Below are 57,671 nucleotides of genomic sequence, written 5' to 3'. Positions count from 1 at the left end.
CGGCTGTCATCGTCGCGATGGTGACGGTCGGGATGCTCGACTTTGTGCTGCGCTTCCCGCGCGGATTCCGTGTTGTCTTCCTGATCGGGCTGGGGGTCTTCCTCGCGTGGGGGTTCGTTCGGTTCGTGCTCCCGGGCGTTCGGTTCCGGCCCCCGTTGCACGAGGTCGCGTTGCGCGTCGAGCGCAGCAGGGCGGGTCGCGAAGCGGGGCTTGAGGGTGTCCTGGCGTCGGGCCTTGAGTTCGCGGATTCAAAGGGACAGACGCCGATCGAGCGTGCGCTGGCCGAGCAGGTTGCGGATCGTTCGTCGCGGCTGTGGTCGCCCCGTCTGGTCGGGGCGATGCTCGCGCCGAGATCCGCTGCGGTCGCGGGCGGGATGCTGCTTGCTGCGGTGTTCATCGCGGTTGCTCCGGTGTTTGTCTGGCCTGAACTGGTGACGACGGCGGCGCGGCGGGTGCTGACGCCGTGGTCGAGCGTGAATTGGCCGACCCGGACGCTGGTCGCTGACGGAACGAACGTTCAGGTCCATCCGGCGAATCAGGCACTCGCGTTGCGGGCGGTGCTGACCCGGACGAATAGACGCGAAGGGCAGACGCGTGTGACGGCGCAGTTCCGCGTGATCGACGGTGCCAAACCGGGGCAGACGCAGACGGTCGTGCTCACGTCGCAGAATCGTGTGGTCGAAGTGCCTGAGGTGGAGCGTCGAGGAGACCCGACGAGCGGGGAGCTGTTCGAGCGTCTGATCGAGCCGGGCTCGCTCGCGATGGGGCACTCGGCCGACGTGGCGGCATCGCGTGATGAGTTCGAGGTTGAATACTGGTTTCAGTCTGAGGACAGCCGCACGGAGCCGGTGCGGGTGCTTGTGGTCCGGCCTCCGAGCGTGAGGCGTGCGTCGATCGTGGTGGACGCTCCGGCGTATGCTCGCGATGCGCTCGCGGCGTTGGAGCCGGAGCGCGTGACGGCGACGACCATCGTCGATCCTGAGAGAGACCGGAGCGGTGCGATCGCGCCCGCGCTCAAGGGCTCTCGGGTCGCGTTGACGATCGAGCACAGCAAGCCCGTGCCGGCGACGCTGCAGGGTGAGGCGGGGCATTCGGGGTTCCTCCGGCAGGCGCTCGGCCTCGAATCTTTACCGGATGATCTGCGTGCGAAACTGGAGCCGGACCGTTGGTCGTTCGAGTGGACGCTTCGCGACCCGATGACGCTTCGTGTCATGGTTGTCGATCGGCACGGGCTGAGGTCTGCGGACGAGGTGACGCTGGCGTTTGATGCGATCGATGATGCGGCGCCGACCGCTGCGGTCACGGAGCCGGCGCAGGATGAGGCGGTGCTCGCGACGGCCGTGATCCCCGCGACCGCGGAGGCGCGCGACGATATCGCGGTCGCGAGCGTCGCGCTTGATCTTCAGGTTGCGCGCCCGCCCGCTCCGAGTTCGGGCGTCGGGCCGGAAGGTGTCGGTGAGCCGCGAGTGGCGGCGGGACCACTTGCTCCGGAGTCTGCAACTCGGACGCAGAGCGCGCGGACGGTGCTCGAGTTGGCGTCGCTGGATCTTCGCGAGGGCGACGAGGTGTGGTTGCACGCGATCGCGACCGACGGGTATGCGCTCGACGGTGCATCGCACGGGGCGGTGCGATCGACGACGAGACGCCTCAGGGTGATCTCTGAGCCGCGCCTGATCGAGCAGGTTCGGGCGGAGCTTCAGTCCGTGCGTCAGGCGGCGATTCGCCTGGATGCGGAACAGTCGGAGATCACGCGCGCGGGTGAGCGGGTGCCGCCGCCTCGCGATCTGGCCGAGCGTCAGGCGGCCCTCGGCGAACGGATCGCGGCGCAGCGTGAGACGATCGAGCGGCTGGCGCAGCGCACGGAGCGGAACAATTTGCGGGATACCGCGCTCGAGAGCATTCTCGGCGATGCGAGGTCGTTCGTCGAGGGCGCTGCGGCTGCGTCGCAGCGCGCGACCGAGGGAATCCAGGAGCGGGCGGCCGGGCTCGAGCGTTCGCAGGAGCTGGAGGCGTCCGAAGAAGATCCCGCGATGCAGGAACGCATCGCGAGCGACCAGGAGCAGGTGCGGGACGAGCTTGGCCAACTGGTTCGGCTGCTGGACAACGGGCAGGACGCGTGGGTTGCGAGGCGTTCGGTCGAGCGGCTGCTCTCCGAGCAGCGGCGCCTGCTCCAGCAGACGCTGGACATCGCCTCACGGACCACGGGCCGGGATGTCTCGGCGCTGACCCCCGACGAGCGAACCGAGCTGGAGCGGATCGCAGATCGCCAGCAGGACGCGGCGGACGCGGCCACGGGCGCGCTCGACGAGCTCTCCGAGCGGAGCAGAGATCTGCGCGAAGCGGACGCGGCCCAGTCGCAGGCGATGGCGATCGCGACACAGCGCGGCCGATCGAGCAACATTGCGCCGAAGCTTGAGGAGGCGGCGCAGCAGATCGCGCAGAATCAGGCGAATGCCGCGGCCCGGCGCCAGCAGGAGGCGATCGAGACGCTGGAGGAGATGCTGCGCGATCTTGACAGCGCGGAGCAGCGTCGTGACCAGGCGCTTCGCCGGCAACTGGCGAGCATCATCGAGTCGCTGGAATCGCTGATCGCGCAGCAGGATGTTCAGATCGCGTTGCTGGCCCGCGCGAGGGGCGGCGGACCGACGGCAGGGCTCGACACGGGGATGATCCGGCTGAGCCAGAACACGCTGGGTGTGATCGATCAGATCTCCGCAGCGGGGCGGGGGATGGAGGGTGTGGGGAATCTGGTTCTTGCGGCGTCGACTGCGCAGGGGATCGCGATCGCCTCGCTGCGTGAGCCGCTTGACCTTGAGAGCGCGGACAGCGCGGAGCGTTTGAGCGCGACGCGGCTACGGGATGCGAAGGCCGAGGCGGAGCGTCTGGATAAGGAGGCGGCCGAACGCGATGCGGGCCGGAAGCGCAAGGAGCTTCGGGCGGCATACCGGGAGGCCCTTGAGCAGCAGATCGACCTGCTCCGCCGGAGTGAGCCGCTGGCCGGACGGGAGCTGGATCGACGCGAGAGGGCGGGCGTCCGGCAGGCGGGAGAGCAGCAGGACGGGCTTCGCCAGATGCTGGATGAGCTTCGCCAGAAGACAGAGGAACTCGCCGAGGTGCAGGTGTTCGCGTTTGCGCACGAGCGCATGGACCAGGACATGCGCAGCGCGGCAGAGTCGCTCCGCGAGGCACGCGTCGATCGGGGTGTGGTCCGGCGTCAGGAGACCGCGGCGCGATTGCTGCAGTCGCTGCTGAACGCGCTCGCCGATCCGAAGGATGAGCGTGATTTCAGGGATCAGGCGGGGGGTGAGCAGGGCGGCGGAGGGGGAGGCCAAGGGCAGGGGAACGAGCGGATGATCCCGGATCTTGCGAAACTCCGCCTCTTGCGCGAGATGCAGCAGTATGTGCTCGAAGCGACACGCGCCGCGGACGACGATCCTTCGAGCGCGACGGCGGATGAGATCGAGTCGATGGGCCGGCTCCAGCGAGAGATCGCCGAGCAGGGTCGCGCGCTGCTCGAATCGATGGCACAACCGACACAGTCTCTGCCGACCGGTCCGGAGGCACCCGAGACACGGCCCATCGAGCGCGGACCCGGGATCTCGGGGAGAGCGACAGGAATGGAGGGGCGGTCGTGACCGATCGGAAGCGAATCCGTCTTGCTCTCGTGCTGGCTGCGGGCACTGCGTTCGGCGCGAACGCCGGTGTCGTTGTCGATCCGCCGAAGCGCCTGCCGTCGCTCGACGAGTTGCTGGGGCTGCGACAAGCCGGTGCTGAAGATGCGGAAGTCCGCCTTCCTGAGGAGCCCGGGCGCACCGCGCTTGATGAGAAGTTGTCGGCGGAAGAGGCGGCCGAGGCGTTCCAGCAGGCCGTGCGTCTGATGGAGCAGACAGCGGCGCGGCTCGATCCGGGGCAGGACATCGGGCTTGTCACGCAGCGTCTGCAAGAGGACGCGGTGCGGAAGCTCGACGCGGTGATCGCCGCGGCGATGCAGAACCAGCAGAGTTCTTCGTCGTCGTCTTCCTCGTCGTCCTCGCAGCAGGAGCAACAGCAACAACCGAACCAGCAGCAGCGCGAGCAGCAGGAGGCGCAGAGCCAGGAGAACTCGCAGGGCGATCCGAGCGAGGGAACCCCGCCCGGGCGGCGCGACGGGCATATGAACAGCGTCGAGTTGAACGCCGCGGCGTGGGGCGCGTTGCCGGCACGCCTGCGCGACGCGCTGGTGCAGGGCTCGAGCGACCGTTTCAGTTCGATCTACCAGACGATGACGGAGCAGTACTACAGGCGGCTCGCCGAGGAGCCCAAGCGATGATCCGCGTGCGGCCGAGGTTGTTCAGGTGTGGTGTTCCGCGTGTGTGCCTGCTCATCGCGTGCGCTCTGGCGCATCGACACTCGGCAGCACAGGACATCCCACCGGCCGCCCCACCAGTCTCCGCACCAACTGCGGAGCGTCCGGCAGCGCGGCCTGATCCCTTGAGCGACATTGCGATCGAGGGGCGTATCAGCGCGCAGAACTTCGTGCTCGAGAACGAGATCACGCCTGAGTTGGATGCGTCGGTGACCCGGGGGCTCGCGTATCTCGCGCAGCAGCAGAATTCTGACGGTTCGTTCGGGGATCTGCGATACGAGAGGAACATCGCGATCACCGCGCTCGCGTGTCTTGCGTTCATGGCCGACGGGAGTGTGCCGGGACGGGGCCCGTACGCCGAGCACGTCTCCAAAGGTCTCGACTTCGTGCTGGCGAACGTTGCGGAGAATGGCTTGCTGGCGTCGGACGCCGCGAACGGGCCGATGTACGGGCACGGGTTCGCGACGCTGTTCCTTGGCGAGGTCTATGGAATGACGGCGGGCGGTGGAGACACTCGCCTGGCGCAGCGGACGCACGAGGCGTTGGTGAAGGCCGTGCGCCTGATCGAGGCGACGCAGAACGACCAGGGCGGGTGGCGGTACAACCCGGTGCCGTACGACGCGGATGTGTCGGTCACGATCTGTCTTGTGATGGGTCTTCGTTCGGCGCGGAACGCGGGGATCGAGGTCTCTCGCGACACGATCGATCGCGCCGTGACCTATGTGCGCCAGTGCCAGAATCCTGACGGGGGGTTCAAGTATCAGCTCGACGTGGGAGCGTCGGCGTGGCCTCGTTCTGCGGCGGGCGTGGCCGCGCTGTACTACGCGGGGATCTATGAGGACGAGTCGCTGAATCGCGGGCTGGCGTATCTCACCATGGCGGCGATGCCGGGCACGGGCCGCGCGCCGCGCACGCACTACTTCTATGGGCATTACTACGCGGTGCAGGCGATGTACCTCGCGGGCGGGGAGTGGTGGTCCAGGTGGTGGCCCGCGACCCGCGAGGAGCTGCTCGCGCAGCAGCAGGACAACGGCTCGTGGGACGATCGATCCGTGGGGCCGACGTATTCGACGGCGATGGCGCTGCTTGTGCTTCAGATGCCGAAGCGGTATCTGCCGATCTTTCAGAAATGAACCTTTCGCTGATCATCGCGGCGTTGTCGCTCTTCTCCGGACCCGATCCGGCGAGCCGCACGCTTGTCGGCGCGGATCTCTCGCGCCAGACCGTCACGCCCGAGCGGCTCGAACTCTCGGGTATGTCGTACGTCGATGGGGCGGGGGTGAGGCGGAGCGCGCCCGCCTCGCAGATTCTGGCCGTGTACGCCGCTTCGGGAACGCGGGTCGCGCCGGTCGATGGGCTGCGTGCGGTGGTGACTTCGGACGGGCAGCGGCTCGTGGGCATGGTCGAGCATGTGGAGGGGGACGAGGAGACGATCGCGGTCGTGCATCCCACGCTGGGTCGGCTGCATGTTGCGCTGGATCGCGTCCGTTCGATCTCCGAGGCGAGCGAACCGTCGCCGATGCTCACGCCGGGCGATGACACCGTGATCCTGAGCAACGGCGACCTGCTGCGCGGGTTTGTTGCCGGTCTTGCGCCGAGCGCGGAGGGGGATGCGTTCGCCGGCGGTTCCGTGCTGCTGATCGATCTGGACACGGGGTCGCGGAGGCGGCTCGGGCTCGAGACTGTCTCGGTTGTGCTGATCTCGAACCCGCAGACCGCAGCGAGCGGGCCACGTGTGTGGCTCTCGGACGGATCTGCCATCGGCGTGCGTGAGGCCGTCGCGGCGGGGCCGGGGCTGGTCCGGCTGACGCCGATCGACGGGATTCGGCGCGAGACGGAATCAGAGCAGGGTGTCACGCCGGGCGATGGAACGGGATCTGGCACGACGATCGTGCTGGACAACGTGATCGGGTGGATGCCGGATGCGAAGCGGTTGAGCCCGCTCGCGTCGGCGAAGCTCATCGGCGTGACACCGGTTGAACCGAGGCCATGGACAGATCAGCCGACGATCGCGGATGCGGCGACTGCGACGCTGGGTGCTCCGGATATTCTGCTGCCGGGTCCGTCGTCGATCGAGTGGGAGTTGCCTGAGGGAACGGACGGGCTCTCGTGCGAGGTCGTGCTTCCCGAGGCGTATCGAGACTGGGGCGACTGCGAGGTCGTGATCCTTGCCGGCGATGCCGGACGCTCGACCGAGCGATGGAGAGGGCGACTCAACGCGGGCACACCGACGCTCGCGGTTCGTCTTGAGATGGCTGATCGCCCTCGTTGCATGGTGGTTCGCGTGGATCCCGGTGAGTTCGGGGCTGTTCAGGACAGGCCGACCCTGATCGCGCCGCTGCTGAGGATCACGCCGCGTTGAGGGCGTGCGGGTTCAGCGGACCTTGAGTGTCCAGAGCGCGACGGCGACGAGAAGCACGGCGACGATCCATGCGCGGGCGACGATCTGCTGCTCTTTCCATCCCGACAGGTGGAGGGCGTGGTGGTACGGCGCGATCTTGAAGACGCGCCTGCCTGTGCCGGTGGCCATGCGGGTGGCCTTGAAGACACCGACCTGGATCGTGACGGATGCGATCTCAAGGAGGAAGATGCCGGACATGAGCAGGACCACGGCCTCTTGGCGGGTCACGATCGCGATGTAACCGATGAGCGCGCCGAGCGCGAGCGAGCCGGTGTCGCCCATGAAGACATGAGCCGGTGAGCAGTTCCACCACAGGAAGCCGAGGCACGCGCCGATCATCGCGCCGGCGACCACGCCGAGCTCGTCGGCGAAGGGGATGTGCGGCACAAGCAGGTATCGAGAGGCCTGCTCGCTGCCGGCGATCAGGGCGAGGACCAGAAGACCGACGGAGACCGCCGCGCTGATGCCCCCCGCGAGGCCGTCCATGCCGTCGGTGATGTTGACGGCGTTGCTCATGCCGGTCAGCATGAGCACGGCGAGCATGATGAACGCGCCGCGCCCGAGGTAGATGAGCTGATCCGAGACATCGCCCTGGGCAGACTCATAGGTTTTCTGCAACGGGAGGTTGAGCACGTGGCCGAGGTCGTGGGCTGCGGCGGTGTCGGCGTGATTGAAGACGAAGAACCCGACGAGCAGGCCGAGCCCGAGCTGGAAGACGAGTTTTTCCCACGCGTAGAGGCCCTGGCGGCTGCCGCCGCGCCGTGCGGCCGTGAGCTTGAGCCAATCGTCGAACCCTCCGAGGATCGCGGTCCAGAGCATGACGATCAGTGCGAGTTGCACGTAGAACTTCGTGACATCGGCGAGAAGGATCGTGGCGATGGCGATCGCGCCGACGATCAGCGCGCCGCCCATGGTGGGCGTGTTCGCCTTGCCCTGGGAGTGGGCACGGAGTGCCTCGGCGTCGGTCGCGCCGGTGTCGCCGATCTTGAGACGGACGAGGAGACGGATCACGCGCCGGCCGAAGACGAGGACGATGAAGAACGCGAGCAGGAGCGCGGCGAGGGCGCGGAACTGGATCTGGTCGAGGATGCCCATGGTCCAGTAGAGGTTGTTCGCCTCGAGCCAGTCGCGGATGTTGGAGAGCAGGACGTAGAGCATCAGGCGTTTACGCTCCGTGTCTGGGCCGGCTCGGCCGAGTGGGAGCGGAGCGTGTGCTGGTCGGGCGAGGCGTGGCGAGCGGCGATCGCGTCGGCGATGCGTTCGAGGCGCATCCCGCGTGAGCCCTTCAGAAGCACGACATCGCCGGGGCGAACCATGGAGGCGGCGCGGGCGGCCTGCTCGGGCGTGGAATCTGCGAGAGCCAGCACGCGGGCGAGATCGCCTCGTGACGCGAGCAGATCGGCGCGGGCCGACATCATGGGGCCCACGAGCACGACGCGATCGATGCCCGCCTCGCCCGCGACGGCACGGAGGACGTCGTCGTGAAGCGAGGGACCATCCGGCCCGAGTTCGAGCATGTCGCCGAGAACCAGAACCCGTCCCGCGCCGGGCTTCGGTTTCAGAGCCCCGAGGGCCTCCAGCGCGGCGAGAACGGAGTCAGGATTCGCGTTGTAGGCGTCGTTGATCAGATCGATGTCGCCGATGCGCGTTCTCTCGAGCCGCATCGACTCGCCCCGAGCCGAGGCGAGCCCGCGATGGATGTCATCGTCCGAGAGGCGAAGTCGGCGGGCGACGGCGACTGCGGCGGCGGCGTTGCACGCGTTGTGGGCACCGATCAGCGGGACACGGAATCGTGCACGGTCGTTGAGCGTGAAGTCCAGGCCGGAGTCGTCCTGCTCGACGCTCACGACGCGGATGTCCGCGGTCGAGGACGTGCCGAACCTGATCATGGTGGGGCCAGATCCTGCGTCGCTTCGGAGCGATCTTGCCTTGAGCACATCATCGAGTTCGGCGGATTCGGCGGTGAAGACGCCCAGCCCACCGGGCCGGAGGTGATCGAGCACGCTGGACTCCTCGGTCGCGACGCCCTTGACGGAGCCGAAGAACTCAAGGTGCTCGCGGCCGATGCTCGTGATGACCGCGACATCGGGCTGGACCACCTGAGAGAGCGTTGCGATCTCGCCGGGCGCGCTGGTGCCGACCTCGCAGACGAGGTACTGGTCGCCACGCTTGGCGCGCAGGATCGTCAGGGGAACACCGATCTCGTTGTTGAAACTCTTGATCGAGGCGGAGCCGCGCATCGCCGAGCCGAGCGCGGCGTCGATCAGACGGACGGTCGTCGTCTTTCCGTTGGAGCCGACAACCGCGATCACGCGGGTCCCTTCCAGCAGTCGGCGCCAGGCGGCTCCGAGCCGGAGGAGCGCGGCCCGCGTGTCGCTGACGCGGAGCACGCTCACGCTTCCGAGCGACGGGAGATCCACATCGGCGGAGACGATGATGAGCGATGCACCGGCTTGCGCGGCCTCTGCAACGTAGAGGTGCCCGTCGGTGTTCTCACCCTTGATCGCGATGAAGATGTTTCCGGGCTGAACAGCGCGCGAGTCGATCGCCACGCCGGTCAGCGTCTGGTCTGAGCCCGGATCGGGACGGGCGAGCCATGTGCCGCCCGCGGCCGCACGGATTCCATCCGGTGTCCAGAACCTTGCATGCTCGGTCAACCCGTCCTCCGATCGATACGCACACGCCGGATCATCCGGCGCGGTTCTTCGCTGTTATGCACGCCGCGCCGCCAGGACCGCTGCGGCGATGGCCGCGTCATCAAACGGGACCCTGTAGGTGCCGCCTCGCCCATCGGGGAGTTCCTGATCGGCCTCGTGGCCCTTTCCCGCGATGAGCACGATATCGAGCGGCGCGGCGTTGCGTATGGCGTGCTCGATCGCCTCGCCCCGGTCGGCGTGAACGACGACGCGCGACCTTGCCTCAGGACTTTCGATGCCCGCGATGATTTCGTTGATGATGTCCGATGGACGCTCGCTCCGCGGGTTGTCGCTCGTCAGGACAACGACGTCGGCAAGCTCGGCGGCGATCCGCCCCATGCGCGGGCGTTTGGCGCGGTCCTTGTTTCCGCCCGCACCGAAGACGACCCAGAGACGTGGTGCCGGCTCGCCATCGACAGGCGCGGGGAGCACGCTCCGCACAGCGCGGAGGGCATTCCTGAGCCCGTCGTCGGTGTGCGCGAAATCGACAAGTACAGTCGGGAGTGCGGCGCGCTGCGCGCGTGTGAGCCCCGGAAGGACGACGGGATCGAGCCGGCCGCGGGGTGTTGTGCAGCCGGAAAGACCGGACGCGATGGCATCTTTCGAGAGCCCGAGGACGTGGCAGACCGCAACGGCCTGGAGGGCGTTCATGGCGTTGTGATCGCCGATCAGCGGGCAGGTCGCGTGGATGCCGCCCCACGGCCCCTCGATCGTGAGTTCCATCCCCTTGGTCGAGCGGGCGGTGATGGTGACGCCGCACGAGGAACCGGATGATCTTTCGCTCTCTGTCAGCCCCCTTGCGACGCAGCATAGAACGTGTGCGCTGCAGTTGCGCAGCATGCGCTGGTGGGCGGGGTCTTCGGCGTTCACGATGGCGAAGCCGTCGGTCGGGATGGACTCGAAGAGAGCGGCCTTCGCGTCTGCGTACCGCTCCATGGTCTTGTGGTAGTCGAGGTGGTCGCCTGTCAGGTTGGTGAAGACGCCGACCCTGAAGCGGATGGCGGCGACGCGCCCCTGGTCGAGTGCGTGGCTCGATGTCTCCATCGCGCAGGCGCCGCAGCCGAACTCGACCATGGTCGCGAGGGTGCGGCTGACCTCGACGGCGGGGGGCGTGGTCATGGTCGCCGGGGCGATCTCGCGCCCGTCATCGATCAAGACCGTGCCGATCATCCCGCAGCGAAGGGATGATGCGTTAGTGATCTGGTGGATGAGATGAACGACTGTTGTCTTGCCGTTGGTGCCGGTGACGCCGACCATGGCGAGTTTGGAGGAGGGGTTGCCGTAGAAGCGCTCGGCCATGAGGGCGGAGACGCGAGGGATGTTGGGTGTCACAACGACGGCGACGTCTTTGCCGAGGTCGCGGTGGTGTGCGCCGGGCTCGCAGATACCCCCCTCGCAGACTCGCGGATCATCGGAGACAATGGCGACCGCGCCCTGCTCGCAGGCCTGGCCGACGAAGGCGCGTCCGTCGGATTTCCAGCCGCATCGAGCGACGAAGAGGGATCCTGGCATGACGGTGCGGCTGTCCTCGGTGACATCGCAGATACGGACGGCATCGGGATCGCCCCGGGCGATCCTGACGTCTAGCCCAGCGATGAGATCGGACAGTTTCACGTCGCTCTCCACGTCGAACAGACCACGCTCAATCATCGGATCGAGCGTGGTGCCTGCGCTCAATCCCCGAGCACTCGGATACCCACATTGTCTGCACACCGGGTGCGCGAGTCGCGGCAGATCAGAAGAGCGGCAGCACCCTGACCTGCAACCGTTCGCATGGGGCCAAAGGGGATCTTCAGGGCAGGATGAGCATCGCATCGCCGTAGGAGTAGAAGCGATACCCGCACCGGATCGCCTCGGCGTACAGGGTGCGGACCCGTGCGATCCCTGAGCCGGGGTGGCCTTCACGCTCGAAGAGGGCGGCGACGAGCGCGAGAAGCGTCGAGCGAGGAAGGTGGAAGTTGGTCATGAGCCCATCGACCAAGCGGAGCCGATAGCCGGGTGAGATCAGCAGGCGCGTGTCGATGTGGTCCGGCCAGGGATCGGGGAGCCGGGCATCGGGCATCAGGGCTCCGTAGGACTCGAGCGTTCGGATGCTGGTTGTGCCGACGGCGACGATGCGTCCGGCATGTGTGGCTCTCTTCTGCATGATCTGCGCCGCCAGATCAACGCCCATGGAGCACCATTCCGAGTGCATGGGATGGTCGAGCAGGGATTCGGTCTCGACCGGCTTGAAGGTGCCCGTGCCGACATGGAGAAGGACGCGGCCCTGCAGCACGCCCTTGGCCTCGAGGCGCGCCAGCAACTCGGAAGTGAAGTGGAGCCCGGCGGTCGGTGCGGCGACAGATCCGGGAGCGTCTGCGTCTGCGTACACGGTCTGGTAACGGGCCCGGTCGCTGGGATCGGGGACGTTCTCGGCGCTCTCGCGTCGCGCCGCAAGGATGTACGGGGGCAGCGGCGTGCGCCCGATCGCGGCCAGGATTCTGAGGTGCTCGCCGGCAGCGACCGGACGCCCCCCCACTGCGACATCTGAAATCCAGCCGCCTTCATCGCCCGAGGCACGCTCGACCAGCGTCAGCACGATGTCCGAGGGCTGATCGTTCGGATCGAGGAGGGTGAGGGTGGAGCCGGGTCGGGCGCGCCGTGCCTTGATGAGCACTTGCCAGCGTGCGGCGCCGGGTGGGTTGCCGGCGAGTTCGTGGAGAAAGAGCCCCTCGACCTTGCCGCCGGTCGAGAGGTTCGCTCCGATGAGCCGCGCGGGCAGGACCGAAGTGCGATTGAAGACCATCATGTCGCCGGCGCGAAGGTACTCAGGCAGATCACGAACGTGGCGGTGTTCCAAGAGCGAAGCGTCGGAGCGGCTGACGACCATCAGCCGAGCGGCATCGCGCGGCTCGGCGGCTCGCGTGGCGATCACGCCCTCGGGCAACTCATACTCCAGCTCGCTTGTCCGCACGTGAGACTCTGCTCCTGAAAGACCGACCCCCGTTCAGGGATCGGCGGGTGTTGCATCGACGCCACACGCCCCGAAGCGTGCGAACCACGCCCGGCATCACGCGCCCCACGCCGCGCGTCCCAGAACAAGAGTCCTGCGCGATCGTGCGGTGGAGGGCCGGAGATTATGGGCCTCGAGTGAACGGTCCGACGGGCGGCACGACACTCGCACCCCAGTCTGGCGATGAGCCCCGCGATCGGGACATCCTCGGACTTTGTTGACTTCGCCCCGCATGCAGGCCGGATCGAGCATCGCCACGCGGCTTGCGAGCGTGCGTCGGCCTGTCACGATCCGTGCGTTACCGAGCGCGACGCAGACTGCTTCGAGCGAGGTCCTGTCCCGTTTGCGGACTTTCTCTACCACGAGAACCGCCGCTTGGCGTTCGAGCACCCCCGTCTGGCTGTGGGGAGCGATGCAGTGTCGGGCGGGGATGGCAGAATCGCTCCAGAGTCGGGGATCGCGCCCGCATTGACATCGCCCGAGAGCGCGCGGCCAGTGGATGCGGCTCGCAGTGAATCGAACGCCGGTGAACAGAGGACGACGCGTCAGGGCGCGATCGTGCTGAACCTGTCGCGTCCGACGCTGGTGGCGAAGTTCATCGACCTGTACGCCTGAGGCGTCTGGATGTCGGCTCGGAGAGCCGACCCACCCAAGATCAGAACTGACGCTGGACGGTCGCGCCGGGATAGAACCGCGCGAGCATCTCGCGATAGGAGAGGCCCTGATCGGCCCACCCCTTGGCGCAGTACTGGCACATGCCGACGCCGTGGCCGAAGCCGCCACCCTCGAAGACGGCGCGGTTTCCGGAGAACAGCACCTGGAAGTTGCCGCTGTGCATGCGGACTTCACGCGTGATATCGGGGAGGCCCGGCACGTTCTGGTTTGCGGCGAATCGGAGCTGCTCTGCGCTCAGTGTGTAGGTCTTTCCCTTGTCGTCGGTGAGGCGGAACTTTGTTGGACGTCCGACGATGTTCTGCTCGAGGGACTCGATAGAACGGATGGTGCCGATCTGGCCGACGCCGCCGCCGTTTGTCTGTCCCCAGGCGCGGACGCGCTGGCTGAGTTGGCCGAGGTCACGCTCGACACGCCAGCGAAAGAGGGGCGAGCCCTGGCATCCGAAGGCCCGCGAGCGGGCCTGCAGTGAGGGCGAGCGGTTGTACTCATAGCCGGGACCGAAGGGCCATACATCGGTGGCCCCGTTGGGCTTCCCGCCGCACGTGCTGGAGTAGTAGGCCCGGAGCGTGCGTCCACCCTCGACAAGGACAAGGCCACGGGTGTTGCGAGTGCCGGCCTTGGCGACTTCGAGCGTGGTGCTGCCTCCGAAGACCTGGTCGGCAGTGGTGGACTCCACGTCGAACGACTTCCCTTGGGCGCGGGCGCGTGTGCGCTCGTGCATGGCGTATGAGCGAGCGGCGATCGCCTGGGCCTCGTACGCGCCGAGGGGCCACGAGGCGATGAGTTCCTTGGAGACGACGCCCTCGATGTACTGTTCCATGGGGAGCGTGGCGATGATGTCGAAGCGGCCCCGGCCTCCCGCGCCCCCTCCGAGGTCAGACCGCTGCTTGATGACAACGCTCGACGCATAGGGCGTCCCGTCGACACGAACCAGACCCGCGCCGGCGTTGGCGTCGGGCATGGTGATCTGCACGTCTGCGCCATCACCGAACACGATGCGCCGGCCGTAGAGGTCGGTGAGTTCGATGCCGCCGACCCCGGCCCGGGCCTTGACGGGGGCGTTCATGGTCTCGGTCCGTCCGGCGAGCCCGCGTGCGACAAGGCGCGACGAGGCGTTGGCGGCTCCGATGTCGGCCAGTTCGACACCGTCACGGATCCGCACGCGGATGTCCGGCTCTACGCCGAAGGGCCTGATGTCGGTCAGGGGCTCGGGCTTCGAGGCAGACTCGCAGCCGACGCCGAGGGCGACAAGGGCCGCAAGGATCGCCGTGCTGGAGCGAAAGAGAAGTGATCGGCTGGTGGAACGTGCTTGCATGGTCTTCTCGGTCGTGAACGTTCTTTGGATACGGCGCGTGGGACTCCACCGGCGGCTCCGCGTGCGCGACAGTATCATCGTCTCGACCACCGGAGTACGCCCAATGATCGCACACATGATCGGAACGATTCGGAGTATCGCGAGGCCCCGGCTTGTGATGGGTGCTTTGCTCGCAGCTGCGGTGCTGGCTGCTTCGGGGTGTCGCTCGAACAAGCCGAGTCTGAGCGATGCGCGGTATGACGGCCCGCCGATCCAGATCGATCGGACCGGCCGGGTCTATCGGCTGATCATGCAGGCGCCGACGCCCGGGTGGACGTTCACGCTCGATCACGTCACGCCCTCTCTGGACAAGGCGACGGTCACCGTCACGGCGAGGAAGCCGGACCCCTCGTACATGTACCCGCAAGTCATTGTCACGCAAGAACTTCTCACAACGGTCGAGACTACGGTGCCGATCGATGTGTACGCCCGGACCAGCGAGTTTGTGACGTCGGCGAAGGTGCAGACCTACCAGTTCCTGGGTTCCAGCACCCCCTGATCGCCCGGAGCGTGATACGCTGTTCATATGCCCGACCTTTCTCCGAACGCGATCGACCTGCTGCGATTGACGCTCGTGCCGGGGCTCGGCCCCGTGTTGATCTCGCGGCTCTTGAAGAAGTTCGGCTCGGCGAACGCGGTGCTCCGCGCGTCTGCCGCGGAGATTCGAACGGTCAAAGGGATAGGGGAGGCAAAGGCGGAGACGATCGATCGGTCCCGCGCGGATCTCGAACGATTGGTCGATGCCGAGTTGAGCGCGATCGCGGATGCGGGCGTGCATCTGGTGGTGTTGGGCGAGCCGGGGTACCCGATGCTGCTCGCGCACATCGACGATCCGCCGCCGGTGCTCTATGTCAAAGGTGAGATGCGGACCGGCGATCTCGATCGGGCGACGCTGGCGGTCGTGGGGTCGCGGAAGTGCTCGCACTATGGTCTGGAGCAGTCTCGCAGATTCGCCGGCATGCTTGCCCAGACAGGGGTGACGATCGTCTCCGGGGGTGCGCGGGGCATCGACACGGCGGCGCACAAGGGCGCGATCGACGCGGGGGGAAGGACGATCGCCGTGATGGGGTGCGGGCTCGCGCGGGCGTACCCACCCGAGAACGAGGACCTGTTCGCGCGGATCGCCGAACGGGGCTGCCTGCTCAGCGAACTCCCGTTTCACACGCCCCCCACCGCCGAGAACTTCCCCGCGCGAAACCGCATCATCTCCGGCATGTCGCACGGCACGCTGGTGATCGAGGCGGGGCATCGCTCGGGGTCGTTGATCACGGCGCGTCTGGCGGCGGAGGACCACGGGCGCGAGGTCTTCGCGATTCCGGGTCGAGTCGATTCGGCACACTCCGCCGGCTCGCTGGATCTGATCAAGACGGGTGGCGCGGCGATGGTCACGGAGCCGGCCGACATCCTCGCTTCCCTGCGCGACGCGACAACGTTCTCGCTTGTGGACGAGCGAGCAGCGGAGCACGGAGTTTCCACGGACAGCGGGAGAGACGGGGGGCTCTTCGGAACGACTGAGCTGGAGCGGAAGCGATCGCCGGCGCTGCGCGAGCTCGGGCCGATCGGGCCGAAGGAAGCTGGCGCGCCCGAGGTCTCTGCGATCCCTGTCGATCCCTTGGATGCGAAGATCCTCGGCGCGCTCGATGAGCCGCTGACGCCCGATCAGCTTGCGGTCCGCACGGAGACGCCGACCCATGAGTTACGATCTCGTCTGACGATGCTCGAGATCCAGCGTCGGATTCGACGCGTCGGCACGCACTTTGAGAGGATCGGGCGGTAGCTCTCAGCGCGAGGGCTTGGCTCGGAACGCGTGGATCGCGTATCCGGGCTCGCGGATCTCGATGTCCTGACCCTGCTCATCGATGACGGCGATGCACTCCAAGCCGGCGCGGGAGGTGATCTCTCGCCACTGAGGGAGGTCGTAGCTCCGCAGGGCGTAGGCATCGTCGAAGTGGGCGTCACCTTTGGGGCCGCGCGCGAGCATGTGGCTGTACACCATCTCCTTGCGCTTGCCGGGTCCATCTTCGGCGGGCTCGTAGTTGACGATCTGCGTGACTTCGATGCGTCCGCGCTTGCCGCGCCAGATGTCTTCCTGGGCTTCTTCCTTGCCGTACGCGGAGAGGGAGATGCCGACGATAACCACCCCCCTCGGCTTCATGACGGCGCGGATGCCCGCGAGGTGGGCCAGCATGGCGCGATCACTGGGAAGATGGCGGATGGTGTTGATGAGGTTGAATGCCAGGTCGATTGAGGCGGGCTTGACGTGCTCTTCGAAGCCAACCATGTCGCCGACAAATAGGTTGGCACGACGCGAGACGCCGAGATCTTTCATGCGTGCCTCGGCGTAGGCGATCATCTCCGGCGACCGATCGAAGCCGACGACGCGCACGCCGCGCTTCGCGGCAATCCGCAGATAGCGTCCCGTGCCGCAGGCGGGCTCGAGCCAGCGCATGGTGGCCGGATCGCGCGGGCCGAGGAATCGGCGGGCGATCTTGAAGAGGCCGCGGACCTCCCATTCGGTATCAGGCCCGTGCAGGATGTCGTAGAGATCCGGCTGGCCGTAGAGGCCGTCGGTGCGATCCCCCTCATGTCCTGTGGGTGTTGGGGATGGGTCCGTCTTGGTCATGCGCCAGACACTAGGGGTTCGGAAGGTGTGCGATCGGACTGATGCAAAGAAATGTTGGATGCCGGCACATGAACGCTCATCGGCGGTGTCAGATCAGAGACAATGACGCCCATCGCGGCGGGGTGCGCGTCGTACCGATTGGAGGCAGTGTGATGGTCATGCGGCATATGAAGCTCGCGTCTGCAAGGTTCGCTCGGTCGATCTCGCTCGTGACGGTCATCGCCGGTACGACGGGTCTCTCGCCATGCGCCGGCAGCGCACATGCCCAGGAGATCCGCACTCCAGAAGTCGTTCCCGCTCTGCCCGAGGGCATGCGCGAGCCGACGAACGCCGCGCTGCTCTATGCACGGGCGATGCGCCTCATCGGGGCCGATGCGATCCAACAGGTTCGCGACGCACGCTCGAAGGGCATGGCCATACGAGAGATGCCCGAGATCGCCGCCCTCTTGGAGAACAACTCTGGAAACCTCGCGCTCGCCATCGAGGCGACCCGGCTCGAACGCTGCGACTGGGGTGTGCAGTATTCCAAGGGGCCGCTCGCGCTCGTTGATCACGCGGGGCCGATGCGGGGCATCGTGATCATGCTCGACGCTCGGGCCGCCCAGCTTCTGGATCGCAGCGACGTTTCCGGCGCGGTGGAGAGCATCGCAGCAATCTTCGCGATTGCCGAGCACATCTCGCAGGATCGGATCATGATTTCTTCGCTCGTGTCGATCGCGATGACACAGACCGCGATCGAGCGTATCGGCACGATGCTCGACCTGGGCAAGATCGATCGAGCTAACGCAGAGTCGTTGCTCGGAGCGATCGAACGGATCGAGCGGGCGGGCGACTTCCGGCTTCCGGAAGCGTTCGTGACAGAGAAGTGGATGACCGTCGAGTGGATGCGGGCAGCATACTCGGGCCCACGTGCCGGCGCACAGCTTGTTCAGGTCCTGCAGGCGATGGTGGAGGACCGGGGCGATGCCATGAAGGGCCTCGGGTTGCTCGACGAGGCGGCCCTGGCGGCACAGTTTGACGGCATTGGCCGCGCGTATGACGACATGATCGCGGCGTGGTCCGCACCCGACGCACCTGAGGAACTCGACCGCATCCACGAGGCGGTGCTCGCGGGTGAGTACGGCCTGATCGCGCAGGTGTTCGTGCCCAACTTCGCGAAGAGCCGCGCATCAGTCGATCGATCGAACGAGTCGTTCAAGGCCATCGTGGAGCGCCTTGGACAGGTCAAGTAAACCTTGAGCGAGGCACCCTTGACGAACGCCGGCAGCGATCTTGAGCTTGTTCGCCTGATACGAAAGGGCGACGAGCGGGCCGCACGCGAGCTCTGGGCTCGTGTGGGCCCGTCGCTGCTTGCGGTGGCCAGAGCGGTGACGCGGGACGCGCAGCGCGCGGAGGATGTGGTTCAGCAGGCGATGTGCCGCGTGCTGGAACTGCGGGAGAGGCAAGTACGCGAGATCCGCGATGTGAGCGTGTTCCTCGCGTGCATGGTCAGGCGGCTTGCGATCAACGATGTGCGAAGCAATGGCCGCCACACCCGCCATGGACACGACGCCGGCATCGCGGGCGTGCATCGCGCTGATGTGGGCCGTGCAACGATCAGCGAGCGCAGTGACGAACGCTTGAGTGAGGCGATCGCATCACTGCCCGACGAACTGGCAGAGGTCGTGCTGCTGCGCCATGTCGGCGGACTGACCTTCGACCAGCTCGCGTTCTCGCTCGATCAGAACCGGAGCACCATCGCGGGGAGATACCGGCGTGCGATCGAGGAACTCGAACGTCTTTTGGGCGGCACCCGCGTGATCGAGTGTGCTCGCGATACAGTGAGGGTGACGCCATGAGCCACGATCTTGAGACCATGCTGGACGGGCTCGCAAGAGCGAACGGGAGCGCGCGAACGGAGCCGCCCGAGATGTTCATGCGTCGGGTCCATCGTCGTCGGACCGTGCGGCGCGTGACGCGGGCGGGTGTCGGTGTGTGCGCGATCGCGCTCTGTGCGGGTGCCTTCTTTCTCAACCGGTCCGCCGTTTCGCCGATCGAGCATTCGGAGCCGGAGGTGGTGTACTCCGCGATCGATTGGCCGCCCCTCGCCGCGGGGGGTACTGGTGGCCCTGCAGAGCCGATCATGGCGGGTATCCGGCCGACGGACCCGATGGCCGTCGCGCTGCTCAAGTGATGTACCAGAGGAGCCGGGCGGACTGTTGAGGCCGAGACGACCCGTCGGCCGGCGTGCGGATGGCGGCGCTCGCCCCCTATCGTGAGGCATGAGCATTCGCGTTGCCGTGATCATTCCAGCAGCAGGATTCAGCGGGCGGTATGTCGAGGGGATGGAGGTTCCCCGCTCCAAGCTTGATGAGGATCTCGGCGGGAGGCCTGTGCTCCAGCGCACGGTCGAAGCATTCGTGAACTACGAGCACGAAGAGGTCGTGATCGGCTCGATCATTGTCGCCGGCCCGCACGACCCCGCGCAGATGGATCGGTTCCGTACCCGGCACGGCGACAAACTCGGGTTGCTCGGAGCGCGCATCGTCAGCGGCGGCGTGACCCACCGATGGGAGACGGTTCGGGCCGCGCTCGATCATGTTCCGGATGATGCGACGCACGTTGCGATCCACGATGGGGCCCGTCCGTGCGTGTCGCGCGAGTTGCTTGATCGCGTGTTCGACGGCGCAACCAAGTTTGCGGCGGTGATCCCGGTGATGGAAGTCGGCGACACGATCAAGCGAGTGAGCGAAGATCGCGTGCCGGATCCGAAGCCGGATCCCTTCGCCGTGATTCTTTCGGAGGGGGCCTCGGCGGCGCAGGGCACGGCGTATCTGCGTGTCGAGCAGACGATCGATCGCACGCGTCTGGTGATGGTGCAGACGCCGCAGGTCTTTGAGCGGGGCCTGATCGTTCGCGCGTACGCGCAGGATGATCTTTCGAGCACGGACGATGCGGGGCTGGTTGAGCGACTCGGTGAGCGGGTGATCACTGTGCCGGGAGAGGCACGCAATATCAAGATCACGCGACCGAGCGACCTAGCCCTGTGTAGGAACATCCTGGGCGTTCGCGAGCCGGAGAGCCGGGCGACGCATAAGAGGTTCTGAGACGGAGTGACGGAGTGACGGAGTGACGGAGTGACGGAGTGACGGAGTGACGGAGTGACGGAGATCTAGATGATATCGTCAGACTGTGTCACTGTGTCACTGTGTCACTGTGTCACTGTGTCACTGTCCAGTCAGCGGCCGTAGCGGCGGACGACGCCCTTGACGATGCCCTGGATCTGGCAGAAGCGGACACGGATGGGCTCGAAGTCGGGGTTTGCGGGCTGGAGTCGGATGTGGTCGTCTTCCTTGTAGAAGGTCTTGAGAGTGGTGGAGCCATCGGGGAGGAGAGCGACAACGCGATCGCCGTTCTGGGCGACTTGGGTGCGCTCGACGAGCACGATGTCGCCGCTGAAGATGCCCTCGTCACGCATGGAGTCTCCATCGACTTTGAGCGCGAAGGTTGATTCGCCGCGGGCGGTCGGGAAGAGGAACTCGGTCAGGTCGATCTCGTCGGCATCGGGGACCTTCTCGATGGGGTAGCCGGCGGCGATTTTGCCGACAAGGGGGAAGCGGAGGGGGCGCGACTCGTCGGGGACGGGGATGCCGTCAGCGATCGACAAAGAGCGTGCCTTGTTCGGTTCGCGGACCAGGGCGCCCTTGCGGATAAGCGCCTCGACGTGCTCGAAGACCGTGACCTTGCTGACGCCGATCTCGTCCGCGAGTTCCTGCATGGTCGGGGAATAGCCCCGGCGAACCCGCCAGTCGCGGATGAGCTGAAGAATGCGGAGCTGCTTCGGTGTGAGATTCATGGCGCGAACCCTCCAAGTCGGTTGCGGGAACGATCGGTGTGCGAGACTCTCCGAGCGAAGCCCTGAGGCCGCGCACGGTCATGAGCAGACGACGGCCGGCCTGGATCTGAGAGGCCAGCATTACATGGGCGAGCGAGAGACGCCCGAGCAACAGGACACGATCTGGCTCCGCCGGTGTTTGCCGGGATTGAGTTCCGCGTGTGCGGCACGCGGAGCACCCATCGGGCAGCAGATCCGCATCGACCCGCGAGAGCCGGGCGAAGCGGCCCAGCGACGGAGCGCAGCGGTACTCCGAAACGAACATGCCGCCCGGGCCGAGACGAACAAGCGGCTCGTTGGCGGGAGAGTGACCACCTGATGCCTCCGAGCGACCCTGAACGATGGAAGCAGGACCGCTGGAAGCTCGTCCACTGAAAGGTCGTGTAGGAACCATGACGCCATCCCTGTGCGTGCTCGCCGGATGGCAGGCCACGAAGGGCATGCCCCGGCTTCGTGCCTGCGCGTCTTCCTCGCCGGGACGCTGAGGCATCCGGGCATGCGCCGACACGAACGATGCGAACGGAGCAGCGGTTCCACCGCAAACGTTCCGACAAGTGACGGTCGGTGACGAGAGGATCGGGCCTGCTTCCGAGCCGCGTCGTGCGATCGATACGCGATGCGTTCACATCACGCTCGCTCGAACGACCCGGTGTGTGCGTGGCCAAGATCATGCTCGCACCCCGACAATCGACACCCTTTCCATCGACCGAACTCTGGATCAGGCACGATACTTTCATGCCCTATGGTTTGGACGATGGTATCCAAGTATTATCCATACGATTCGGGTGCTGTCAAGTGTCAATGCGAAGATTCTCTCCGGTGGCCTGTCGGCGATACTCGGAGTGCGTCAGGGTGATGTGAACCCATGATTTATGGGACTGTCGGCACTGCGACGCCGGCGTTGAGGCGTCCGCCGCTCGCGGTGTCGACGATGCTGACCACGATCCGTTCGCGTTGGAGGCGTGAAACGCCGCGCGGGAACGTGAAGCGACGAACCGCCGATGCGCCGGGCTGGATCGAGCTGACCGCCGAGCGTTGCCGGGGATATCCGGGGGCGAATGCCGCGATTTCGAGTGTGATCGGTTCGGTCCCGGTGTTGACGATGAGGACATCGGCCGTGACATCAGGACCCGACGGAGCCGGCGAGAGTGTCGCGTTCACGTCGGCGCGGATGCCGGGCAGCCCGAGCTCGGCGATGGTGACCATACGGATCCAGCCGTAGGCACGATCGGATGTGACCTGCGCATCGAGCACGAACTCTTTTGGTCCTGCTTCTTCAACTGCGGAGGGGACGACGGTGATGGGGATCCGTCCCTCGCCCTTGGGTTCGATCTGGATGCTGCCCGATCGCGGGGTCACGGACCACGAGCGGTCGCGTCGGCCCTGCTCGTCTGAGCCGGGGCGCGTGATGAAGTAGCGGATATCGATCGGAGAACTGAACGGGTTTGCGATGACCAGCTCGCGTTCGTGCGATTCGTTGATCGCCGGGATGAAGGGCGGCTCGATCCGAAAGCCCGCGCCCAGCACGACGATCCTTTCGTCCACGCCCTCAACGATCACCGGTGCCTCGGTCAGCGGCACATCGTGGGTGCGGATTCTGTCACCCTCGGACGGGCTGAACGGTGCGAGTGCCGAACGGTTCCCGTAGACATCGCTCAGCGTGATCTGATCCGGGCCGAGGTACAGAGAGAGGGTCGCCTGCGGATCTCTTCCGTCGGACCAGACGACGATTGCACCGGTCTTCGACTGCTTGGATGAGCCCGCGGGTCCGAGCAGATACGCGTGGATGCCGGGATTTGTCGGGAGGCGCATGATCACCCGTCGATCAACGAGGTGTGATGCGAGCCCGCTCATGGCCACGATCGCGGGGGCCGGAGCCATGTCAGGGTCATTCGAATCAGACGCGAGCCAGGGATCAACCAGACCGAAACGGAGTCTGATGCCTGCCTCGTCGAGGTCGTCGATCCGGCTCCACGCTTCGACAACCATCTTGCAGAACTGGTCGATCGAGATCTCTCGGCCGAATCGCTCGTGGTCGAGCAGGCGTGGAAGGATCGTGAGTTCGATCGGGTCGTTCGAGCGTCGATCCGTGTTGATCAGCGAGGTTGCGAGGGCGTCGATCCATGGCCCGATGCCGCCCGCACCGATCCCCTCGGGGATCGTGACAAAGAGCCCGTCCGGCGCGAAGCCGGCGATGGCGGGCGAGACGCTTGTCGCACCATCCCACGGGATCGAGAGAATCGGGCCGGGCACAAGGTCGCCGATGAGGCGGTCCGCTCGCGTGAGCTGCGTCACCAGCTCGTCGCCGATCGTCATCGGTCCGACCGATGGGCTTCCGAAGAACCATCGCTGCACGGACTGCCCGTATCGATCGATGAGAGGATCGATGTACGGCCTGGCGATCTCGCCCTGATCAGCGATCAATCGGAGGGTGTCGCGCGGGTCCAGGCGAGCGCGAGAGGCCAGTTCCGTGGGTATCGAGGCGAGCGCGAGGCCGACCTCGAGCCCGGCCCCGAGCGACTCTGTGATGGCCCCCTCGATCGGAGTCAGATCGGACTCGATCGAATCGGCCCGCATCTCCGGGCGCCAGGCGGGAAGCACGAGTGAGCCCGCCCCCGTGGTGCGAGCGAACGGGGCGAGCTTGTCGAACATTGCTGGGGGAAGTGCATCGGCCAGAATCAGGAATCGCGCGCCATCCCGATCGGGGCGATCGTGAGGATCGAGCCAACCGAAGGGGAGAACCGCCGAGCCGACGAACTCGCCGTCTGCGAAGAGTTCCATCTGGGCCTCGAACCACCCCTTGGCAGGGAGGGTGGGAGACCAGCGCGTGCCCCCAGGCCCGCGATCTGCGGCGAATGTGATGGAATCAATCAGATGGCCGTCGAGCCCGCGGATTGAGAGTCTGGCGACGAGCGACTGTCCGGTCAGGTCTCGCAGGTGTGCTCGGATCGACGGCGCGATCTCGGATCGGACGATCCCGACCTGACCCGGCGAGTGTGCGCGGCCGGGATGCTCAATGCGCAGCTCCACACGGGGGAGCTGGGTGACACGCACATCATCGAACCACGCCTCGGCGTTGAAGTCTTCAGGCCACACGACGAAGTCGGGAAGTGACGGGGACTGCCATTCCCTGGGCTGGAGCATCTCCATATCGATCTGCAGGAACGCGGCATCCGGCGATGTGCCCCGGATCTGAAGCGACCTCGATACCCACTCGCCGCGTGTGCTGACGGGATCGGTCGTTCGCTCACTCCCAGGGATCACCGCGCCAGAGGCATCGAGCAAGCGTGCGGCGAGCCGGGCTCGGGCGTGTGTGCCTCCGGCGGTTCGCATGTACGCGCTGACGCTGTAGTCCGCGTCGGGGAGCACCGGTATGACACCCGGTTCGAGGCGCAGGCAGGCGGAGCCGCCCGAGACGGGCAGTCGCACACTTCCCTCGCCGGAGCGAGCAGTCTGGTAGTCGAGCTCGCCGGCGTTCCAGGGGGGAAAGCCGGGGCGAGTCGTGCCGCTGGGGTCGTTCTGTGACCTGTACCAGTGCCTCGGTACTTCGAGCGGATTCGTGAGCCGTTCCTCGAAGTCAAAGTGCTTGACGACGCGTCCGGCCAACTTCGGACGAGCGGGGTGGCTCTCGGGCTCGGCACCGTCCGCCAACGCGCGCGGCTGCAAGGGGGCTCCAAGTGCGACCAGGCACAGGAAGAGTCGCACCACGGAACTCGGCGAGCGGGCGTGCATCAGACCATCTATCGGCCGGTTGCGGCCCGGTCGTGCATCGCACGCACCGTAGGACGGTGTTCGGTACGCTCATTCTGATCTGCACCCCCGAAGCCGGAGATGATGCCCGTGGCGCTTCCCCCGAACCATCTACCTCACACCCCGTTCAAGCCCGATCAGACGCCGGAGCGGGCGGCGCGTTCGTTCTACGAGGTGATAAGCCGCCGACGCTCAGTCCGGATGTTCAGCGATCGGAGCGTCTCGGCCGAGACGATCGAGTGGGTTGTCCGTGCCGCGGGGAGCGCACCGTCGGGCGCGAACAAGCAGCCGTGGCGATTCGTGGCGGTGTCGGACCCGGCCCTCAAACGGAAGATCCGCGAAGGGGCGGAGCAGGAAGAGCGGGAGTTCTACGGGCGGATCGCGCCGCCCGAATGGCTGGCCGATCTTGCACCCTTCGGCACGGATGAGAACAAGGACTTTCTGGAGATCGCGCCCTGGCTGATCGTGGTCTTCAAGATGATGAAGACGGATGAGGGAGGGCAGGTGTATTACGTGAACGAGAGTGTCGGGATCGCTGTCGGGATGCTCCTCGCGGCGGCGCACCATGCGGGGCTGGCGACGCTGACGCATACGCCGAGCCCGATGAAGTTTCTCGGAGAGATTCTGGGCAGGCCCGAGCATGAGCGGCCGTACCTGCTCATCCCGATCGGCTATGCATCGGAGGATTGTGTGGTGCCGGACATCACGCGGAAGCCACTTGACGAGATCCTGGTCATGCGGGCCTGAGTTCGTGATTTCGAGGTTGGCCTAGTAGTAAACCTTGCGGTTGTAGACGTACCACTCGAACATCAGCACGGCCAAGGCGGCAAGAAGCAGCCACGGCCAGAGGCGACGGTCGAGTACCTTGCCCTGCTGGTCCGAGGCGATGGTGCGGGATGCGAGCACGAGGCGTTTGTGCGCCCTGACATCAGACTCGAAGGCGTCGGTCATGTTTGCTGCGTAGGTGCGGAGCGGGCGTGCCGCGCCGGGATCGGTCGCGCTGCCCGACCATCTGACCTGGTAGAGGCCGGCGCGTCGGATCGGGCCGAAGGTGATCCGGTTGTCGGGGGCGAGGACGAGGGGCGTCTCGCGCTGGTCCGGCTCGATCAGGACCGGGTCGCTGGCTCCGAGCGGAATCGCGTCGGCGAGCACGCCTCCGGGCCTGAGCATGCGGAGGGTGGAGGGATCGGAGCCGTCAGCACCGAGATACGTGACGGCGGACGCGCTGAAGACAACGAATGAGACGTCGAAGGGCCAGGTTGTCTGCGCGATATCGAAGGGGACGACGATCGCGCGTGCCTCGGGCGTGATGATCTCCGTGATCGAGGGGCCGGTGGACATGGTGGCGAGGACCGCGACGGGATTGCCCTCGGGAATGCGCACGCGACGTGACTCAGCGATCACGGCGTTGTCGAGGACGAGGCCGCGCATCACGGGGTGCTCGCGTGCCCAATCGACGAAGAGGGCCGAATCGCCGGGACCATCGTCGATCAATCCCAGCGTGCCGCCGGGAACCGCGTTGAAGACCAGCCACCTGCCCGGGGGGAGCGTCTCGCCCTGCGGCAGACGGGGAAGCCATGAGTCCAGAATGACGACATCAAACTCGCGCGAGCGGCGCGCGTCGATCTCCTGCTGAAACTGTTCGGGGGTGAACGTCACGAGCCGCGCCAGAGGAAGCCCGCCGAGCGCGGCCTGAATGAACAGATTGCCTCGCGTCACGATCGCTACAGAGAGACGCTTGGCGGGGGGCACGATGATGGAGGCGCGGTCGTCCACGCGGAGGACGTCTGCGCGAGGGTCGTCATCGCCGCCGGTGCGCAGCCGGGCTGTGATGACCGCGCCCTGGGGGAGATCGAGCGCGAAGACAACGCCTCCCGTCGCGGCGGCAGGGCGATCCGGTGCCTTCCCGGCTTCGGCGGCCTCCGGCGTGATCTCGGGCGTGCGCTCGGTCGCGGGGAGTGTGACAGTCTTCACGCCGGCGACAACGCCGTCGATCGTGAGCTCGACATCGAGTGTCCGCTCGCGGTCGTCGCACGACTGGAGCGAGATGTAGACGGCAAGGCGGGTCGGGTTCTCAAAGTCCCGCTCGGCCCTGATGCTGGTGATGCCGATGTTGGCGGTGACCTCCTGCCCGACCGCGTGGTACACGACCTCGTTCTCAACACCGGGAAGGATGCGCGAGGCGTCGGCGATCGCGCCATCGGACCAGAGGTGCATCGTGACGGGCTCGCCGGCGATCAAGCCCTCGATGGCCTGACCCTCAACGACGCGGCGCGGGGCGTGGGCCTGGGCGAGGCGCATCGCCTCTTCAAGGAGCGAACCGCCATCGGTGGCGGCGATGGATTCGACGGCGCGTTTGAGCGCGCCCTTGTCGGAGGTGAAGTTGGCGACGACCTCGGCGGTCGTGTCGAAGGCGATCACCATCGCCTCGTCCGCGATGTTGGGCTGGAAGGCGTTGGCCTCGCGCAGCGACTCAATCAGATCGATCGCCTCTTTCTTCGCGGCTTCCAGACGCTGCACCGGGCGGGGCGCGCCCGAGGGCGATGGCGCGTCGAGCGATTGCATGGATGCGGAGCGATCGATCAGGATGATGTGGCGTTGGCCCTTGGTGGTCGCACCCTTGAACTGCGGCTGCGCGAGGGCGAAGAGCGCGGCGGCGAGGACGATGAGCTGGAGGAGAAGGAGCAGGTTCCTGCGGAGGCGTTGGAAGGGCGCGTTGGCCTGGAGATCCTGGATCGCTTTCTTCCAGAGGAGCGTGGTGGAGACTTCGACGTCGCGTCTCCGGAGCTTCAGGAAGTAGAGGATGAGGAGGGCGGGGATCGCGACAGCCGCGGCGATCGCGCCGACCCATGGGGTGAGCCAGGTCATCGCAAGAGCCCCCTCGTCTGGAGATAGTCGAGGATCAGGGCCTCGACGGAGAGGTCGCTCTGCACGGTGATGGCGGTGATCTCGCGCCTTGCACAGAAGAGGCGGAACTGGTCGCAGTAGGCGGCGAGATTCTGCTTGTACTTCTTGATGAGCGGGGCGGAGATCGTGACCTCGGCCATGTCGCCATCCTCGACATCCTTCAGGCGCAGGTCGCCGGCGATCTCGGGCGCGACCTCCTGCGGGCTGAGGACCTGGATCGCGAAGACGTCGTAGCCGCGGCCCACCAACAGGCGCAGGCCGGTCTCGTAGCCCTCTTTCATGAAGAAATCGGAGAGGACGACCATGACGCCCCTGCCTCGCCGGGTAAGGGAGATGCGCTTGGCGGCCTCGCCGAAGTTGGTCGGGCCTTCGGGCGTCAGCCCACAGAGGAATGAGCCCATCTCCAGGGCGCGGCGCTTGCCTCGCAGGTCGCGGATGCTCCCCGAGATGCTGCCCTCGGCGCGCGGCCCGCCGCCGATCGCCGTCGCGGCGACGCGGTTGTAGTTGGCGAGGCCGAGGTACGAGAGGGCCATGGCGGCCTTCTGCATGAAGAGGAACTTGTTGGGCTCGCCGCAGTCGCTGGAGGCCGACGCATCGATCACGACGTGCAGCGAGAGGTCTTCCTCTTCGAGGAAGAGCTTGAGGAAGAGTCGGTCGAGGCGACCGAAGATGTTCCAGTCGATGTGGCGGAGGTCGTCGCCGGTGACATAGGGGCGGTGATCGGCGAACTCGACGGACTCGCCTCGTTTCTTGGAGCGGCGCTCGCCTTTCATCTTGCCGGCGAAGATCTTCTTGGAGGCGAGGTCGAGCTGCGAGATTCGCGCGGCGAGGCGGCCGTCGAGCAGGTCGTCGATCGAGGTGGGGCGGGAGATGGTGGTTGTACGCAGCATCAATCCATTCCTGAACGCGAAGAACGCGAAGATCGCGAAGGGACAACAAGAGGAGAGAAAGTCTCTATGGCACGCTCATTGAGAACTCGCCTCATACCGTCACGAAGGACCATCACATTGAAGTTGAACAACAAGCCGAGTGGCAAACGAGCCGCTCGCAGGTATGACAGCAACTGGGCTCCGTGCAAGTCCGCCAGCTTTGCAATGGCCTTCAGTTCCACAACAATCAGTCCTTCCACGACTAGGTCGAGCCGCTGCCCCTTGATCACCGCGCCCTTGTATACAACGTCCAGCGCAACTTGCCTCTGTGCTCGCAGGCCCCGTGTGCAAAGTTCATGCACGAGAGCCTCCTCATAAACGGATTCAAGCAACCCGGGGCCAAGCTCGCGATGAACCTCAATCGCGGCACCAATCAGTGTGTGCGCGATCCGCTCAAGATCGGCGGGCAACTCCTTCCGGAAAGCCCCTGAGTTGTCGAGCGGCTCATTCACATCGCCTTCCTTCGAGACCTTCGCGATCTTCGCGTTCAAGAACCCCTGCGTCCTCTGCGTTCTCTTTGCCTCACTCACACACCATGCTGGACTATGGCCTGCGTGTCAGGATTTCCTTCGCTCCCCAGGCGTTCGGATCCGCGACGGCTTTCTTGAGCAGCCCGCGCATCGTCTCAGGGTCCGTCGCCGTCACGGTTCCCGTGCCGCTCGCGAGGGGCGCGGCAACGATCGCGCTGCTCTGCTGCTGCTGGCTCGCCAGCCACGCCGGGCTCAGGCCCTGGTGCTCCATCGTGTCGCCGCTGACCTTTACAAGTCCGTAGTGGTAGACGGGCGAGGCGTCGACGGACATACGCGAGGGATCGCTCATGGGGATCTCAAGTATGGATGAGCCGCCGATGTTGACGAGCACGCCGGTGTGCGACTCGCTCCCCTCGCCGATCACCAGCCCGCCTCCGGGCGTCTCGCGGATCGTGAACGTGCGTCCGTCGGTCGATGTCCACGTGCCGGCGAGGGATGATGCTCGGACGTACTCGGACTTCGCGAAGATCGGGCTTTGGTGAGACTTGCAGCCGCCCGCGAGGATCCCCAGTCCAACGATGCCCATTGCGATGACTGCTCGGTCCATGGAGCTTTCCTTTCTCTGCGTCACTCCGCGCTTCTCTGCGGCCCCCGCCCAAGCGGGTCCTCGATCTGCGTTCTCTGCATCTTGAGCCGCACGACCTCGTTGTACTCCCCGAGCTTGCGCTCGGGGCTCCCTCACACCCCCACCGCCGCCATGGGCTGGGTTGTTGTCTTCTCCAAGATCTCTTTCACGATCGCATCCGGATCGACGCGGTCTGCCTCGGCCTCGAAGTTGAGGAGGAGACGATGGCGGAGCGCGAGTGTCGCGATCTCCTGGATGTCCTTGTAGGAGACGTTGTACCGCCCGTCGGCGAGGGCCCTGACCTTTCCACCCAGGAGCAGCGCCTGAGCCGCACGGGGCGATGCGCCGCAGCGGACATAGCGGTTGGTGATGCCCCCCTCGCCTCCTGCGGCGTGCTTGCCGCCTGGATGCGTGGCGAGCACGAGTCTCGCGGCGTACTCCTTGACGTGGGGCGCGACGACGACGCCACGAACGAGTTTCTGAGCCGCGAGGATCGCGGGCCCGTCGATGACGCGCGAGGGCTTGGGGTTCTCCGTGCTGGTCGTGCGGTCGAGGATCGTCATGAGTTCGTCGAGCTGCGAGTAGCCAACCACGATCTTGAAGATGAAGCGGTCGAGCTGGGCCTCTGGGAGCGGGTATGTGCCCTCCTGCTCGATCGGATTCTGCGTCGCCATGACGAAGAAGGGGAGTTCGAGCTTGTAGGTCTGGCCGGCGACCGTCACCGATCGCTCCTGCATCGCTTCAAGGAGCGCGGATTGGGTCTTGGGCGTGGCGCGGTTGATCTCGTCGGCGAGGACGATCTGTGCGAAGATCGGGCCGCGCTGGAACTGGAATCCCCTGCGCCCGGTGTCTGCATCTTCGGTGACGATGTTGGTGCCGATGACGTCCGCCGGCATGAGGTCTGGGGTAAACTGCACGCGATTGAAGGAGAGGTGGAGCGTCTCGGAGAGTGTGCGGATGAGCAGGGTCTTGCCGAGTCCGGGCACGCCTTCGAGCAGCACGTTGCCGCCGGCGAAGAGCGCGATCAGCACGCCGTCCACGACCTCCTTGTGGCCGACAACCACCTTGCCGATCTCGGTGCGGAGTTGCTGGAAGGTCGCCTTGAACTTGTCGCACTCGGCGCGGAGTTCCGCGGGAGTTTCTGGAGAGGGGACGCTGCTGTTCGCCATGATTCACGCTCCGTCCTGTGTGCCGAACGGTGTCCGGCCGGTGGGTCGTCTTTGGTCAGTCCTGCTTCTTGTCGTCGCGCGGGCGCGACTGGTCGTCGATCTGTTCCTGGGCTCGCTTCTTGGCCTTCATCAAGGCGGACATTCCCTCTTCCGCGCTCTTGATCTCGCTCGCACCCGCGCGGGGCTTCGGTCTCTCGCCCGGTGCGTCGGATGAGCGGATGCTCGACAGAGGGCTGGAGGCGTCGGGCTTTGTGCCCGGGCCGCTCTCGAACTTGCGTGCCGCGACGTCTGCGATCGGCGTCGGTGCCGGATCGGCGGCGCGATCTGTCCTGCTTCCTCGGTCCGCTTCGCTCATGCGCTCGCGTGCCTTGTCGCGAGCGGCCTGCAACGACCCGATCTGCGCACCTTGTTTCACTTTGGAAGCACCGAAGAGCCCTGCGATGCGCCTTGCGATCGCGTGGGGATCGATGCGGACACGGCGCACACCGACATCGGCCAGAAAGAGCGCGATCGAGCAGATGGCGAGCGTCAGCCAGATCGGGGTTGTCGCGACCGGCATGCTGATGTCGTCCCGCCTCCAAAGCTCCGCCTGACGCGGGTCGGATGACAGGACTTTGCCGCCGGTCATCTCAGCGATCTGCCTCAGGAGCGGCGCGTTGTCGCGGATCGCGCGGAACTCATCGGCGAAGGGTCTGGTGATCGCCGCCTGCACGGTTCCCTCGATCATCGGGCCGCTTTCTTCGGGACGAGCGGCGTACCTCAGCCCGAGCAAGTAGGTCCCCGCCTGCTCGGTCGGCACACGGGCCTCGTATCGCCCGGGCCCGATCTGCTGCACCTGGACGTCCTGTCCTCCGCCATCGGGGAGGGCAAGGCGCCCTCGGAACTGGGCAAAGTTCAGTCGCTCGCCGTTCTGGTCGAGCGCGTCGATCGAGATGAGCGTCTGGTCGCCCCTGTTCTCCGTCGTCACGCGGACGTTCGCGGATCCCGAGGGGCGCATCGCCCAGCGGATGTGCTGCTGCCAGAACTGGTTGAAGCCCGGCCACGAGACCCACGCCGGGCTCCAGCGCGTGGCGGCATCCGATGTGAAGGCCACGGAACGCCCGAGCCCGAACTGCCACTGGGCAGCGATCGGGTCGTTCTCTTGTCCTCGCATCGTCACGACGCTCAGACCCTCGCGATCCGCCGTCACGACGTAGCCCGAGATCGGCGGCACGCCCGAGATACCCCGCATCGTTTCGGCGGCGGCATCGACGATCCGCGGCGCGAATGCCTGCCCCTCCCAGATCAGCGAGCGACGGATCGTCTGCGCCTCCTTGATGAAGATCTGCGGGAGTGTCGCGAGCGCCGCCTGGGTTGTGATCTCGTAGTGCTGGCCGCCGGTGTCGCGCGCGATCGTGCTCATTCGCGCCGTGTCCGCCGGTGAGTGCGGGAAGACGCCGACTGTGCTCACAGAGATCTTCGCGTCAACGAACTTCTGGAGCAGCGAGCGTGGCGGCAGCGTCGGATCGCCGTCCGAGATCATGATCACGTGCTTCTGGCCTGCCTGAACCCGCAGCAGCCCCTGCAATGCCAGATTGAATGACGGCGAGAAGTCCTGCATATCGCCGAACTGCAAGCCGTTGATCGCCTGCTTGATCTGGCTCTTGTCCCCCAGCTCGACCAGCGGATGCACCCAGTCGGTCGCGTTGCCCCATGAGTACTCGATGATCCCCGCGAGATCGAGGCGAGAGAGGGCGTCGACCGCCGCGTTCGCGACCTGCTTGCCGTAGAAAACGCCCTGCGGCATCTCGACAGAGTGGATGATCAGGACCAGCGCACCGCGCGGCATCTGACGCTTCTGCGGAGGATCGAGGCGAACCGGGAGGACCTCTTCGATCGGCGAGCCGATCCACCCGCCCGCGCCGAAGGAATCCGGTCCGCCGATCATGACGAGCCCGCCGCCCGAGTCGTGGACATACTGACGCATCGCGACCTGCTGCGCGAGCGTGTACTCGTACGCGTTCTGGTTGATCAGGACCACGGCGTCGAAGCCGTTGAGTTCCGTGAGCGAGCCCGGGAACTGCTCGGACGGGATGACGCTGGCGTCGATCCGGCCCGCGGCCATCGCCTCTGCAAACGGCCTCGACTCCTGCTCGCTTCGGGAGACAAGGAGGACCCGGCCGCGCCCCGCGACAAAGGAGACCGCGAGTGCCCGGTTGTTCTCCATGATCGCATCGCCCGACTCGCCCCCCTCGCCGACGAGCGGCTCGAAGATCGCCTCGAACTCCTGCGGCCCTGCGGCGAAGAGCGTCAGCGGGATGACCTTGACGTTCACGCCCGCTGTGAGAGAGACCGGCATCGAGAGATCGGGCGTGTCCGGATCGAGATCGATCTTCGTGCCGTTCTGCATGATCGACAGAAGCCCCTCGACGGGGGCTGTCGCCGTCAACACCACCTTGACCGCGACCGTCTCACCCATCCGGGCCGTGGCGGGAACCACGAGACGCTCGACGATGACCTCGCTCTTGTGCTCGTACACGATCGGCACGACATCGATTGGAACGCCCGCGGCCCGCGCTGCCTGGGCCGCCTGCAGAAGCGAACCAGCCGTCTCGTTTCCGTCGGAGATCAGCAAGAGCCGGTTCGCGGCATCCTTCGGCATCACTGCCATCGCCAGACGTATCGCCGAGGCGAGATCGGTCCCGTCCAGCGGCCCCGTGTCCTTGCGATCCACACCCTGCACCTGCGGGCGGGGCAGATCCTGCACGCGGGCATCGCGGGCAACCGTGATGACGCCCAGACGGTCGCCGGATTGTTTGTGAAGCTGTGCGGCTTCCGCGATGAAACGGTCCATCTGCGCCACCAGCGGCGCGGGGATCGAGCGGCTTGCATCCAACACGGCCGTCACGCTGACGTCCTTGCTGGTCCTACGAGTCTGGGGCTCCGAGAGCACGAGCACGAGCAGCGTGATGAGGAGCAGGCGAATCCCGATGGCGACCTTGCGAGAGGCGGAACTCAGCCCCGAGAGATTCCGACGCGCGATCCAGATCGCGAGCGCAATCAGCACCGGTAGCAGTATCAAGAACACCGGAGAATCGAACTGGACCGGGCCGAGCGTGATCGAGGCGAGCGGGCTCGCACCTGCACGCCCGATCGCGTGTAGCCCCATCGCGTGATGGATCCACGAGCTCTCCATCATCGCCCCCCCTTCTGATCGGTCGCTTGCAGCGAGCCGAGAGAGGCGACCTCGGTCGCGCGCGACTGCCCGGGGCGGGGAGCCCGGAACGCCTGCACGCGGTTGTTCCCGGCATCGAGCACAAACGCAGTGCGCCCGACCATCGCGATCGACCAGGGCGTGACGAGTTCGCCCGTGCCGCGCCCCGGCTTGCCGTAGGTCTTGATCCCGCGCCCGGTGCGCATGTCGATCCGCTGGATGCGGGCGTTTTCATACTCAACCACGAGGGCGGTGCCGTCGTCCAGGAGCGCGATGCTGTACGGGTACTTGAACTGCCCGAGCTTGCGCCCGGCGGTTGAGGGAGAACCGATCCACGCGATCAGCTCGCCTTCGAGCGTGAACCTGCCGATCCTGTGGTTGCAGGCATCGACCACGATGAGCTCTCTGGCCTGCTCGTCGATCGCGAGCGCCTGCGGACGGTTGAACTCGATGCGCGATGGGTCCTCCCCGGTGCCGAACTCGCCGATGGAGAACAGAAACTCAAAGCGCTCGTCGAAGACACTCACCCGATCTGATCCGCCGTACTCCGAGACATAGATCCGAACGCCCAGAGCCGGGTCGGCAACAACCGCCACGTCGGTCAGATAAATAAACTGCCCCTGGCCGGTGCCGTACGAGCCGAACTCCGCAACGATGCGCGCCTCGGCGGTCGGATCGCTCCCCGGCTCATACACGAGCACGCGGTGCTCGTGCGTGTCTGCGACGAACGTCAGAGGACGGCCGTCGATCACCGCGCAGGTCACGCCGACGGGCATTCCGTTCGCATGTCGCGGCGTCTTCCACTCTGAGAGCGGCGCACCCGTCTGGGCGTCGAGGCGCTGGATCCGTGCCGCCTTGTCGATCACCCAGAGCGTCGATCCGTCGGTGTCCAGCGCGCGAGGTGTCGCAAACTGACCGGGCCAGATCCCGACAGAGCCGATGGTCGCGACGACTTCGAGGGGCCGCGCGTCTGTTTCAGGATCCGATCCGCATCCTGAGAGAGCCAGAGCCGCCAGCACAACAGCAACGAACCCGACCGGCGAAGACGGCGCACGCGTCAGACACGTGGGCGGTTCCCGGGATGGATCCTCGCGGCCTCCCATCTGCATGGCCGTCATCTTACGATACCTCGCGGCTCGTTCGCTTGGCCCTCTCCACGAGCATGAGCAACCATCCGATGAAAGCGGTGAGAAGGATCCCTGAACCCACGATCCACGCCGCCGCTGCGGACATCTCTTCCATACGGGCATAGTGGAGGTAGTTCAGGATCTGGCGCGCGAGATCGCCCGTGCCCGGGGGCTGAACCACGACCGTCGCCTCGATCTCTGTGAACGAGAGCATGCCCGTAGCAAGCCCCGACGCGGCGAGAATCGGCAAGTTCAGCAGCAGGCCCGTGCGAGCGAAGCCCGCGAGCGTCTCCGCGCCGTCCGCCTGTCGGAGGTCCCGGAGGTGCGGGTGCTCCATGCGGACCATAGCGCACCCGGCGATCGCGCCGATCCACCCATAGCGGCACACTTGGGCGAGTCCCTCAATCATCACCCCCGAGGTGACGAACCCGCTGGAATCGAGCCGGTTCCAGCCGCTGACAAGCCCAGTGCCGATGAGAACACCGGGGGCAAAGCCGAGCATGAGCATGACGCGAACGAAACCCTTGCCGACCGATGCCGCCCAGGCCCGTGAACCGACCGCCACACCCGTCGCGATGGCGATCAGGGCGACGATCACGCCGGTTGCTGTCGCGAGACCAAGCCCGTGGAGCACGCCATCGCCACTGATTCGCCAGAATCGCATCAGCGATGCCGAATCTCTGGTCGCGTTCACAAGAAGGGCGGCCGGGATGACCACCGAGAGCGATGTCGCGCCGTAGAGCAGGATGCTCTGCCGGTGCGAGACGCTGAAGCTCGACGATGTCGCGCGGTTGCCTGTCGCCCAGTCGGACGCGCGCCCCCCGAGCCACCACCCAGCGACAATCGCGAGCGTCCATAGGGGCCACGCCGCGAGAAGTGCCCGCCACGCCTCGCCGGGGGGTGAACGGTCGAGTGCAAGCCAGACCGAGATGGCGAGCGTCGGCACATTCGCGACGTGGAGCGGTATCGCCGTGCCCATCACCAGGATGCCGATCGTGACGACAGAAAGGAGGATGCTCGGGCGAAGCAGGCGGACCACGAGCCACCAGCGGGCCGGGCCGCGTGCCGATTCGAGCCGCAGCATGTGGAAGAGATCGGCGTCGAGTCTGCGAATGTTCGCCGTCACCAGAACCGCGGCCAATGGCCAGAGCCAGAGCGTCATGCCCAGGATGGCAAACCCGATGTTCGCAGCGCGCCCGACATCCCCGGCACGTGTCCCGGGAAGCGAACCGATCCAGTCGCCGAGCCATGACCCGGGCGCGCGCAGCACGCTCCACCCCGAGTACGACAGATACGCGGGGAGCATGAGAGGCAGGAGCACCGCCATGTGCGAGAGAAGGCCAGCTCCCCGAAGACCGCGCGTCGTCCACGCCACAGCCAAGCCCAGCCCGGTCGCGCACACACCGACACCAGCCGATGCCAGCAGAGAGTTGAGCACCAGCGGACCCGTCTTGGGAAGCATCGTCTCCAACGCGCCGGGTGCCGTTCCGACTGGCGCACCCCGAGGGAAGAACGCGACGATCAGAGGCGTGAGCAGAAGCAGGACAGATCCCGCCAGCGCGATCGCGCACCAGCTCGCAAAGCGAGGCGGAGCGCGGCCAGCTCGCTCCTGCGAGGCACCATCGGGTTGGTCCTGATCTGCCGACATTGGCGCAGTCTACCCACCGCCGCCGACGATTGGGGCGTTGTCAGGTGTTCGCCGCTGCTGGCGTCTTCGCGTATCATGCCCGGCTTCCGACCGGCCCGAGCGTGGCGTACCCGTTCGGTGTCCGTGCGAATCTCGCGGACCCTTACACATGATCGACATGAAGAAGTTAGCCGAGTTGGTCCAATTGATGACCGACAACGGTCTCACAGAACTGGAACTTCGCGATGAGAACGAGGCCGTCGTTCTGAAGCGCGGCCAGTCTGGCGTCCAACTCCCCCCCCACATGATGACGCCTCAGATGATGACGCCTCAGATGATGATGCCGATGGCGATCCCGGCATCGGCACCCGGACAGGCGGCACCGGGTGGCTCCTCGGCCCCCTCCTCCGACGCCGGCCTGGTGGCGATCGAGTCCCCGATGGTCGGGACGTTCTACTCCGCCTCGAACCCGGACTCCCCCCCCTTCGCGAAGGTCGGCTCGCAGGTCGGCCCCGGCTCGGTCGTCTGCCTCGTCGAGGCGATGAAGGTGTTCAACGAGATCAAGTCCGAGGTCTCGGGAACGATCGAGCGCGTGCTGGTCAAGAACGGCGACGCGGTCGAGTTCGGGCAGAAGCTGTTTTTGGTCAAGCCGTAGTGACACAGTGACACAGTGACACAGTGACGGAGTGACGGAGTGAAAGAGTGGGAAGCATCCGGAGCTATCGAGACATCATCGGCTGGCAGCGAGGAATGGAACTCGCCGAGATGATGTACGGCTTCGTTGATTCCCTGCCGGAGAGTGAACGATTTGGTCTGCGGAGCCAGCTTCGTCGCGCGGCGGTATCAATCCCATCCAACATCGCAGAGGGCTACGGACGCGGGACGCCCGCTGAGTTTCTTCGCTCTCTGCGTGTCGCACGCGGATCTGTTGCCGAAGTCAGCACCCAGCTCGAACTCGTATCTCGCCTTCGCTTGGCCCAGCCGCACCAGAGCATCATTGACCTCGTTGCAGAAACCGATCGAGTCATCCAAGGACTGATCCGCAGTCTCGAAGACAAGGAGCGAGAGTAAGGACGTGGACCCCGGGACGGCGTGCCTTTCGCTCCGTCACTGTGTCACTCCGTCACTCCGTCACTGAATGTTTAGACGCATCCTCATTGCCAACCGCGGCGAGATCGCCCTTCGCATCATCCGTGCCTGCCGCGAGCTCGGCGTCGAAGCCGTCTGCGTGTACTCCACTGCCGACAAGGACGCGCCGTACCTCAAGCTCGCCGATCGCGCGATCTGCATCGGCCCGCCTCCGGCGCGCGAGTCGTACATCAACATCCCCAAGATCATCGCTGCGGCGGAGATCGCCGACGTCGACGCCATCCATCCCGGCTACGGCTTCCTCTCTGAGCGGGCCGACTTTGCGCAGATCTGCCGCGACTGCAAGATCGAGTTCATCGGCCCCTCTCCCGAGGCGATGGCGAAGCTCGGTGACAAGGTCGAGTGCAAGCGGACGGCCAAGGCCGCGAAGGTTCCGATCTTCCCCGGCTCGGAGGGCGCGATCGAGGACGAGGAAGAGGCCGTCAATGTCGCCGCCGAGATCGGGTATCCGGTGATCATCAAGGCCTCTGCCGGCGGTGGCGGGCGCGGCATGAAGGTCTGCCACAACGAGGCGACCCTCCGCACCAACCTCCGCATCGCCAGCCAGGAAGCCCTTGCCGCCTTCGGGAACGGCGCGGTCTTCATCGAGAAGTTCCTTGAGCATGCCCGCCACGTCGAGGTCCAGTGCCTCGGCGACAAGCATGGGCACGCCATCCACCTGTTTGAGCGCGACTGCTCCACGCAGCGCCGCCACCAGAAACTCATCGAAGAGGCCCCCGGCCCGCTGATCGACCGCAAGAAGCGTGATGCCGCGTGCGAGGCCGCGGCGCGGCTCATCAAGGCCGCGGAGTACTCGGGGGCTGCGACCGTCGAGTTCCTGATGGACGAGAAGCAGAACTTCTACATGCTCGAGGTGAACACGCGCGTGCAGGTCGAGCACCCGGTCACCGAGATGATCACGGGCGTCGACATCGTCAAGATGTCGATCCTCGTCGCGTCGGGCGAGCCGCTGCCTTACAAGCAGAAGGACATCGAGATCCGCGGGCACGCGATGGAGTGTCGCATCAACGCCGAGGATCCCGACAAGAACTTCATGCCGTGCGCCGGACGGATCACGACGTTCGAGCCGCCGGGCGGCCCGGGAGTCCGCCTGGACACGCATGTCGTCACCGGGTACACGGTGCCGCCGAACTACGACTCGATGATCGGCAAGCTGATCGTCCACGCCGACGATCGCGAGCAGTGCATGAACCGCATGGCCCGCGCGCTCCGCGAGTTCAATGTCGGCCCGATCAAGACGACGATCCCGCTGCACCAGCGCCTGATGGAGAACGCTGACTTCCGCAAGGGCGGCGTGGATATCCACTATCTGGAGCGGCTTCTGAAGTAAGACGCACGGATATCGCCTTCGTCTCTTCCACTTCATAGAGACGTGAGAAGTCCCCGTGTCGCCGGTCACGCGAGTGCGCGCAGCACAACGATCGTGATATCGTCGGGGCGCGGCATCAGCCCCGCGAACTGCCTGACGGTCCACATGAGGTGCTCAAGGATCCGTGCCGCCGTCACCGATCCCTCCGGCTCTTTCGCGACAAGATCCCGCACGGTGCTTTCAAGGCGCGTGCGGCCCAGTTTCTCGCCCGCGAAGTTCCGCACGTCCATCAGTCCGTCGGTGTAGGCAACAACGATGTCGCCCCTTTGGAGCTGGAAGGGGATCCGCTCATACGACTCCGACGCATCGATGCCGAGCACCAGCCCGCCGCCGCGCAGTTCCGTGACCTCCGGAGGCGCACCCGGCGCAGAACGCCTGATGAGGAACGGCGGCTCATGTCCGGCCGAGACATACGTAAGGCGCAGCGACTGCGGATCCACCACGCCGTACCACGCGCTTGCGAACTCGCTCTCGAGCGTGTCGCGGCAGAGAGCCCGGTTGACTCGGCGCATCACCTCGTCGATGTGATACACGTCCTGCACGTGCGCACGCAGGGTGGCCCGCACGTGCGACATCAGCAATGCTGCGGCGATCCCCTTGCCGACCACATCGCCCACAACCATGCCGATCTGGCTGCCCAGTTCGAAGACGTCATAGAAATCGCCTCCGAGTTCGAGAGACGGCTCGTAGCGAGCCGCGATATCAAGACCCGGCGCGGTGGGGAGCGACCTCGGCAGCATGCGGCGCTGCACATCGCTGGCGATGGCGAGCTGGCGCTGCACGATCTTTTCGTGGTCCTCGATGCGGAAGAGCCGCGCCTGATCGACCGCGGCCGCCGCCTGATTGCCGATCGAGCGGATCAGGCGCTTGTCCCACTCGCTGAAGGGGCGCGGGCTCCTTCCGTACAAGCGGATGACGCCGATTGGTCGCCCTCGCACAACCAGCCCGGCACAGATGAACGATCGCACGCCCTCCGAGCGGACCTGCTCTGGGATCAGGACGCGCTCATCCTTCAGGAGATCCTCGGATGTCACGGCCTCGCCCCGCAGGGCGAGCCGATCGAACTCTCTGGCCTTGGACAGAGGAAGCGGGCTGTGAATCCATGCCGCGCTCAGTCCGCTCGCCGCGGCGTGGCGCAAGTCCTCCTCGCTCTCTTTCGCGACGCCGTCCGCGTTGTCGGGGAGAAGGACGACGTTGCCGGAGTCGAGCTCGAGCGCGTCGAGCGCGGACTCGAGCGCGATCTGAAGGATCTGCTCGATGCCGCCCCTCGCTTGAACAAGCAGGCCGCTCAGCCGGTAGAGCGCGCCGATCTCTTTGATCCTGTGGCGCAGCTCCTCGTCATCGTTGCAGAGCTCGGACACGGCCGCGGCGACGAACTCGAGCGCGTGGGTTGCCTGTGTGCGGGCATCGGTGCTGAGATGCGGCAGCCCCGCGCCCATGACGATCGAGCCGATCGACTGCTCGCCGAGGCGCAGCGGTATCGATACCTGACCTTCCTCCTGGACGGGGGGCTGCTCCAGCACGCGCCAGGGGCGATGCAGGTCGCCGGGAACAATCGATCTGCCGGCCTCGTCCCGAAGGTCGATGCGCAGGCCGATCAGATGAGAGAGCTCGGCGCAGAGTCTGGCGAGCGAGCCGTCGCTCAGAAACTCGCGAATAGAACGCGCTCCGGGAGCACGCCCCGCGGCCCGTCCGATTGTGACCTGATGTGTCGATGAAGGATCAACCGCCAACCGGGTCTCCCCCCGCCTCTTCGGCGGGTGCGGCTGGGCCTGTCGGGGCAACGGAAGAGCGATCCAGGATCGGTCTCCAGACACGACGCACGAGCTCGACGAATCGCGAGTCGATCGGCCTTGATGTGGTCGAGGCAAGTCGCTCGATCGCCGCGAAGCCCTCTTCCATGGCATCGCGTCGAGATGTCTGGTAGCCGATGTAGGCGAGGAGCACCGCAGACTCGTAGCCGAGCCGGTCCTCGCTGCGCGCGTTCGTGCGCAGTTCTTCGATGATCTCGTCGCAACGCGCCGCAGACGGAAGCAGCGCGGGTCCGTACCGCTCACCGACGGCGGCGGGGTTTGCGCCGAGTGTCATCCGAAGATTCAAAGCAGCGGACAGGTACATGCCCGCACCCAGCTGGGCGTGAACCCGCCCGATCGAAGCAGCAACATCCCCCGGTCGCAGCGTCAGCGACGTGGAGAAGGACTCCTCCGCATCGAAGTACCGCCCCTCGGCAAGTGCCCGCTCGCCCCGACGCATGCGCTCGCCGAACGCCCCAAGACGCCCCTCCGCCGTGAGAAGCAGCTCGTTGGTCTGACCCGCCTGCTTGAGGATCATGTCGATCGTCCGCTGGCTGTAGAGACGGACAGGGTCCTGCGTGCTCGGATCAACCGGCAGACCCTCCGCGCCGAGATTGGTCAGAAGCGTCGAGGCGGCATCGTTGCTCCCCTCAAGCGTGGACCGGATCTCTTCGAGTTGCTTCTGCCAGTTTTCGAGATCGCCCGCCGGACCCGCAGCAGAAGCCGTACCCGTCTGCTCCTTGTACCGATCCATCAGCGCGTCATAGGCGGTCTTCGCCGGGGCAACCGCCGTGCGCGGCGATGCGGGGTTCGTCAGCCCCGCCTGTGTCGAGACCATTGTCGTCGGCGACCCCGGCGTCGCCGAACGAGGCGTCGCGTTGTTCGAGCCCGGCAAGACCGGAAGCGGCTGGCCGTCAGGACCCGTCGTGCTGGAGCGCACCCCGCGCAGACTCGACGCGGTGAGACTCGTCACGGAGCCGTCCTGCTCACGCCGCTGGCCGATCAATGATGGATTGAAGGACTGGCTGGTCGAATGGGCTGATGTCGAACGCAGTGAGCCGACACCCAACTGCGGGGCAGAACCCATGCTCTGCGTGTCGCTGAAGTCCGTGCGGAGATCGACAACATCAGAGCTCCCGATTCCACGCGGCGAGGTTCTGCGCGAACCCGAAGAATCAAGCCCCATGATGTCCGTGCCCATCGACCCCGAGCCCGCACGCCTGACAAGCAAGCCACCCTGGTCTCGCGGCGTGAAGCCGCCAGAGCCCTGCGATGCGCCTGAGCCGGTGGTTGAACTGAGTTGCGTCTGGAGCCCCGCGAGACCCCTGGAGGCACCGCTGTTGAAGCCGCCCGCGAAACTCGCATCACGCCGGAACGTGAAAATGTCCTCTGATCCCAGCGAGCCACGAAAATCAGATGAGCCCGTGTACCCGACATCACCCCGGAACGACCTGCCGCCCGCGGCGTTGCCCGTCACAACGGCGTTCCCCTGCTGAAGGCGCTGATGGAACGCGCCGCGCGAATTGCCGCTGTTGTAGTTCGACTGCGTGTTGAGACTGCGATCAAGGTTGCGTCCGTCACCAAGCGCGTTCTGGCCGTGAGCATCGGAAGCGTACCAAGACAGGGCCAACCCGGATAATCCGATGAGGAAGAGTGCTTTATGTCTCATCATCGTGCTCCGTGACGGTGCCGCGCTCTCGATACCGCGATTCTCTACTGTCTATTCGTACCAAATGCCGCGACAAGTTCGCAGCAACCAAAGTCTATCGGATCCCCATCCAATCATAGACCGAACAGAACAGCCCCCGCCGCTGGCTGCCACCCGGTCGCACCGCGAACCTCCATCGAAGCACGACGTTGGTTCATCGCCGTGGAAGGAGCAAGCGTGACATGAAGCCCCTGCGGCTCGGCATCTGGTGGTGGCGGAACTCGAGCCGCTGACCCGGGCCGTCGTACTCAAAGCGGCACGTCGACAGCACATCTCGACCAATGATCGGCTTCGGAAAGGCCCGGCCGCGCCCGGACGTGTTGGTCGGAATCACTCCCACCTGCACCGTTCCGGCAAGCCCCTCACCCTGCCAACCCGACGCGCCGCGGCCGCGCACCATCACGTGCAGCGAGACCGCGTACAGGTCGACCATGACCGCCCCTGTGATCGGCGTGTGGATCTCTGACTGCCCGCAGGGAATGAGGCGAAGGCGATCGACGAACTCCTGCGGCACGAACGAGCGGTGCGCGCCCGTGTCCAAGAGGGCTGAGGTGGGCGCCATCTCCGTCGTCTCAGGGATCGATACCCCGAGCTTCTTCAATAGCCGGAGTTCAACCTCACTGATACCGACGACAACGTCAAGCTCAGGAACGCCATGGCGGGCGAAAGGAATCCAGTTCTTCAAATGGACGACCCCCGTACAGCAGTTCACGGTTCAAGTGGCAGCGGGAAACGAGAGCCCGTGACAGGCCCAGGCGAGGACCCGCTCTCAGGCCGGACGCTCGATGTGCGACATCCACTCGATGGTTCCCGCCGGCTGGATCCGCTGGACAAAGAACTCGCGACCGTTGGTCTTCAGGATGCCGGTCTCGATCGCCTCCGGGAACGAGTGCGCAACGCCGATGAACGTCTCGCCCTTGATCACCGCGAACCTGCCCTCGTTCTGGTCGCGAAGCAGTTGCTCGCGCCGCGCCTCGTATACCCGCTTCTCACTCGCGAATCGCTCGGGCATTGTCCACACTCCGGGAGTCGTACAGTTCATCGGCTCGGCATGAGCCGCGGCCGAGAACAAATGAAAGGTCTACACAACGAACCGGACAACCCGCTCGTACTCTCGAACGCGGCCGACACTACCAACTCCGTCGCCCCTCCAGCCACCATGATGTATACCACATCGCTCCCAAAGCACAAACAAGTTTGCGATCACAAACACACCAGCACACCTTTATCGGACCACGCTTGCACAGTTGATTATACCGCATAAATTGCTGAAAGCAATACACTTACAGGCCCATTGCCGCAGATGCACACGCCCAATCCCGCGTCCGGACACACGCCAATGCCCAACATGCCCACCGCCGAGAAGCGCCCCCTCTACATCACCACGCCCATCTACTACGTCAACGACCGCCCCCACATCGGGCACTGCTACACGACCCTCGTCGGCGACGTCGCGGCCCGCATGGCCCGCCTGATCGGTCGCGACGTCTTCTTCCTGACTGGCACCGATGAGCATGCGGAGAAGGTTGTCGCCTCCGCCTCCCAGCGCGGCCTGACGCCGATCCAGTGGGCCGACCAGAACGCCGCGGAGTTCCGCGCTGCGTTCAAGGCCATGAACTTCTCCAACGACGACTTCGTGCGGACCACCGAAGAGCGCCACATCACCCGCGCCTCGGCCTATATCGAGAAGCTCGTCAAGTCAGGGGATATCGCGCTGGGGGACTATGAAGGGTGGTGGGACGCCTCGCAGGAGGAGTACCTCACCGAGACCGTGGCGAAAGAGAACGACTTCAAGAGCCCGGTCACGAAGAAGCCCCTGGAACGCCGGACAGAGAAGAACTATTTCTTCGACCTGCCGAAGTACGAGGCGCGTCTGCGGCGTGCGATCGAGAGCGGCGAGATCCAGATCCTTCCCGAACAGCGGAAGAACGAGGTGCTGGGGCGCATCAAGACCGGGCTGCAGCGTGTGCCGGTCAGCCGCGCGATCAAACCGGGCGATGCCGACTGGGGCATCAAGATGCCGGGCGATCCGAACCATCGCGTGTACGTGTGGATCGAGGCGCTCTGTAACTATCTGACGGTTGTCGATACGCCTGAGCGTCGCACCTACTGGCCGCAGGGAAGCGGCAAGCCGAACACGGGCGAGCCGCTGGTGACGGCGCCGATCGTCCACTTCATGGCCAAGGACATCCTGTGGTTCCACGCCGTGATCTGGCCGGCGATGCTCATGGCCCTCGGCGAGCCGGTCCCCAAGACTGTTTACGCCCACGCCTACTTCGTCTCCGAGGGCGTGAAGATGAGTAAGTCCCTCGGCAACTTCATCGAGATCGACCAGTTGAAGGCCTATGCCGATCGCTACTCGCTGGATGCGGTGCGTTGGTACCTCGCGACGCAGGGGCCGCTGGGGGCGACGGATGCGGACTTCGCGTATGGCCGCTTCGTCGAGGTCTACAACGCGGACCTGGCGAACGGGATCGGCAACTGCGCCAGCCGCGTGGCGAACATGATCGAGAAGTACTTTGAGGGGAGTGTGCCCGCGCCAAACTGGGAGGGAAACCTCAGTCACTTCTACACAGCGGACAACTTCGACAGCGAGTTGAGTATCGCGCTCAAAGCGCGAGCAGATGCCGGTAAACCCGCATCGGAAAGCGACAGATTGAAGGGCTACCGGTTCCCTGAGAAGACCGCGTACTGGTCGAATCGCTTTGCGGAGTCTCTCCACACTGGCCAACTCGACGAAGCGGTGCGCAATGGCATCGTTGCAGTCCAGTTTGTCGATGAATTCATCAGCCACACGGCCCCGTTCACGCTTGCCAAGCGCATCGACGATCTTCCCGGCTCGCGCGAAGCGCTCGGCGCGATCCTGTACGCCTGCGCCGAAGCGCTCCGCATCGCGTCGCTCATGCTGTACCCGGCCATGCCGGAGAAGATGGCGTCGCTCTGGCGACTCTGGAACTGCTCACCCCTCACCGATCCTGACGACTGCAACTCCGCATTCAAGGCCCCTCTCTCGGAACTCGCCCAGTGGGCACACCCGGTGCACGGCCTCAAGCCCGGCCAGAAGATCGCCAAGGGCGACGCCCTCTTCATGCGCGCTGACCCGAAGGAGCCCGCGCCGACGAAGGCGTGATGCGTCTCCCCATCGCGCGCCACGACGGCACCCTCGCAAGACCACGCACTCCGTTTCATGTACCGCATTCATGCAAGCCGGCACTTTCAACCTCACCCCGACCCAGCGCCTGGCGTGTGCGCTCGCCCGGCGCGGCGTGCCAGGCGCGCGCCGTGTCATGGTCCGCGCCGGCGTCTTCGATGATGCCCGCTGGAATGAAGCCCCGCGCATGCCGGTCCGGCTGCGTTGGTGCCGCGCAAACGTTGAACTCGATCTCGCCGAGCACTGGGAACGCAGCGCCTGGTTCCTCGGTCGATACCACGAACTCCCGCTCCTCCTCCTCATGAACAGCGTACTGAAGCCCGGTGACACCTTTGTTGACATCGGTGCAAACCTCGGCCTTGTCTCGCTCCACGCCGCACGCCTCGTTGGCACCCGCGGCTCGGTCCACGCTTACGAGCCCAACCCCGATGTCTTCGCGCGCCTGAAACACCACGTCGATTCAAGCCCGTTCCGAAACATCACGCTCCACCCCTACGCCCTCGGCGCCCGCGACGACACGCTCACGCTCAGTGTGATCGGAAAGAACACCGGCAGCGGGACGATCGGCACACCCCTGCCCCACCTTGCCGATCGCGTCTCACGCACGCACACGATCGCCATCCGCACGGCAGCCGCCGACGCCCCCTCGTGGCCCGGCTCGAACCGTCGCGTCTTCCTGAAGATCGATGTCGAAGGTGCAGAACGCGCGATCCTGACCTCGCTCGTCGATTTCAACAGAGAGCTCAAGCCCCTGATCGTCACCGAGATCAACCCCGCCGCGCTCCGCATGAACGGAACAAACGCCGCGCAGACTCGCCAAGCGATCGAACACGCGGGATACCAGGGGTGGACGTTCGACCTTCGCACGATCGCGCCCCGACGATTCCGTCCCGCGCGATTCCCTCTGCACGAGCCCTCGTGGCCCCATCTCCGCGACGAACTGTGGATGCACCCCGATTCGCCCTTTCGCGTGCATGTTGATCGGGCCGCGCCTGCCATGCCCGGTACTGCCGTCGAGCACAAGCCGGTACAAGCCGCCACGCGTCACTGACCCCGCGACTCCCTGCCTCTTGCGTAATGCCTTCTTCCTACCCTTCCTCCCCATGCCACCCTCTCCCCCGGTCATCACGCGCTTCGCTCCCTCGCCCACCGGGCACCTCCACATCGGTGGGGCGCGCACCGCTCTCTTCTGCTGGGCCTACGCGCGGCGCCACTCCGGCGCGTTCCTTCTCCGCATCGAGGACACCGACCAGAAACGCTCCAGCGAAGCCGCCAGCCGGGGCATCCTCGAAGACCTCGCGTGGCTCGGCATCGACTGGGACGAAGGCCCCGTCTTCAAGCGCGAGAACGCCGACGGCACCGTCACCACGCTCGGCGGCAACCCGCGCGAGGTCGGCTCCTTCTACCAATCCGACCGGCGCGACATCTACGACACCTACATCAACTGGCTCATCGAGCGTGACTTGGCCTACCCCGCCTTTGACACCGCCGAAGCCCTCACCGCCATGCGCCAGCTCGCCGAGAAGGAGAAACGCACGTTCGTCTACCGGCGGGCCGCCGACTACGACCGAGACGCCGCGCTCGCCCGCATGAGGTCCGGCGAGCCCTGCCCCATCCGCTTCAAGATGCCCGGCACGCCCATCAACTTCACCGACGAGGTGCTCGGCGAGATCACCGTGAGCGCTGATGAGCTCGACGATTTCGTCATCCGCAAGGCCGACGGCTTCCCCACCTACCACTTCGCCGTCGTGATCGATGACGAGCTGATGGGCACGACGCACATCATGCGCGGCCAGGAACACCTGAACAACACGCCCCGCCACGTCGCGCTCATGCGGGTCCTCGTCAACCAGAAGACCAACGAGCCCTTCCGCACCCCCAAGTTCGCGCACCTGACCGTGATCGCCAACCAGGACAACAGCAAGATGTCCAAGCGCGATCGCGACAAAGCGGCACGGGCGAAGTGCCGCGAGCTCAACATCAAGTCGGCCGCCGATGTCCGCGTGAAGGCCGGTGCGAGGCCGCTCCCCCACTTCGACGCCCTCCCGCCCGCCGACTTTGACCAATGGCTCGGCGATAAGACGCGCCAGCTTCAGACCCACGCCCTTGAGGACCTCGCCTCCGTGATCGGCGTCGAGCTCCCCGAGATCGCCGTGGACGACTTCCGGCGCAGCGGCTATCTACCGGAGGCCGTGCTCAACTACATCGCCCTGCTCGGCTGGAACCCCGGCGAGAAAGCCGCGGACGGCAAGGACCTCGAACGCTTCGATACCGGCTACCTGGTGGAGAAGTTCTCCTTCGATCGGGTCGGCAAGAGCGCGTCCAAGTTCGACCGCGCCAAGTTGATCGCGTTCAATCAGGATGCGATCGCACAACTGAGCGACGAAGAGTTTCTGACGCGCTGGGCGGCGTGGGCGGGCCGCGACGACCGCGAGACACTCGACCGCGTCGGCCTCACGCGCCTGAAACTCATTGTCGGCGCGATCAAGGGACGCTGCCGCACGCTGAAGGACGTCCGCTCCCTCGTCTCCTTCGCCCTGGTCGACGACGACGCCTACGCGTTCAATGCCAAGGACGTTGAGAAGCACCTGAGGGCCGACGACGGCGCCGGCCTCGCGACGCTCCGCGCCCTAGCGCCGAAGCTCCAGGCCCTCCCCGCCTTCGACGTCGCGTCGATCGACGCGCTGCTCGACGCCCATGCTGCGGAGACGGGCCTTGGCATGGGCAAGGTGGCCCAGCCGCTGCGCGTCGCCGTCACAGGAGCCGCCGTCTCGCCCCCGCTCGGCGCAACGCTCGCGATTCTCGGCCGCAACTCCGCCCTCGCCCGAATCCGTCGCTGCCTCGACGCCCACGCGTGACCGATCACGACTCAGGACGAACCGCACCGACCCGAATCGGCTCCGTCGTGCGTACCCCGTTCACCGTGCGCTCGATCCCCAACGGGTTCTCGTTCCGCAGCTCCCGGGCCAGGAACATCTCCGGCGCATTCTGATACGACACCGGGCGGCACCAACGCTCGATCGCCAGCGGCCCAACCGCCGTCGTGTGCTGCTGATTCGTCGCAGGGAACGGCCCGCCGTGCGTCATCGCGTGGCAGACCTCAACCCCTGTGGGCACGCCCCCGAAGATCAGACGCCCCACACGCTGCTCGAGAATCCCCTGCAGCTTGGCCGCGAGCGTCGCGTCCATCGCCGAAGCAAAGATCGACCCTGTGAGCGAGCCCTGGATCAACGACGCTCCCTCGAGCATCTCCTGCTCCGACTCGCACACGATCGCAATCGCAACCGGTCCGAAGCACTCCTTGTGCAGCGTCCGCTCTGCACGGAAAGTCGCCAGCGTGGCCCGGAAGAGCCCCGGCCCGGACGCAACCGCACGCGAACTCGGATCGCTCACAAGCCCTCTGCCGACCCGCGTCTCGACACCCCTTGTCCGAGTCACTTCAACAACACGCCGCGCAAGCGTCTCCATCGTGCGCCGGTTCAGCATCGGTTGCTGAGGCGTGGCCTCCAGCAGCGATGCCATATGACGCAGCAGAGACTCGGACTCTTCTCCCTTGAGCATGAACATCAGCCCGGGACAGGTGCACATCTGTCCGTTCGAGCCCGTGATGGAAGCCGCGAGCTTCTCCGCGATTCCCTCTGCCCCCGCGCGAGCCGCGTGGGGCAGCACAAAGACAGGGTTCGTCGAGCCCATCTCCGCGAAGACCGGAATCGGATCCGGACGCTCGGAAGCAATCCTGGCGATCGCGGTTCCCCCTTCGACAGAGCCGGTAAACCCGACCGCGCGGATGCAGGGGTGCTTCACAAGCGTCGCGCCGATCTCCGTCTCGCGCGGGCCGCCCGCGTGCAGATAGGAGAACGTGCCCGGATCAAGCCCCACTTCCGCTACGGCCTTCGTGATCTCCTCCGCCACAAGCTCGCCCGTTCCGGGATGCCCCGGGTGGCCCTTCACAACAACAGGACAGCCGGATGCGAGCGCAGAAGCCGTGTCGCCACCCGCGACCGAGTACGCAAGCGGAAAGTTCCCCGCGCCGAAGACCGCTACCGGCCCGAGCGGACGAAGCATCCGTCGCAGATCCGGCTTCGGGAGGGGTTTCCGCCCCGGCTCTCCGAGGTCGATCGCCGCACGCACCCAGCTCCCATTCCGCACCGTCTGCGCGAACAAGCGCAGCGTGTACGTTGTGCGATCGCGCTCCGCCCGGATGCGAGCGGCATGCAGTCCGGTCTCTGCGCACGCCCATGCAACCAGATCATCTCCGAGCACCTCGATGTTCGCGGCGATCCGGTCGAGCAGTGCCGCACGGTCCTCTCGCGATCGGGCTCCACTTGCGTGAAACGCTCTCCACGCGGCCTGTGCCGCCCGGTCAATCTCCTCGCCCGATGCCGGATGAAAGGCCACCGGAATGGCATCGCCCCCCGGGGGAATGGAAGCCACAAAGGGGTACGGATCCGCGTCCGCGCCGCCCTCAGACAGTCGCCCGGCGACCCACGAACGACCGACAACACGCTGCAAGTGCTTGTCCTGCAATGCGTTTGAAGCAGCAAGGGAAGCTGATCCACCGCGCGTCGATGCCGCCATTCCTCTACCCTCCGTGGCTCTTTCGGGGGGTGCGCCCCGCGACTCTGGAAACCGAACCACTCGTCCGCGCCCGCTCGCATCCCGTTCGGTACTCTGTAGCCATGCTGGCCCGAGTCCAATCGTACCTGCTGCAAGGAATCGACGCACTCTCGTGCGAGGTTGAGGTCCACGTCGAAGACGCCGAGGAAGCGCGCACAACCGTTGTCGGCCTCCCCGACATGGCGGTCAAAGAAGCCACCGAGCGCGTCCGCGCCGCGATGGCAAACTCCGGATACTTCACCCAGAGCCAGAAAGTGCTCATCAACCTCGCGCCCGCCGATGTCCGCAAAGAAGGACCCGTCTATGACCTGCCCATGGCCATCGGTCTTCTCGCGGCACAAGGCGTCATCCGCACCGCCGCCCCGAACCGCGAAGACGGCCTCGATCTCCGCTCAACCCTGATCGCCGGTGAGCTCGCGCTCGACGGACGCGTCCGCTCGATCCGGGGCGGAATCGCCCTCTCCGCACTCGCCAAGTCCAAGGGGATGCGCTCCGTGATCGTCCCCGCAGAGAACGCACGCGAAGCCGCGCTCGTCCCGGACATCGACGTCTACGGCGTGCGAACACTCGCCGAAGTGGTTGGCCTCATCACGGGCGCAATCGAACTCGACCCCACACCACGCGTCGATATCTCCACGCTCCTCCGCTCCGCCGCCGCGCCGATCGACTTCTCTGAAGTCCGAGGCCAGGAGTCCGTGAAGCGTGCGATCGTTGTTGCGGCGAGCGGCCTTCACAACCTTCTTATGCTTGGCCCCGCCGGAACCGGCAAGACGATGATGGCAAAGGCCCTTCCCGGCGTCCTCCCCGCGCTCACGCCCGAAGAAGCGCTCGAGATCACTCGCATCTACTCTGCGGCAGGGAAACTCCACGAGGCGTCCGGCCCGGAAGGGCTCGTCTCCATCCGCCCCGTCCGCTGCCCACACCACACCGCGTCCTCACCCGCGATCGTCGGTGGAGGCGCGATCCCACGACCGGGCGAGATCTCCCTCGCGCACCGCGGCGTGCTCTTCCTCGACGAGCTCCCCGAGTTTCCTCGCCCCGTTCTCGAAACGCTCCGCCAACCCCTCGAAGACCACGTGGTCACGATCGCGCGCTCGCACGGCGCGATGCGCTTCCCCGCCAGCTTCATGCTGGTCGCCGCGATGAATCCCACACCGAAGGGCGACATGCCCGTCGGCGAAGTCGGCCGCTGGGAGATGGAACGCTACCTCGCACGCATCTCGGGCCCGCTCATGGACCGCATCGACATCCACGTCGAGGCCCCAGCCGTCAAGTGGGAACAACTCTCCGGAGGAATCCGAGGAGGGCCAAAGGGAACCGGAACCACTGAGATGCGCGAGCATGCCGAGCGAGCCAGAGACCGCCAGATCGCTCGCCAAGGACCGCTCACACCCAACTCACGTCTCAGCGGAAAGATGCTCGATCAACTCGCCCCCATGACGCCGGAAGCACTCACGCTGCTCGGCACGGCGATGACCGAACTCGGGCTCTCGGCCCGCGCTTACGACAAGATCCGGCGCGTGGCTCGCACCATCGCCGATCTCGTCGCTGCCGATACCCTCCTGCCCGATCACGTCTCCGAGGCCGTGAGCTACCGCCTGCTCGACCGAAAGGTCTGAGCGGCAGAACCGCGTATGAGCCACACATGAGCACAATCACCGTTCGAGCGTTCGATGATCGCGACGTCGCGCACGCGTGCGCACTTGTCAACCACTACATCGAGAAGACAGCCGTCCACTTCGCCTATCAACCCGAGACGGCCGACCAGTTTCGCACTTCGTGGATCGAAGGGCAAAGCCGATACCCGTGGGTCGCCGCAGAAATCGACGGCTCGTTCGCCGGCTACGCAAAGTGCTCCCAGTGGCGCACACGCGACGCCTACGACCTCACTGCTGAAACCGGCATCTACGTTTCGCACCACGCACAGGGCCGGGGCGTCGGACGATCGCTCTACCTCGAACTGATCCGAAGAGCCAGAGACGCCGGCTTCCACCTTCTCGTCGCAGGCGCGACACTCCCCAACGACGCATCCATCCGGCTGCACGAATCCGTGGGATTCCAGCGCGTCGGCATCTTCACCGAGTGCGGCAGGAAATTCGACCGCTGGCACGACGTCATCTTCTGGCAGTTACGACTCTGAGCGGCCCCGCCTCAGCACCACCCGGCCGACCCAGGACGCCGCGAATCGATCCAAACCGCTCTAAGATCCATGCCATGCCGGACCCGTTCGACATCCTCGGACTGCCGCCCCGCTTCGATCTTGATGCGCAGGCCATCCGGCGGGCCCACCTCGCACGCGTCGCCTCCATCCACCCCGACTCACAACCGAGGCAGAACGAGAGCGGCAGCGACCACCAGATTCAGACCGAGGATGAGATCTCAAGATCCGCCGCCGCGCTGAACGCCGCAAAGCGGACACTCGAAGACCCCGAGCGACGCGCCAACGTGCTCCTCAAGCGGCTCGGCGGCGCAACAAAGGAAGAAGACCGATCCCTGCCCGACGGCTTCCTGCCGGCGATCATGGAACTCCGCGAAGGCGTCGAATCCGCCCTTGCATCGAAGGATCCAGTCCAACGCCGCGCCGTTGAAGCCGACGCCGCGTCACGCCGCGATGCCAGCATCGCCCGCGTCACGGATCTCTTCAGGACTGCGGTCCTCGAGCCGTCAACAGAGACGCTCCGCCGTATTCGGGTCGAACTCAATGCCTGGCGCTACATCGAGCGGCTGATCGAGCAACTCGATCCGGCCTACGACCCCTCGGTCGCGGACTTCGCCGAATGACGCACCGCGCCCATCCAACGGCCTCGCCCACACTGATCACGAAGGAGCAACCGCGTGGTTGAACTCCTCATCGTCGCGATCATGGCCGCGCTCCTACTGATCTCCGCGGCGTGCTCCGCCACAGAGACCGCGCTCTTCGGACTCACCCAGGCGAATCGCACGGCACTCGAACGCCATCGCCCTGGAGCGTTCAGAGCTGCCACGGCGCTGATGGCAAGCCCCCGCGGCGCACTCATCACGATCCTCGTTCTCAACACCACCGTCAACGTCGCCTTTTTCGTCCTCTCCTCACTCCTCTCGGCGCGTAGCGAGTCCGCCGCAGCCGCCGCCGGCATCGCCCTCGCATCCCTGCTCGCCGTGATCCTCTTCGGCGAGGTTGTCCCGAAACTCCTCGCAAACGCCCATCGGGTCGCGTTCACGGCCGTTCTCTCTCCGGTCCTGCTGGGCGCCTCGCGTCTGTTAGGACCTGTGCGCGTCGCGCTCGACTCAGGCCTTGTCGGACCCCTCGCCCGCGTCATCGTTCCGAGCGAGAACCCGCCCGCGCTGCGTTCGGAAGAGCTGGAGGCCCTGCTCGAAGCCGCGAGCGCGGAAGGACTCATCGAGCGTGACGACCACCGGCTGCTCGGCGACGTCGTCGGGCTGAACCAGCTCCGTGTGCGGGACGTCATGACGCCCCGCAACGACATGGCCTGGGTCACGGAGGATGCCGATAGCGACGCCATCCTCGAAGCGGCACGATCCACCACGCGCACGACACTCGCTGTCTGCGCCGGCTCGCTCGATGAGGGCGTGATAGGCCTCATCAAGGTGCGTGAAGCGCTCGGGCTCATCGCGACGCGTCCCGGACGCCCCATCAACGTGCGATCCCTCGCGGCCCGCCCTGCTTTCGTCCCCGATCGCTCCCGGCTTGACGGTCTCCTCGGCTTCCTCCGCGACCAGAAGACAGACACCGCGATCTGCGTCGACGAGGGCGGAGCCGTCACCGGCATCGTCAGTCTCGACGACATCGTTCGAGCCCTCGGCTTCGCGCCCATCGGCGACTCAGCACAGGATCACGAACGCATCGAACGTCTCGGCCCCAACCAGTGGATCGTCTCCGGACGACTGCCGGTGCACGACTGGGCCGAGCTCTTCGGCGCGGGCGCTGGCGCGAAGGCCATCGATCGTCGAGCCAGCACCGTCGCCGGGCTCGTCCTCGTAGGGCTCGGACGCCTCCCTGCCGTTGGCGACCAGGTGCGCATCGGACGCCTCTCACTCCGCGTCGAGTCCATGGCAGGACGAAGCATCGAGCGCGTGCTCGTCACGCTCCACGAGGCGGCGCACGCGCCGAACGCCGCATGACAACCCTCGAACAGATCGGCTGGCTCTCGCTCGCCGTTGTCGGGCTCGTCGGCTCCTCCATGTGGAGCGGCGTCGAAACCGGCTGCTACACACTCAATCGTGTCCGGTTGCGCATCCGCGCCTCTCGAGGCGACCGCGCCGCGATGCGCCTGCAACGCTCGCTCGACAGGCCCGACTCCCTGCTCGCCACGCTCCTCGTCGGCAACAACATATCGAACTACCTCGGTGCGCTCGGCGCGACCGCCTTCCTCGGAGGGCTCGGCTACGCGGACAGCCAGATCGTCCTCATCAACACGCTCGCGCTCACACCCCTCGTGCTCGTCTTCTGCGAGTCGCTGCCGAAAGAGACCTTCCGACGCGCCGCCGACAGTCTCACATACCGATTCGCCGCTCCGCTCGAAGCATTCACACGCCTCTTTACCGTCCTGGGTGTCGTCCCGCTCGTCGTCACGCTCGGGCGCACAATCGGACGCATGGTCGGCCTCACCTCCGGCGGCGAGCTCTCCAGCTCCCGCGAACGCGTGGCGATGCTCCTGAAAGAAGGAAGCGTCTCCGGCGCGATCTCCGATGCACAGTCCACCCTGATCGATCGCGCCACCGAGTTCACACGCGTCACCGTCCGCGACGAGATGATCCCGTGGACAAAGGTCCGCGTCATCGCGATCAACACGCCCGCGGACCAGGCCGTCCGCGCGGTCGTCAGCGCGGGGCACAACGCGTTCCCGCTCGTCGATGCCTCGGGACGCCTCAAAGGCACCGCAAGAGCCATCGATGTCCTGCTGAACCCCAGCACGCCCATCGAGCAGCATCGCCTCCCAGCCGTCATCGTCCGCGAAGAGATGCGCGTCGTTGAAGCCCTGCGACTGCTCCAGGCCGCGGCACAATCTCTCGCCATCGTGGAACGTGCCGGCAAGCCTGTCGGTATCGTCACAGTCAAGGACCTGGTCGAGCCCCTCGTCGGAGGCGTGATCGGAGCGGAATAACGGAGGCGTCATGGCATCTCGGGCCGGATTCACAGTGCTTCTCGTCGCGGTCGTCGCGCTCTCTATGCTCGCGTGGCTCATGCGCTCAGGGGGCGGACCAGCCCCGAAGCCCGCGGCGTTCTCGTCCGCAGTCACGCTCGATGTCGCCCTCCAGAGAAGCGACCAGGAAGGGCGTCCGGTGCTCGTCTTCGCAACCGCCGACTGGTGCGGGCCATGCCAGGCCCTCAAGCGGAACGCACTCGCCTCCTCCAAGGTCGAACAACTGATCAAGGGCGGCACCATCCCCGTCTACGCCGATGTCACCGGACCCGACCAGGTTTCCATCGACGCCGCACGCCGACTCCGCATCGGGCCGATCCCCGCCCTCATCGTGGTATGGAAGGGCGAAGAGCTCGCTCGCCACGAGGGCAACACCTCCGCATCCAACCTTGAGAAGTGGCTCGAAGCCGCGCTCTCAAGGACTCGCTCTGCGGGCTGATGCTTACGCCAGCGGATTGATCGCCAGACCCGTCGCGAGTTTCGGCAGGAAGAACGTCGACTTCTGGGGCATCAACTCTCCCGCGAGGCAGATCTCCTTCACGGCATCGAGCGGCGTGGGCCTCACGATGACTGCGAGCTGCGTGAATCCCGCGCCCCCACCCGCGCCCGTCTCCTTCCCCGATGCGATCTGCTCAACCTCCGGAATCGTGTGCGGGAACGCCCACGTCACCGGCTCGCCCCCGTTGAGCCGGGGCTGGCAGATCTCTTCAACGATCAGGTGCTGGATGATCGCCACATCGAGCACACGCCAGGCGCGGGGCTTCTCGGCAAACCGCTTCGCGAGCGGGTCCGCCGTCGCCGGAATCGCGACCGCGCACCGCCCAGTTGCAAAGTCGTACACCCCGACGCGATTCTCCCCCATGCCCGTCATCGTGTGAACCGCGCGCTCAAGGGCCTTCAGATCCCCGGCGATCGGCTCGAACCGCAACCTGTCGGAAGCAGCCGCGAGGAAGGCATCAAACGTGTACTCGCGCATGCCGCCGAGCACACGATGGGTCGCACCGATCACCAGCCCGGGGTCCGACATCCCGACCATGACGAACATGCAGCGCCGCGCGGGATGATCCGAAGCCACCGCCCCCTGCGACTCAAGCAACGAGAGATAATTGAGCGCAGTGTTGTATCTGTGATGCCCGTCCGCGATGAAAACATCCTCGCCGGCGAGTGAGCCACGATACTTCTCGATCGTCGCGCCATCTTCGATCCGCCAGACCTCGTGCGTCACGCCGTCGTCGCTTCGGGCCCGCATGTCAGCCCCGCGCGACGCCATCACCGACCTCACCAACGCCGAAGCCAGACCCGCCCCGTCGGCGTGCAAACCAAAGATCGGAGACAATTGCGCTCGCGTCGCCTTCATCAACGCGAGCCGATCCTCCTTCGGGCCGCTGAATGTCTGCTCATGGGGCAGAACGCCCCCTCCCGGCCTCTTTCCGAAGGGGACCGCGTCGAGCGTGCAGATCATCCCGCAACGATCCGTCGTTCGCCCGTTCCACTCGAACACCTGGCGATAGGCAAAGATCGCCGGACGTTCGCTCCGAGTCAGCACACCATCGGCCACCCAACGGTCGATCATCGCCGCCGCCGCGGCGTATGCCTCCGGCGGGCCCATCTTCTTCGCCGGAACATGGGGCAGATCCGCCGCGACGATGTTCCTGGGGTCCCGAGCGAGCAACCGCGCCTTCCCCTCCGCGTCCAGCACGTCATACGGAGGAGCGATGAAAGACGAGACATCGCCCGATGGTGAGACATACTGCAAAGGGCGGAAGGCGTGGACCTGTGGCATCGTGCTGGCTCCATGCGTCGCGCCATCGCGCGCTGCGCCGAGTATACAAGCCGCACCGGATACGGCTACTCCATCCCCTCATCAGAGAGCGGCCCGCTGATCGTGTGCCCGCCCGTCAGCCACGCGTTCAGGTCCGCCATGCGTGCCCGCTCGCTTGAGAATGGGAAGAAGGGTGAATCCGGGGAGACCGGCTCACCCGT

Annotated in this window: 48 protein-coding genes (2 of these 48 cut by a window edge); 25 read left to right on the top strand and 23 right to left on the bottom strand. The window is 65.9% G+C overall.

What is annotated here, in order from left to right; all coding sequences use genetic code 11:
* The 4 genes in view from KF838_15145 to KF838_15130 are tightly spaced (each overlapping or abutting the next) and all read left to right on the top strand, a layout consistent with a single transcriptional unit that may run on beyond the window.
* Positions 1-3,635: the 3' portion of a hypothetical protein gene (locus tag KF838_15145; GenBank protein ID QYK48114.1), read on the top strand. The gene continues 109 nt to the left of window position 1, outside the view; the window shows 3,635 of its 3,744 coding nt (coding positions 110-3,744); the start codon falls outside the window, past its left edge; its stop codon occupies positions 3,633-3,635.
* Positions 3,632-4,309, top strand: coding sequence for a hypothetical protein (locus KF838_15140; protein ID QYK48113.1), 678 nt, complete (start codon positions 3,632-3,634; stop codon positions 4,307-4,309). Before KF838_15145 ends, KF838_15140 begins: the two co-directional genes overlap by 4 nt.
* Positions 4,306-5,478, top strand: coding sequence for a terpene cyclase/mutase family protein (locus tag KF838_15135; GenBank protein QYK48112.1), 1,173 nt, complete (start codon positions 4,306-4,308; stop codon positions 5,476-5,478). Before KF838_15140 ends, KF838_15135 begins: the two co-directional genes overlap by 4 nt.
* Positions 5,475-6,707, top strand: a complete 1,233-nt coding sequence (locus KF838_15130; GenBank protein QYK48111.1) for a hypothetical protein — start codon at positions 5,475-5,477, stop codon at positions 6,705-6,707. The genes KF838_15135 and KF838_15130 overlap by 4 nt, the downstream gene beginning before the upstream one ends.
* Before the next feature lie 12 nt (positions 6,708-6,719).
* On the opposite strand, the gene mraY is transcribed toward KF838_15130, so the two are convergent.
* The 4 genes from mraY to queA all read right to left on the bottom strand — a co-directional run bounded on the left by mraY (position 6,720) and on the right by queA (position 12,395).
* Positions 6,720-7,904 (bottom strand): phospho-N-acetylmuramoyl-pentapeptide-transferase, encoded by a 1,185-nt coding sequence (mraY, locus tag KF838_15125; GenBank protein ID QYK48110.1) that lies wholly within the window; start codon positions 7,902-7,904, stop codon positions 6,720-6,722.
* Positions 7,904-9,403: a UDP-N-acetylmuramoyl-tripeptide--D-alanyl-D-alanine ligase gene (locus KF838_15120; GenBank protein ID QYK48109.1), complete on the bottom strand. Its 1,500-nt coding sequence runs from the start codon at positions 9,401-9,403 to the stop codon at positions 7,904-7,906. Before KF838_15120 ends, mraY begins: the two co-directional genes overlap by 1 nt.
* Before the next feature lie 54 nt (positions 9,404-9,457).
* Positions 9,458-11,092: a UDP-N-acetylmuramoyl-L-alanyl-D-glutamate--2,6-diaminopimelate ligase gene (locus KF838_15115; GenBank protein QYK48108.1), complete on the bottom strand. Its 1,635-nt coding sequence runs from the start codon at positions 11,090-11,092 to the stop codon at positions 9,458-9,460.
* A 142-nt stretch (positions 11,093-11,234) separates the two neighbouring features.
* Positions 11,235-12,395 (bottom strand): tRNA preQ1(34) S-adenosylmethionine ribosyltransferase-isomerase QueA, encoded by a 1,161-nt coding sequence (gene queA / locus KF838_15110; GenBank protein QYK48107.1) that lies wholly within the window; start codon positions 12,393-12,395, stop codon positions 11,235-11,237.
* Positions 12,396-12,617: 222 nt separating this feature from the next.
* Between queA and KF838_15105 the strand changes: the two genes are divergently transcribed.
* A complete protein-coding gene (locus tag KF838_15105) occupies positions 12,618-13,049 on the top strand; it encodes a hypothetical protein (protein ID QYK48106.1) in 432 nt (143 codons plus the stop codon).
* A 40-nt stretch (positions 13,050-13,089) separates the two neighbouring features.
* Here KF838_15105 and KF838_15100 read toward each other — a convergent pair whose 3' ends face one another.
* Complete coding sequence (locus KF838_15100; protein ID QYK48105.1) at positions 13,090-14,424, bottom strand: SpoIID/LytB domain-containing protein; 1,335 nt, start codon at positions 14,422-14,424, stop codon at positions 13,090-13,092.
* Between the two features lie 103 nt (positions 14,425-14,527).
* Between KF838_15100 and KF838_15095 the strand changes: the two genes are divergently transcribed.
* Both KF838_15095 and dprA read left to right on the top strand, forming a co-directional pair.
* Positions 14,528-14,962 carry a hypothetical protein gene (locus tag KF838_15095; protein QYK48104.1) on the top strand — a complete coding sequence of 145 codons (435 nt, stop codon included), beginning with the start codon at positions 14,528-14,530 and terminating at the stop codon, positions 14,960-14,962.
* A gap of 27 nt (positions 14,963-14,989) precedes the next feature.
* A complete protein-coding gene (gene dprA / locus KF838_15090) occupies positions 14,990-16,240 on the top strand; it encodes a DNA-processing protein DprA (protein QYK48103.1) in 1,251 nt (416 codons plus the stop codon).
* A 3-nt stretch (positions 16,241-16,243) separates the two neighbouring features.
* On the opposite strand, the gene KF838_15085 is transcribed toward dprA, so the two are convergent.
* Entirely contained in the window at positions 16,244-17,086 is an 843-nt protein-coding gene (locus KF838_15085; GenBank protein ID QYK48102.1) for a class I SAM-dependent methyltransferase, read from the bottom strand.
* Between the two features lie 152 nt (positions 17,087-17,238).
* Between KF838_15085 and KF838_15080 the strand changes: the two genes are divergently transcribed.
* The 4 genes from KF838_15080 to KF838_15065 all read left to right on the top strand — a co-directional run bounded on the left by KF838_15080 (position 17,239) and on the right by KF838_15065 (position 20,172).
* The gene (locus KF838_15080) at positions 17,239-18,318 is read left to right on the top strand and encodes a hypothetical protein (protein ID QYK48101.1); all 1,080 of its coding nucleotides are present in this window, start codon (positions 17,239-17,241) and stop codon (positions 18,316-18,318) included.
* A gap of 18 nt (positions 18,319-18,336) precedes the next feature.
* Positions 18,337-18,924, top strand: coding sequence for an RNA polymerase sigma factor (locus KF838_15075; protein QYK48100.1), 588 nt, complete (start codon positions 18,337-18,339; stop codon positions 18,922-18,924).
* The gene (locus tag KF838_15070; GenBank protein ID QYK48099.1) at positions 18,921-19,259 is read left to right on the top strand and encodes a hypothetical protein; all 339 of its coding nucleotides are present in this window, start codon (positions 18,921-18,923) and stop codon (positions 19,257-19,259) included. The genes KF838_15075 and KF838_15070 overlap by 4 nt, the downstream gene beginning before the upstream one ends.
* 88 nt (positions 19,260-19,347) lie before the next feature.
* Positions 19,348-20,172: a 2-C-methyl-D-erythritol 4-phosphate cytidylyltransferase gene (locus KF838_15065; protein ID QYK48098.1), complete on the top strand. Its 825-nt coding sequence runs from the start codon at positions 19,348-19,350 to the stop codon at positions 20,170-20,172.
* 131 nt (positions 20,173-20,303) lie between these two features.
* Here the strand turns inward: KF838_15065 and lexA are convergent, their stop codons facing one another.
* On the bottom strand, positions 20,304-20,921 hold the full coding sequence (gene lexA / locus KF838_15060; GenBank protein ID QYK48097.1) for a transcriptional repressor LexA: 618 nt from the start codon (positions 20,919-20,921) through the stop codon (positions 20,304-20,306).
* Between lexA and KF838_15055 the strand changes: the two genes are divergently transcribed.
* Positions 20,920-21,279 (top strand): hypothetical protein, encoded by a 360-nt coding sequence (locus tag KF838_15055; protein ID QYK48096.1) that lies wholly within the window; start codon positions 20,920-20,922, stop codon positions 21,277-21,279. The two genes, lexA and KF838_15055, sit on opposite strands and share 2 nt — an antisense overlap.
* A gap of 551 nt (positions 21,280-21,830) precedes the next feature.
* On the opposite strand, the gene KF838_15050 is transcribed toward KF838_15055, so the two are convergent.
* Complete coding sequence (locus tag KF838_15050) at positions 21,831-24,626, bottom strand: hypothetical protein (protein QYK48095.1); 2,796 nt, start codon at positions 24,624-24,626, stop codon at positions 21,831-21,833.
* A 174-nt stretch (positions 24,627-24,800) separates the two neighbouring features.
* Here KF838_15050 and KF838_15045 point away from each other — a divergent pair, with 174 nt between their 5' ends.
* Complete coding sequence (locus KF838_15045; protein ID QYK48094.1) at positions 24,801-25,457, top strand: nitroreductase family protein; 657 nt, start codon at positions 24,801-24,803, stop codon at positions 25,455-25,457.
* A 21-nt stretch (positions 25,458-25,478) separates the two neighbouring features.
* Here KF838_15045 and KF838_15040 read toward each other — a convergent pair whose 3' ends face one another.
* The 8 genes from KF838_15040 to KF838_15005 form a co-directional block, all read right to left on the bottom strand.
* Positions 25,479-27,578, bottom strand: coding sequence for a VWA domain-containing protein (locus KF838_15040; protein QYK48093.1), 2,100 nt, complete (start codon positions 27,576-27,578; stop codon positions 25,479-25,481).
* The gene (locus KF838_15035; protein ID QYK48092.1) at positions 27,575-28,507 is read right to left on the bottom strand and encodes a DUF58 domain-containing protein; all 933 of its coding nucleotides are present in this window, start codon (positions 28,505-28,507) and stop codon (positions 27,575-27,577) included. Before KF838_15035 ends, KF838_15040 begins: the two co-directional genes overlap by 4 nt.
* Entirely contained in the window at positions 28,507-29,037 is a 531-nt protein-coding gene (locus KF838_15030) for a GxxExxY protein (protein ID QYK48091.1), read from the bottom strand. Before KF838_15030 ends, KF838_15035 begins: the two co-directional genes overlap by 1 nt.
* A 52-nt stretch (positions 29,038-29,089) precedes the next feature.
* Positions 29,090-29,623: a hypothetical protein gene (locus tag KF838_15025; protein QYK48090.1), complete on the bottom strand. Its 534-nt coding sequence runs from the start codon at positions 29,621-29,623 to the stop codon at positions 29,090-29,092.
* 131 nt (positions 29,624-29,754) lie between these two features.
* Entirely contained in the window at positions 29,755-30,810 is a 1,056-nt protein-coding gene (locus KF838_15020; GenBank protein ID QYK48089.1) for a MoxR family ATPase, read from the bottom strand.
* A gap of 55 nt (positions 30,811-30,865) precedes the next feature.
* Complete coding sequence (locus KF838_15015) at positions 30,866-33,988, bottom strand: VWA domain-containing protein (protein QYK48088.1); 3,123 nt, start codon at positions 33,986-33,988, stop codon at positions 30,866-30,868.
* Positions 33,985-35,112: a hypothetical protein gene (locus KF838_15010; GenBank protein ID QYK48087.1), complete on the bottom strand. Its 1,128-nt coding sequence runs from the start codon at positions 35,110-35,112 to the stop codon at positions 33,985-33,987. The genes KF838_15015 and KF838_15010 overlap by 4 nt, the downstream gene beginning before the upstream one ends.
* A 10-nt stretch (positions 35,113-35,122) precedes the next feature.
* The gene (locus tag KF838_15005) at positions 35,123-36,778 is read right to left on the bottom strand and encodes a hypothetical protein (GenBank protein QYK48086.1); all 1,656 of its coding nucleotides are present in this window, start codon (positions 36,776-36,778) and stop codon (positions 35,123-35,125) included.
* 157 nt (positions 36,779-36,935) lie between these two features.
* Between KF838_15005 and accB the strand changes: the two genes are divergently transcribed.
* The 3 genes from accB (at position 36,936) to accC (ending at position 39,236) form a co-directional block, all read left to right on the top strand.
* A complete protein-coding gene (accB, locus tag KF838_15000) occupies positions 36,936-37,412 on the top strand; it encodes an acetyl-CoA carboxylase biotin carboxyl carrier protein (GenBank protein QYK48085.1) in 477 nt (158 codons plus the stop codon).
* A 47-nt stretch (positions 37,413-37,459) separates the two neighbouring features.
* On the top strand, positions 37,460-37,828 hold the full coding sequence (locus KF838_14995; protein ID QYK48084.1) for a four helix bundle protein: 369 nt from the start codon (positions 37,460-37,462) through the stop codon (positions 37,826-37,828).
* 67 nt (positions 37,829-37,895) lie between these two features.
* A complete protein-coding gene (gene accC / locus KF838_14990; protein ID QYK48083.1) occupies positions 37,896-39,236 on the top strand; it encodes an acetyl-CoA carboxylase biotin carboxylase subunit in 1,341 nt (446 codons plus the stop codon).
* A 65-nt stretch (positions 39,237-39,301) separates the two neighbouring features.
* On the opposite strand, the gene KF838_14985 is transcribed toward accC, so the two are convergent.
* The 4 genes from KF838_14985 to KF838_14970 form a co-directional block, all read right to left on the bottom strand.
* Positions 39,302-41,008, bottom strand: coding sequence for a SpoIIE family protein phosphatase (locus KF838_14985; protein QYK48082.1), 1,707 nt, complete (start codon positions 41,006-41,008; stop codon positions 39,302-39,304).
* Positions 40,998-42,740 carry a hypothetical protein gene (locus KF838_14980; protein QYK48081.1) on the bottom strand — a complete coding sequence of 581 codons (1,743 nt, stop codon included), beginning with the start codon at positions 42,738-42,740 and terminating at the stop codon, positions 40,998-41,000. The genes KF838_14985 and KF838_14980 overlap by 11 nt, the downstream gene beginning before the upstream one ends.
* A gap of 190 nt (positions 42,741-42,930) precedes the next feature.
* Positions 42,931-43,338, bottom strand: coding sequence for a hypothetical protein (locus KF838_14975; GenBank protein ID QYK48080.1), 408 nt, complete (start codon positions 43,336-43,338; stop codon positions 42,931-42,933).
* Between the two features lie 207 nt (positions 43,339-43,545).
* Complete coding sequence (locus KF838_14970; GenBank protein QYK48079.1) at positions 43,546-43,788, bottom strand: hypothetical protein; 243 nt, start codon at positions 43,786-43,788, stop codon at positions 43,546-43,548.
* Positions 43,789-44,115: 327 nt separating this feature from the next.
* On the opposite strand from KF838_14970, the gene metG reads away from it, so the two are divergent.
* The 3 genes from metG to gltX all read left to right on the top strand — a co-directional run bounded on the left by metG (position 44,116) and on the right by gltX (position 48,785).
* Positions 44,116-45,906, top strand: coding sequence for a methionine--tRNA ligase (gene metG / locus KF838_14965; protein QYK48078.1), 1,791 nt, complete (start codon positions 44,116-44,118; stop codon positions 45,904-45,906).
* A 70-nt stretch (positions 45,907-45,976) separates the two neighbouring features.
* On the top strand, positions 45,977-46,978 hold the full coding sequence (locus tag KF838_14960) for an FkbM family methyltransferase (protein ID QYK48077.1): 1,002 nt from the start codon (positions 45,977-45,979) through the stop codon (positions 46,976-46,978).
* A 52-nt stretch (positions 46,979-47,030) separates the two neighbouring features.
* Entirely contained in the window at positions 47,031-48,785 is a 1,755-nt protein-coding gene (gene gltX, locus KF838_14955; GenBank protein ID QYK48076.1) for a glutamate--tRNA ligase, read from the top strand.
* A 4-nt stretch (positions 48,786-48,789) separates the two neighbouring features.
* On the opposite strand, the gene KF838_14950 is transcribed toward gltX, so the two are convergent.
* Positions 48,790-50,505, bottom strand: coding sequence for an aldehyde dehydrogenase (NADP(+)) (locus tag KF838_14950; GenBank protein ID QYK48075.1), 1,716 nt, complete (start codon positions 50,503-50,505; stop codon positions 48,790-48,792).
* Positions 50,506-50,606: 101 nt separating this feature from the next.
* Here KF838_14950 and KF838_14945 point away from each other — a divergent pair, with 101 nt between their 5' ends.
* The 6 genes from KF838_14945 (at position 50,607) to KF838_14920 (ending at position 56,127) form a co-directional block, all read left to right on the top strand.
* The gene (locus KF838_14945) at positions 50,607-52,163 is read left to right on the top strand and encodes a YifB family Mg chelatase-like AAA ATPase (protein QYK48074.1); all 1,557 of its coding nucleotides are present in this window, start codon (positions 50,607-50,609) and stop codon (positions 52,161-52,163) included.
* A 26-nt stretch (positions 52,164-52,189) separates the two neighbouring features.
* Positions 52,190-52,684, top strand: coding sequence for an N-acetyltransferase (locus KF838_14940; GenBank protein ID QYK48073.1), 495 nt, complete (start codon positions 52,190-52,192; stop codon positions 52,682-52,684).
* Positions 52,685-52,758: 74 nt separating this feature from the next.
* Positions 52,759-53,325: a hypothetical protein gene (locus KF838_14935; protein ID QYK48072.1), complete on the top strand. Its 567-nt coding sequence runs from the start codon at positions 52,759-52,761 to the stop codon at positions 53,323-53,325.
* A 54-nt stretch (positions 53,326-53,379) separates the two neighbouring features.
* Positions 53,380-54,666: a DUF21 domain-containing protein gene (locus KF838_14930; GenBank protein QYK48071.1), complete on the top strand. Its 1,287-nt coding sequence runs from the start codon at positions 53,380-53,382 to the stop codon at positions 54,664-54,666.
* Entirely contained in the window at positions 54,663-55,649 is a 987-nt protein-coding gene (locus KF838_14925) for a DUF21 domain-containing protein (protein ID QYK48070.1), read from the top strand. The genes KF838_14930 and KF838_14925 overlap by 4 nt, the downstream gene beginning before the upstream one ends.
* A 10-nt stretch (positions 55,650-55,659) precedes the next feature.
* Positions 55,660-56,127 (top strand): thioredoxin family protein, encoded by a 468-nt coding sequence (locus KF838_14920; GenBank protein ID QYK48069.1) that lies wholly within the window; start codon positions 55,660-55,662, stop codon positions 56,125-56,127.
* Positions 56,128-56,130: 3 nt separating this feature from the next.
* Here KF838_14920 and KF838_14915 read toward each other — a convergent pair whose 3' ends face one another.
* Together KF838_14915 and tsaE are read right to left on the bottom strand one after the other, a co-directional pair.
* Positions 56,131-57,471, bottom strand: a complete 1,341-nt coding sequence (locus KF838_14915; GenBank protein QYK48068.1) for a DUF1015 domain-containing protein — start codon at positions 57,469-57,471, stop codon at positions 56,131-56,133.
* Positions 57,472-57,536: 65 nt separating this feature from the next.
* Positions 57,537-57,671 carry the 3' portion of a tRNA (adenosine(37)-N6)-threonylcarbamoyltransferase complex ATPase subunit type 1 TsaE gene (gene tsaE / locus KF838_14910; GenBank protein QYK48067.1) on the bottom strand. Its footprint extends 522 nt past the window's final position, so the window shows 135 of its 657 coding nt (coding positions 523-657); the start codon falls outside the window, past its right edge; the stop codon is at positions 57,537-57,539.

Source organism: Phycisphaeraceae bacterium (assembly GCA_019454185.1).
Taxonomy (GTDB): Bacteria; Planctomycetota; Phycisphaerae; order Phycisphaerales; family UBA1924; genus JAHBWV01.
Note: the sequence above shows the minus strand (reverse complement) of the source record. Positions and strands in the feature narration are given on the sequence as shown.

What these genes read in the sequence shown, in the direction of transcription:
- KF838_15055 (QYK48096.1), top strand. Translation starts at nt 20,920, where the DNA reads ATGGCGCGAACCCTCCAAGTCGGTTGCGGGAACGATCGGTGTGCGAGA.
- KF838_15065 (QYK48098.1), top strand. Translation starts at nt 19,348, where the DNA reads ATGAGCATTCGCGTTGCCGTGATCATTCCAGCAGCAGGATTCAGCGGG.
- metG (QYK48078.1), top strand. Translation starts at nt 44,116, where the DNA reads ATGCCCAACATGCCCACCGCCGAGAAGCGCCCCCTCTACATCACCACG.
- KF838_15040 (QYK48093.1), bottom strand. Translation starts at nt 27,578, where the DNA reads ATGACCTGGCTCACCCCATGGGTCGGCGCGATCGCCGCGGCTGTCGCG.
- KF838_15005 (QYK48086.1), bottom strand. Translation starts at nt 36,778, where the DNA reads ATGTCGGCAGATCAGGACCAACCCGATGGTGCCTCGCAGGAGCGAGCT.
- KF838_14945 (QYK48074.1), top strand. Translation starts at nt 50,607, where the DNA reads ATGCTGGCCCGAGTCCAATCGTACCTGCTGCAAGGAATCGACGCACTC.
- KF838_15070 (QYK48099.1), top strand. Translation starts at nt 18,921, where the DNA reads ATGAGCCACGATCTTGAGACCATGCTGGACGGGCTCGCAAGAGCGAAC.
- KF838_14940 (QYK48073.1), top strand. Translation starts at nt 52,190, where the DNA reads ATGAGCACAATCACCGTTCGAGCGTTCGATGATCGCGACGTCGCGCAC.
- KF838_15015 (QYK48088.1), bottom strand. Translation starts at nt 33,988, where the DNA reads ATGATGGAGAGCTCGTGGATCCATCACGCGATGGGGCTACACGCGATC.
- accB (QYK48085.1), top strand. Translation starts at nt 36,936, where the DNA reads ATGAAGAAGTTAGCCGAGTTGGTCCAATTGATGACCGACAACGGTCTC.
- KF838_14950 (QYK48075.1), bottom strand. Translation starts at nt 50,505, where the DNA reads ATGGCGGCATCGACGCGCGGTGGATCAGCTTCCCTTGCTGCTTCAAAC.
- mraY (QYK48110.1), bottom strand. Translation starts at nt 7,904, where the DNA reads ATGCTCTACGTCCTGCTCTCCAACATCCGCGACTGGCTCGAGGCGAAC.
- KF838_15010 (QYK48087.1), bottom strand. Translation starts at nt 35,112, where the DNA reads ATGCAGATGGGAGGCCGCGAGGATCCATCCCGGGAACCGCCCACGTGT.
- KF838_15130 (QYK48111.1), top strand. Translation starts at nt 5,475, where the DNA reads ATGAACCTTTCGCTGATCATCGCGGCGTTGTCGCTCTTCTCCGGACCC.
- KF838_15080 (QYK48101.1), top strand. Translation starts at nt 17,239, where the DNA reads ATGGTCATGCGGCATATGAAGCTCGCGTCTGCAAGGTTCGCTCGGTCG.
- lexA (QYK48097.1), bottom strand. Translation starts at nt 20,921, where the DNA reads ATGAATCTCACACCGAAGCAGCTCCGCATTCTTCAGCTCATCCGCGAC.
- KF838_15105 (QYK48106.1), top strand. Translation starts at nt 12,618, where the DNA reads ATGAGCCCCGCGATCGGGACATCCTCGGACTTTGTTGACTTCGCCCCG.
- KF838_14915 (QYK48068.1), bottom strand. Translation starts at nt 57,471, where the DNA reads ATGCCACAGGTCCACGCCTTCCGCCCTTTGCAGTATGTCTCACCATCG.
- KF838_14920 (QYK48069.1), top strand. Translation starts at nt 55,660, where the DNA reads ATGGCATCTCGGGCCGGATTCACAGTGCTTCTCGTCGCGGTCGTCGCG.
- KF838_15095 (QYK48104.1), top strand. Translation starts at nt 14,528, where the DNA reads ATGATCGCACACATGATCGGAACGATTCGGAGTATCGCGAGGCCCCGG.
- gltX (QYK48076.1), top strand. Translation starts at nt 47,031, where the DNA reads ATGCCACCCTCTCCCCCGGTCATCACGCGCTTCGCTCCCTCGCCCACC.
- KF838_14980 (QYK48081.1), bottom strand. Translation starts at nt 42,740, where the DNA reads ATGATGAGACATAAAGCACTCTTCCTCATCGGATTATCCGGGTTGGCC.
- KF838_14935 (QYK48072.1), top strand. Translation starts at nt 52,759, where the DNA reads ATGCCGGACCCGTTCGACATCCTCGGACTGCCGCCCCGCTTCGATCTT.
- dprA (QYK48103.1), top strand. Translation starts at nt 14,990, where the DNA reads ATGCCCGACCTTTCTCCGAACGCGATCGACCTGCTGCGATTGACGCTC.
- KF838_15035 (QYK48092.1), bottom strand. Translation starts at nt 28,507, where the DNA reads ATGCTGCGTACAACCACCATCTCCCGCCCCACCTCGATCGACGACCTG.
- KF838_14925 (QYK48070.1), top strand. Translation starts at nt 54,663, where the DNA reads ATGACAACCCTCGAACAGATCGGCTGGCTCTCGCTCGCCGTTGTCGGG.
- accC (QYK48083.1), top strand. Translation starts at nt 37,896, where the DNA reads ATGTTTAGACGCATCCTCATTGCCAACCGCGGCGAGATCGCCCTTCGC.
- KF838_14960 (QYK48077.1), top strand. Translation starts at nt 45,977, where the DNA reads ATGCAAGCCGGCACTTTCAACCTCACCCCGACCCAGCGCCTGGCGTGT.
- KF838_15115 (QYK48108.1), bottom strand. Translation starts at nt 11,092, where the DNA reads ATGATTGAGCGTGGTCTGTTCGACGTGGAGAGCGACGTGAAACTGTCC.
- KF838_14975 (QYK48080.1), bottom strand. Translation starts at nt 43,338, where the DNA reads ATGGCGCCCACCTCAGCCCTCTTGGACACGGGCGCGCACCGCTCGTTC.
- KF838_15025 (QYK48090.1), bottom strand. Translation starts at nt 29,623, where the DNA reads ATGGACCGAGCAGTCATCGCAATGGGCATCGTTGGACTGGGGATCCTC.
- KF838_15085 (QYK48102.1), bottom strand. Translation starts at nt 17,086, where the DNA reads ATGACCAAGACGGACCCATCCCCAACACCCACAGGACATGAGGGGGAT.
- KF838_15020 (QYK48089.1), bottom strand. Translation starts at nt 30,810, where the DNA reads ATGGCGAACAGCAGCGTCCCCTCTCCAGAAACTCCCGCGGAACTCCGC.
- KF838_14970 (QYK48079.1), bottom strand. Translation starts at nt 43,788, where the DNA reads ATGCCCGAGCGATTCGCGAGTGAGAAGCGGGTATACGAGGCGCGGCGC.
- KF838_15100 (QYK48105.1), bottom strand. Translation starts at nt 14,424, where the DNA reads ATGCAAGCACGTTCCACCAGCCGATCACTTCTCTTTCGCTCCAGCACG.
- KF838_15135 (QYK48112.1), top strand. Translation starts at nt 4,306, where the DNA reads ATGATCCGCGTGCGGCCGAGGTTGTTCAGGTGTGGTGTTCCGCGTGTG.